General features: G+C 71.2%; 48 protein-coding genes (2 of these 48 running past the window's edge). 23 read left to right on the top strand and 25 right to left on the bottom strand.

From position 1 onward, the window contains the following. A protein-coding gene (locus ACGFIW_RS25530; protein WP_393320466.1) for an ATP-binding protein crosses the window boundary here: on the top strand, nt 1-255 show its 3' end. 1569 nt of this gene lie to the left of the window's left edge; 255 of the gene's 1824 nt are visible here — the last part of the coding sequence; its start codon lies beyond the left edge, outside the window; its stop codon occupies nt 253-255. Between the two features lie 53 nt (nt 256-308). On the opposite strand, the gene ACGFIW_RS25525 is transcribed toward ACGFIW_RS25530, so the two are convergent. The 4 genes from ACGFIW_RS25525 to ACGFIW_RS25510 form a co-directional block, all read right to left on the bottom strand. Beyond that, nucleotides 309-1634: a carbohydrate-binding domain-containing protein gene (locus ACGFIW_RS25525; RefSeq protein WP_393320853.1), complete on the bottom strand. Its 1326-nt coding sequence runs from the start codon at nt 1632-1634 to the stop codon at nt 309-311. 177 nt (nt 1635-1811) lie between these two features. Further along, on the bottom strand, nt 1812-2720 hold the full coding sequence (locus ACGFIW_RS25520; protein WP_393320463.1) for a hypothetical protein: 909 nt from the start codon (nt 2718-2720) through the stop codon (nt 1812-1814). Nucleotides 2721-2753: 33 nt separating this feature from the next. After that, nucleotides 2754-3551 carry an SDR family NAD(P)-dependent oxidoreductase gene (locus ACGFIW_RS25515; protein WP_393320460.1) on the bottom strand — a complete coding sequence of 266 codons (798 nt, stop codon included), beginning with the start codon at nt 3549-3551 and terminating at the stop codon, nt 2754-2756. A gap of 45 nt (nt 3552-3596) precedes the next feature. Further along, nucleotides 3597-4436 (bottom strand): fumarylacetoacetate hydrolase family protein, encoded by an 840-nt coding sequence (locus ACGFIW_RS25510; protein WP_393320457.1) that lies wholly within the window; start codon nt 4434-4436, stop codon nt 3597-3599. Between the two features lie 106 nt (nt 4437-4542). Between ACGFIW_RS25510 and ACGFIW_RS25505 the strand changes: the two genes are divergently transcribed. The 3 genes from ACGFIW_RS25505 to ACGFIW_RS25495 all read left to right on the top strand — a co-directional run bounded on the left by ACGFIW_RS25505 (nt 4543) and on the right by ACGFIW_RS25495 (nt 7300). Further along, nucleotides 4543-5253 carry a (Fe-S)-binding protein gene (locus ACGFIW_RS25505; RefSeq protein WP_393320454.1) on the top strand — a complete coding sequence of 237 codons (711 nt, stop codon included), beginning with the start codon at nt 4543-4545 and terminating at the stop codon, nt 5251-5253. A gap of 62 nt (nt 5254-5315) precedes the next feature. After that, nucleotides 5316-6695 carry a lactate utilization protein B gene (locus ACGFIW_RS25500; RefSeq protein WP_393320451.1) on the top strand — a complete coding sequence of 460 codons (1380 nt, stop codon included), beginning with the start codon at nt 5316-5318 and terminating at the stop codon, nt 6693-6695. Further along, nucleotides 6692-7300 carry a lactate utilization protein C gene (locus ACGFIW_RS25495; RefSeq protein WP_393320448.1) on the top strand — a complete coding sequence of 203 codons (609 nt, stop codon included), beginning with the start codon at nt 6692-6694 and terminating at the stop codon, nt 7298-7300. The genes ACGFIW_RS25500 and ACGFIW_RS25495 overlap by 4 nt, the downstream gene beginning before the upstream one ends. On the opposite strand, the gene ACGFIW_RS25490 is transcribed toward ACGFIW_RS25495, so the two are convergent. Further along, on the bottom strand, nt 7289-7831 hold the full coding sequence (locus ACGFIW_RS25490) for a hypothetical protein (protein WP_393320445.1): 543 nt from the start codon (nt 7829-7831) through the stop codon (nt 7289-7291). The two genes, ACGFIW_RS25495 and ACGFIW_RS25490, sit on opposite strands and share 12 nt — an antisense overlap. A gap of 160 nt (nt 7832-7991) precedes the next feature. Between ACGFIW_RS25490 and ACGFIW_RS25485 the strand changes: the two genes are divergently transcribed. The 6 genes from ACGFIW_RS25485 to ACGFIW_RS25460 are packed head-to-tail and all read left to right on the top strand — an operon-like array spanning nt 7992 to nt 13545. Further along, nucleotides 7992-9581 carry an ABC transporter substrate-binding protein gene (locus tag ACGFIW_RS25485; RefSeq protein WP_393320851.1) on the top strand — a complete coding sequence of 530 codons (1590 nt, stop codon included), beginning with the start codon at nt 7992-7994 and terminating at the stop codon, nt 9579-9581. Then, nucleotides 9551-10570: an ABC transporter permease gene (locus ACGFIW_RS25480; RefSeq protein WP_393320442.1), complete on the top strand. Its 1020-nt coding sequence runs from the start codon at nt 9551-9553 to the stop codon at nt 10568-10570. The genes ACGFIW_RS25485 and ACGFIW_RS25480 overlap by 31 nt, the downstream gene beginning before the upstream one ends. Then, nucleotides 10563-11447, top strand: coding sequence for an ABC transporter permease (locus tag ACGFIW_RS25475; protein WP_393320439.1), 885 nt, complete (start codon nt 10563-10565; stop codon nt 11445-11447). Before ACGFIW_RS25480 ends, ACGFIW_RS25475 begins: the two co-directional genes overlap by 8 nt. Then, on the top strand, nt 11444-12448 hold the full coding sequence (locus ACGFIW_RS25470) for an ABC transporter ATP-binding protein (RefSeq protein ID WP_393320436.1): 1005 nt from the start codon (nt 11444-11446) through the stop codon (nt 12446-12448). Before ACGFIW_RS25475 ends, ACGFIW_RS25470 begins: the two co-directional genes overlap by 4 nt. Continuing rightward, nucleotides 12445-13122 (top strand): ABC transporter ATP-binding protein, encoded by a 678-nt coding sequence (locus ACGFIW_RS25465; protein WP_393320433.1) that lies wholly within the window; start codon nt 12445-12447, stop codon nt 13120-13122. Before ACGFIW_RS25470 ends, ACGFIW_RS25465 begins: the two co-directional genes overlap by 4 nt. Nucleotides 13123-13149: 27 nt before the next feature. After that, nucleotides 13150-13545 carry a hypothetical protein gene (locus ACGFIW_RS25460; protein ID WP_393320430.1) on the top strand — a complete coding sequence of 132 codons (396 nt, stop codon included), beginning with the start codon at nt 13150-13152 and terminating at the stop codon, nt 13543-13545. Between the two features lie 227 nt (nt 13546-13772). On the opposite strand, the gene ACGFIW_RS25455 is transcribed toward ACGFIW_RS25460, so the two are convergent. The 4 genes from ACGFIW_RS25455 to ACGFIW_RS25440 form a co-directional block, all read right to left on the bottom strand. Further along, nucleotides 13773-14288 carry a hypothetical protein gene (locus ACGFIW_RS25455; RefSeq protein WP_393320427.1) on the bottom strand — a complete coding sequence of 172 codons (516 nt, stop codon included), beginning with the start codon at nt 14286-14288 and terminating at the stop codon, nt 13773-13775. A 113-nt stretch (nt 14289-14401) separates the two neighbouring features. Beyond that, complete coding sequence (locus ACGFIW_RS25450; RefSeq protein ID WP_393320424.1) at nt 14402-15046, bottom strand: SLATT domain-containing protein; 645 nt, start codon at nt 15044-15046, stop codon at nt 14402-14404. Nucleotides 15047-15051: 5 nt separating this feature from the next. Continuing rightward, nucleotides 15052-17415 carry a metallophosphoesterase gene (locus ACGFIW_RS25445; RefSeq protein ID WP_393320421.1) on the bottom strand — a complete coding sequence of 788 codons (2364 nt, stop codon included), beginning with the start codon at nt 17413-17415 and terminating at the stop codon, nt 15052-15054. Between the two features lie 13 nt (nt 17416-17428). Beyond that, entirely contained in the window at nt 17429-17803 is a 375-nt protein-coding gene (locus ACGFIW_RS25440; RefSeq protein ID WP_393320418.1) for a hypothetical protein, read from the bottom strand. Between ACGFIW_RS25440 and ACGFIW_RS25435 the strand changes: the two genes are divergently transcribed. Further along, nucleotides 17774-18496, top strand: a complete 723-nt coding sequence (locus tag ACGFIW_RS25435; protein ID WP_393320415.1) for a helix-turn-helix domain-containing protein — start codon at nt 17774-17776, stop codon at nt 18494-18496. The two genes, ACGFIW_RS25440 and ACGFIW_RS25435, sit on opposite strands and share 30 nt — an antisense overlap. Nucleotides 18497-18830: 334 nt before the next feature. On the opposite strand, the gene ACGFIW_RS25430 is transcribed toward ACGFIW_RS25435, so the two are convergent. Further along, nucleotides 18831-19823, bottom strand: coding sequence for a zinc-dependent alcohol dehydrogenase family protein (locus tag ACGFIW_RS25430; protein WP_393320412.1), 993 nt, complete (start codon nt 19821-19823; stop codon nt 18831-18833). Nucleotides 19824-20160: 337 nt separating this feature from the next. Between ACGFIW_RS25430 and ACGFIW_RS25425 the strand changes: the two genes are divergently transcribed. The 5 genes from ACGFIW_RS25425 to ACGFIW_RS25405 all read left to right on the top strand — a co-directional run bounded on the left by ACGFIW_RS25425 (nt 20161) and on the right by ACGFIW_RS25405 (nt 26473). Next, nucleotides 20161-22350, top strand: coding sequence for a copper resistance protein CopC (locus ACGFIW_RS25425; RefSeq protein ID WP_393320409.1), 2190 nt, complete (start codon nt 20161-20163; stop codon nt 22348-22350). A 65-nt stretch (nt 22351-22415) separates the two neighbouring features. Beyond that, nucleotides 22416-23015, top strand: coding sequence for a copper chaperone PCu(A)C (locus ACGFIW_RS25420; RefSeq protein WP_393320406.1), 600 nt, complete (start codon nt 22416-22418; stop codon nt 23013-23015). Between the two features lie 23 nt (nt 23016-23038). Next, nucleotides 23039-24250, top strand: a complete 1212-nt coding sequence (locus tag ACGFIW_RS25415) for a Dyp-type peroxidase (RefSeq protein ID WP_393320404.1) — start codon at nt 23039-23041, stop codon at nt 24248-24250. A gap of 23 nt (nt 24251-24273) precedes the next feature. Further along, complete coding sequence (locus tag ACGFIW_RS25410) at nt 24274-24840, top strand: copper resistance protein CopC (protein WP_393320848.1); 567 nt, start codon at nt 24274-24276, stop codon at nt 24838-24840. Nucleotides 24841-25009: 169 nt separating this feature from the next. Further along, the gene (locus ACGFIW_RS25405) at nt 25010-26473 is read left to right on the top strand and encodes a PepSY-associated TM helix domain-containing protein (protein WP_393320401.1); all 1464 of its coding nucleotides are present in this window, start codon (nt 25010-25012) and stop codon (nt 26471-26473) included. Nucleotides 26474-26563: 90 nt separating this feature from the next. Here the strand turns inward: ACGFIW_RS25405 and ACGFIW_RS25400 are convergent, their stop codons facing one another. Continuing rightward, nucleotides 26564-27697 (bottom strand): cupin domain-containing protein, encoded by a 1134-nt coding sequence (locus tag ACGFIW_RS25400; protein WP_393320398.1) that lies wholly within the window; start codon nt 27695-27697, stop codon nt 26564-26566. Between the two features lie 13 nt (nt 27698-27710). Beyond that, nucleotides 27711-27971, bottom strand: a complete 261-nt coding sequence (locus ACGFIW_RS25395) for a hypothetical protein (RefSeq protein ID WP_393320395.1) — start codon at nt 27969-27971, stop codon at nt 27711-27713. Between the two features lie 199 nt (nt 27972-28170). Between ACGFIW_RS25395 and ACGFIW_RS25390 the strand changes: the two genes are divergently transcribed. Then, the gene (locus ACGFIW_RS25390; protein WP_393320392.1) at nt 28171-29751 is read left to right on the top strand and encodes a LuxR C-terminal-related transcriptional regulator; all 1581 of its coding nucleotides are present in this window, start codon (nt 28171-28173) and stop codon (nt 29749-29751) included. Further along, nucleotides 29751-30578 (top strand): GNAT family N-acetyltransferase, encoded by an 828-nt coding sequence (locus tag ACGFIW_RS25385; protein WP_393320389.1) that lies wholly within the window; start codon nt 29751-29753, stop codon nt 30576-30578. Before ACGFIW_RS25390 ends, ACGFIW_RS25385 begins: the two co-directional genes overlap by 1 nt. A 115-nt stretch (nt 30579-30693) precedes the next feature. Here the strand turns inward: ACGFIW_RS25385 and ACGFIW_RS25380 are convergent, their stop codons facing one another. Continuing rightward, on the bottom strand, nt 30694-31311 hold the full coding sequence (locus tag ACGFIW_RS25380) for a VOC family protein (protein ID WP_393320386.1): 618 nt from the start codon (nt 31309-31311) through the stop codon (nt 30694-30696). Nucleotides 31312-31474: 163 nt separating this feature from the next. After that, nucleotides 31475-31942, bottom strand: a complete 468-nt coding sequence (locus tag ACGFIW_RS25375) for a MarR family winged helix-turn-helix transcriptional regulator (RefSeq protein WP_393320383.1) — start codon at nt 31940-31942, stop codon at nt 31475-31477. A gap of 98 nt (nt 31943-32040) precedes the next feature. Here ACGFIW_RS25375 and ACGFIW_RS25370 point away from each other — a divergent pair, with 98 nt between their 5' ends. Further along, nucleotides 32041-32886 carry an NAD(P)H-binding protein gene (locus tag ACGFIW_RS25370; protein ID WP_393320380.1) on the top strand — a complete coding sequence of 282 codons (846 nt, stop codon included), beginning with the start codon at nt 32041-32043 and terminating at the stop codon, nt 32884-32886. A 136-nt stretch (nt 32887-33022) separates the two neighbouring features. On the opposite strand, the gene ACGFIW_RS25365 is transcribed toward ACGFIW_RS25370, so the two are convergent. Next, nucleotides 33023-35323 carry an LLM class flavin-dependent oxidoreductase gene (locus ACGFIW_RS25365; protein ID WP_393320378.1) on the bottom strand — a complete coding sequence of 767 codons (2301 nt, stop codon included), beginning with the start codon at nt 35321-35323 and terminating at the stop codon, nt 33023-33025. A 226-nt stretch (nt 35324-35549) separates the two neighbouring features. Here ACGFIW_RS25365 and ACGFIW_RS25360 point away from each other — a divergent pair, with 226 nt between their 5' ends. The 3 genes from ACGFIW_RS25360 to ACGFIW_RS25350 all read left to right on the top strand — a co-directional run bounded on the left by ACGFIW_RS25360 (nt 35550) and on the right by ACGFIW_RS25350 (nt 42266). Next, nucleotides 35550-38381, top strand: coding sequence for a BTAD domain-containing putative transcriptional regulator (locus ACGFIW_RS25360; RefSeq protein ID WP_393320375.1), 2832 nt, complete (start codon nt 35550-35552; stop codon nt 38379-38381). Between the two features lie 57 nt (nt 38382-38438). Then, entirely contained in the window at nt 38439-40007 is a 1569-nt protein-coding gene (locus tag ACGFIW_RS25355) for an alpha/beta fold hydrolase (protein WP_393320372.1), read from the top strand. A gap of 525 nt (nt 40008-40532) precedes the next feature. After that, nucleotides 40533-42266 carry a cellulose binding domain-containing protein gene (locus ACGFIW_RS25350; RefSeq protein WP_393320369.1) on the top strand — a complete coding sequence of 578 codons (1734 nt, stop codon included), beginning with the start codon at nt 40533-40535 and terminating at the stop codon, nt 42264-42266. 126 nt (nt 42267-42392) lie between these two features. On the opposite strand, the gene ACGFIW_RS25345 is transcribed toward ACGFIW_RS25350, so the two are convergent. From ACGFIW_RS25345 to ACGFIW_RS25320, 6 genes are all read right to left on the bottom strand, one after another. Then, entirely contained in the window at nt 42393-44120 is a 1728-nt protein-coding gene (locus tag ACGFIW_RS25345; RefSeq protein ID WP_393320365.1) for an IlvD/Edd family dehydratase, read from the bottom strand. 59 nt (nt 44121-44179) lie between these two features. Then, entirely contained in the window at nt 44180-45064 is an 885-nt protein-coding gene (locus ACGFIW_RS25340) for a carbohydrate ABC transporter permease (protein WP_393320362.1), read from the bottom strand. Next, nucleotides 45064-46005 (bottom strand): carbohydrate ABC transporter permease, encoded by a 942-nt coding sequence (locus ACGFIW_RS25335; RefSeq protein ID WP_393320359.1) that lies wholly within the window; start codon nt 46003-46005, stop codon nt 45064-45066. Before ACGFIW_RS25335 ends, ACGFIW_RS25340 begins: the two co-directional genes overlap by 1 nt. 81 nt (nt 46006-46086) lie before the next feature. Then, nucleotides 46087-47427 (bottom strand): ABC transporter substrate-binding protein, encoded by a 1341-nt coding sequence (locus tag ACGFIW_RS25330; RefSeq protein WP_393320356.1) that lies wholly within the window; start codon nt 47425-47427, stop codon nt 46087-46089. 104 nt (nt 47428-47531) lie between these two features. Beyond that, the gene (locus tag ACGFIW_RS25325) at nt 47532-49703 is read right to left on the bottom strand and encodes an alpha/beta hydrolase (protein ID WP_393320353.1); all 2172 of its coding nucleotides are present in this window, start codon (nt 49701-49703) and stop codon (nt 47532-47534) included. A 151-nt stretch (nt 49704-49854) separates the two neighbouring features. Next, complete coding sequence (locus ACGFIW_RS25320) at nt 49855-50850, bottom strand: LacI family DNA-binding transcriptional regulator (RefSeq protein ID WP_393320845.1); 996 nt, start codon at nt 50848-50850, stop codon at nt 49855-49857. Nucleotides 50851-51554: 704 nt separating this feature from the next. Here ACGFIW_RS25320 and ACGFIW_RS25315 point away from each other — a divergent pair. Next, complete coding sequence (locus ACGFIW_RS25315) at nt 51555-53078, top strand: alpha-N-arabinofuranosidase (protein WP_393320350.1); 1524 nt, start codon at nt 51555-51557, stop codon at nt 53076-53078. 188 nt (nt 53079-53266) lie between these two features. On the opposite strand, the gene ACGFIW_RS25310 is transcribed toward ACGFIW_RS25315, so the two are convergent. The 4 genes in view from ACGFIW_RS25310 to ACGFIW_RS25295 are tightly spaced (at most 8 nt apart) and all read right to left on the bottom strand, a layout consistent with a single transcriptional unit that may run on beyond the window. After that, nucleotides 53267-54778 (bottom strand): aldehyde dehydrogenase family protein, encoded by a 1512-nt coding sequence (locus tag ACGFIW_RS25310; protein WP_393320843.1) that lies wholly within the window; start codon nt 54776-54778, stop codon nt 53267-53269. 2 nt (nt 54779-54780) lie between these two features. Next, the gene (locus tag ACGFIW_RS25305; RefSeq protein WP_393320347.1) at nt 54781-55992 is read right to left on the bottom strand and encodes a fumarylacetoacetate hydrolase family protein; all 1212 of its coding nucleotides are present in this window, start codon (nt 55990-55992) and stop codon (nt 54781-54783) included. Beyond that, the gene (locus ACGFIW_RS25300) at nt 55989-57170 is read right to left on the bottom strand and encodes a mandelate racemase/muconate lactonizing enzyme family protein (protein WP_393320344.1); all 1182 of its coding nucleotides are present in this window, start codon (nt 57168-57170) and stop codon (nt 55989-55991) included. Before ACGFIW_RS25300 ends, ACGFIW_RS25305 begins: the two co-directional genes overlap by 4 nt. A gap of 8 nt (nt 57171-57178) precedes the next feature. After that, nucleotides 57179-57671: the 3' portion of a carbohydrate ABC transporter permease gene (locus ACGFIW_RS25295; RefSeq protein WP_393320341.1), read on the bottom strand. The gene runs 338 nt beyond the window's last position; the window shows 493 of its 831 coding nt (coding positions 339-831); its start codon lies beyond the right edge, outside the window; its stop codon occupies nt 57179-57181.

Here is a 57671-nt window from a genome sequence, read left to right as displayed (position 1 = left end):
GTCACGGTCGGCGCGGACGGCACGACCATCTCCGTACGCGACACCGGCAGCGGCATCTCCCCGGCCGACCTGCCGAAGATCTTCGACCGTTTCTGGCGGGCCGACGAGTCGCGCAGCCGGGTGACCGGCGGCAGTGGCCTCGGCCTGGCCATCGCGCGCCACCTGACCGAGGCACACGGTGGCACGATCGAGGTGCGGAGCGAAGTGGGCCGGGGCACGCTCTTCACCATCCGGCTGCCGGGCCTCGGCGGATGAAACGGCGGCGCCGCCGGCAACCGCCGAGACCACGGCACTGACCGGGGTACGCGTCAGCGGACCACCCCGATACCGGTGAACGACCTGTCGTACTCGGTGAACGACCGGTTGTCGTGCGGCGCGTAGATCCAGGTCCGCAGCGAGTTGGCCGCGGTGTCGACCTCGACCAGGCGGACCGGGTTGGTGCTGTTGGAGTGGAACGTCTGGAGGAACGAGTAGATCTTGTTGCCGTTGACCCCGGTGTCGACCCGGTTGCCGGCGATGCCGGTGTGACCGGAGAAGACGAACCGGATGTTGGCGTACCGCTTGACCAGGTTGTCGAACAGATACTGCGGGCTGGTCTCGCCGTAGCCGGCGCTCTGCTCGATGGCGCCGTTGCCGTCGATGTAGTCGTGGGTGACGACTATGACGTTGTGCCGGGGGTTGGCGGCGACGACGTTCCTGGCCCAGTTCACGGCCGCGACCCGGGGCCACAGCTCCAGGGTCAGCACCAGCCACCGCACGCCGCCGGCCTCGAAGGTCGAGTACGAGTTGTCGACCTTGCCAGCCTCGAACTGCCCCGTGACCGCCCGGTACTGGCTCACGGTGAAGTACCTGTTGAACACGGTGGTGTCGCGCAGGAGTTCCCGGGTGCGGGCGGGGTCGCGGGCCGAGCCGCCGGGGCCGGTGGCCTGGGTGTCGTGGTTGCCGAGGGCCAGCGCGTACGGGATGGCGGCGTTCTCGATCGGCCGCATCGCGTTGCGGGCGATGCCGTACTGCGCGTGGTCCGGGGTGTCCCAGTTGACCACGTCACCGGAGGAGGTCACGAAGCGCAGGTCCAGCGCGGACCGGTTCTGCACCAGCCAGTTGGTGCGGTTGAGGAAGCGGGTGTCGCTGGCGTTGAGCACCTCCTGCTGGGTGTCCGGCAGGACGGCGAAGCTGAACTTCGTGTCGGTGACGCCGGCGGTCTCCATCCGCGCGTACGCGATGTGGACGTTGCGGTCGCAGGCGTCGTCCCGGAAATCGTTGACGAACTGGATCTGCACGGTGTGTTGGCCGGCGTCGACCGCCGCGCCGACCGGGTACGTGCCGTAACTGGTCGCGCTGACGATGGTGGTCTGGCCGACACTGACGCCGTCGACGCTCACCCGTACGGTCGGCCAGCCCTGGCAGTTGTCACCGATGGCCCCGATCAGCACCCGCCCGGAGCCGTTGACGCTCGTGGTGGCGTAGTGGGAATTGCTCCACAGCGACGCGTGCGTTCCGGAGGCGGGCACCGGAGTGCCGGTCGCCGGTCGGATCGCACCGCCCACGACGCTGAACTGGGAGGGTTCGGCGGCGTGCGCCGTACCGCCGACGAATGGTGCCCCCGCCACGGCGAGCGTCACCGCCGCGGCCATCGCCACGAGCCCTGACCTGGATCTCCTGATAAGCACCGCTGGTCCTCTCCTGCCGACATACGCCCAAGAACTGGACATTCGCAGCCTAGAGAGGATCGGGGCGACACATGTGAATGTTTGGAAACCATCCTGAGTACATGGGCTGCACTCCCCGGGGAGGCGAGCGACGCCGCCGCCCTACCGCGAGGTGCCGCCGCGTCGACCCGCGCGGGCGGTGGACGGCCGGTGAGCGATGCGGGGAGCCCGCACCGCCGAGGAGTTGCCGGACCCCGGGCGGAAGTCCCGGGCCGCGCTGGCCACCATCTCGTCGGGATCACGGGTGAGGGCCTGCCGGATGTGCGCCGGCACGATCTCGCTCGTCGCCAGGGCCAGGCGGACCTGGACCGAGCGGTCGTCGAGCAGCAGCGCCAGGTCCGCCTCACCCAGCTCGACCGCGCGCACCAGCGCGGCACGGACGTCGACCACCGGGTCCGCGGCGAGCGCGCTGCGCTGCGCGGCGGTGGTCCGCGGGTTGCGGGCCACCCCCTTGCGCACGCGTGCGGTGCGATCGGCCAGCAGGGCGGTGATCGCCTCCGGGTCGTGGGTGTGGGTGGCGAGTCGCTCCCGCACCTCGGGGGAGACGTCGTCGACGAGCCTGGCGGCCAACTCCGGGTCCAGGACCCGGCGCTCGGCGAGGAGACCGCGAAGCTCCTTGTCCGATGCCTCGGACATGGCCCGGCGGACCGACTCGTCACAGGCCGGGTTGCTGGCGACCGCCCACCGGACCCACCGGTCGGCGTCCTTGACCAGACGCATCAGGTTGGCGATCGAGGTCGAGGGGTTCCTCGCCACGGCCTCCCGGACCTGACGGTCATGGTCGCGGGTCAGCGGGCGCAGTGCCTGCGCGGGCGCGTCGGCCCGAGCGGCGACCGCCTTGCGGACCACGGCCGACGGGTCGGAGGCCAGGTCGATGAGTGTCATCTGCGGCGTGCCGGGGTCCTGGGCGAGAGCGAGCCGTGCGTCAGCGTCGCCACCGATCGGACGGTGGTCGGTGACGTCGGACCCGCTGTGACGGTCGGGCTCGCCGACGTCCTGCTGTTTCCCCATGGGCGCAATCATGTCACGGGCCGCCGGCCACCCTCAGGAGACGACCGCTCCTGGCCCGGCGGGGGCGGGTGCGGGGGTGACCCGGGCCGGTACCCGCAGGCCGGACATGCCCCCATCCACCGGCAGTGACGACCCGGTCACCGAAGCGGTGGAGGGTGACGCCAGATAGACGACGGCGGCGGCCACCTCGTCGGCGGTCACCAGGCGGCCCGTCGGCTGGCGGGACGCGAGGTGTCGTTTCTCCGCCGCCGGATCGTCCGCACCGGCGAGCAGGCGGGCCACCCAGGGTGTGTCCACGGTGCCGGGGGCGACACAGTTGACCCGGACCCCCTCCGCCACCAGGTCGGCGGCCATGGCCAGGGTGAGGGCGTGCACGGCGCCCTTCGACGCCGAGTACAGGGCACGTTTCGGCAGGCCGACGGTCGCCGCGATCGAGGAGATGTTGACGATCGCCGCGGCCGACGACCGGCGCAGGTACGGCAGCGCGACGGCACTCGTGCGCGCCACCCCGGAGACGTTGACGTCGAGCACCCGGCTCCACACCTCGTCGTCGTCGTCCTCCACCGTGCCCACGGCGGAGATGGCGGCGTTGTTGACCAGGATGTCGATGCCGCCGAAGGTGTCGGCGACCGAGGCGAGGGCCGCACCGAGGGAGGACCGGTCGGCCACGTCCGCCCGGACGCCGTGGACGTGCGGATCATCGGGGAGGCCCGACAGGTCCAGGTCCAGTACGCCCACCCGGGCGCCGGCCGCCACGAACGCCCGCACACAGGCGTGGCCGATCCCCGAGCCACCTCCGGTCACCACCGCCACGAGACCGTCACACCGCATACTTCTCTCCTCTCCCGAGCAGTCCTCCGATTCGACGCACCGCCGTCAGGCGTTGCGCAGCGTGTTGCGCTGCCGGCCGAGGCGGTCGATCTCGACCTCCATCACGTCACCGGCGGCCAGGTACGGGAAGCGGCCGGAGAGCGCCACACCCTGCGGGGTGCCGGTGTTGATGACGTCACCCGGCTCCAGGACCGTGTACTGGGACAGGTGCCAGACCAGGTACGCCACGTCGAAGATCATGTCTTTCGTGGTGGAGTCCTGGCGGGGCTCGCCGTTGACCCAGGAACGCAGCCGCAGCGCCTGCGGGTCGTCGATCTCGTCGGCGGTGACCAGCCACGGGCCGAGCGGCTGGAACGTCTCGCAGGACTTGCCCTTGGACCACTGGCCACCGGAGACGGCGAGCTGGAAGTCGCGCTCGGAGACGTCGTTGGACAGCACGTACCCGGCGATGTGCGCGACGGCGTCGGCCGGCGAGGCGAGGTAGCGGGCCCGATGGCCGATCACCACCGCCAGCTCCACCTCCCAGTCGGTCTTCGCGGAGCCACGCGGGATCAGGACGTCGTCGTACGGGCCGACGACGGTGTTGGGCGCCTTGTAGAAGATGATCGGGGCGGTGGGTGGCTCGGCGCCCGACTCGGCGGCGTGCGCGGCGTAGTTCTGCCCGACGCAGAGGACCACACCGGGACGGGCGACCGGTGCGCCGACCCGCTGACCGGTGACGTCGATCTCGGGCAGGTCGGTGGCCTCGCGGACGCGCCGGACGCCGTCTCCGCCGAGGAACTCCGCGTCGATGTCGGCGGTCAGCGACGACAGGTCGAAGTGTCGCCCGTCGACGAACAGGACGGGGCGTTCCCGCCCGACGGGGCCGACGCGCATGAATCTCACGAACCATCCTCCGGTGCCTGGTGCCGGCAGAGCCGGTTCCGATAGGATCTTGCTCGCCAGTGTGTACTCGCTCACACCAATACAGTCAAGGCGGGTCGACGCCGCCATGCGGATTGCCCTGTTCATCACCTGCGTCAACGACCTCGCCTATCCGGCCACCGGCATCGCGGTCACCCGCGTCCTGCGGCGGCTCGGCCACACCGTCGACTTCCCGACCGGCCAGACCTGTTGCGGGCAGATGCACGCCAACACCGGCTACCGGGCCGAGGCGATGCCGATGGTGCGCCACTACGTCGACGTCTTCGACACCTACGACGCCGTCGTCGTGCCGTCCGGGTCGTGCACCGCGATGATCCGCGACCAGTACCCGCGGTTGCACCCGCCCGCCACGTCGGTGGCCGCCCGCACCTACGAGCTGTCCGAGTTGCTCGTCGACGTCCTCGGCGTCACCGACGTCGGCGCCGAGTTCCCGGAAACGGTCACCTACCACCCCACCTGTCACGGCCTGCGACTGCTGCGGCTGGGTGACCGGCCGCTGCGACTGCTGCGCGAGGTGCGTGGCATCCGGTTGGTCGAGCTTGGCGACGCCGAGGAGTGTTGCGGCTTCGGCGGCACGTTCGCCCTGAAGAATCCGGACGTCTCCACGGCGATGCTCACCGACAAGTGCGCCCGCGTCGGCGAGAGCGGGGCGCGGGTGCTCGCCGCCGCCGACAACTCCTGCCTGGCCCACATCGGGGGTGGCCTCGCCCGGCACCGGTCGGGCGTGCGGGCCCTGCACTACGCCGAGATCCTCGCCGCGACCGGGGCCACCTCGTGAACAGCCCGGTCGCACCGGCCACCGGAGATGGCCGGATCCGCACGCCACTGCCCTTCCCCACAATGGCGAAACCGGCAGTCGCCGACACGCAACTGCGGGCCAACCTGCACCGGGCCACCCGCACCATCCGCGGCAAGCGCGCCCGCGTGGTCGACGAGGTGCCCGACTGGGAGGCCCTGCGCGACGCCGGCTCGGCGATCAAGGCGGACGTCCAACGGCGGTTACCGGAGCTGCTGGAGCAGTTCGAGGCGTCCGCCACCGCTGCCGGCGCCACCGTGCACTGGGCCCGGGACGCGGCCGAGGCCTGCCGGATCGTGGTCGAGCTGACCCGGGCCACCGGGGCCGACGAGGTGGTGAAGGTCAAGTCGATGGCCACCCAGGAGATCGAGCTCAACGAGGCCCTGGCGGCGGCCGGGATCGCCGCGTACGAGACCGATCTGGCGGAGCTGATCGTGCAGTTCGGCGACGACACCCCCTCGCACATCCTGGTGCCGGCGATCCACTACAACCGGACCCAGATCCAGGAGATCTTCAAGCAGCACATGCCGGACGCGCCGGCCGACCTCAGCGACGAGCCGGCCGCCCTGGCCGAGGCGGCCCGCACACACCTGCGCCGGCGTTTCCTCTCGGCCCGGGTCGCCGTGTCCGGCGCCAACTTCGCCATCGCCGACACCGGCACGCTCGTTGTCGTGGAGTCCGAGGGCAACGGGCGGATGTGCCTCACGCTGCCGGAGACGCTGATCAGCGTGGTGGGCGTCGAGAAGCTGCTGCCGACCTTCACCGACCTGGAGGTCTTCCTGCAACTGCTGCCGCGTTCCTCGACCGGCGAGCGGATGAACCCGTACACCTCGATGTGGACCGGCGTCACCCCCGGGGACGGCCCGCAGGACGTGCACGTCGTGCTCGTCGACAATGGCCGCTCCGCGGTGCTCGCCGACCCGGTCGGGCGGCCGGCGCTGTCCTGCATCCGCTGCTCCGCGTGCCTGAACGTCTGCCCGGTGTACGAGCGGGCCGGCGGGCACGCGTACGGCTCGGTGTATCCCGGCCCGATCGGGGCGATCCTGTCGCCGCAACTGACCGGCGTGGCCGACAACGCCTCCCTGCCGTACGCGTCGACGCTCTGCGGAGCCTGCTACGACGCCTGCCCGGTGAAGATCAACATTCCGGAGATCCTGGTCCACCTCCGCCAGCAGGCCCCGCACCCAGTGGCGGAACGGGCCGCCATGCGCGTCCTGTCCTGGTTGATGCGCAGCCCTCGGCGCTGGGCCGCCGCCCTGCGACTGGCCCGCACCGGCGCGGGACCGCTCGGCGCGTACCGCGAAAGGCGCACCGGCTCCCGGACGCTGCGCCGGCTGCCCTGGCCCGCGTCGGCGTGGACCCGCTCGCGGGACCTGCCGCTGCCCGCGCCGCAGACCTTCCGCGAGTGGTGGGAGCAGCAGTGAGCGCCCGTGACGAGATCCTGGCGCGGCTGCGCAGCGCCCTGGCCGACGACCCGCCGGCCGTGCCGGTGCCCCGCCGGTACCGCCGGGCCGACGACCGCCCCGACCTGGTCGAGGTCCTCGTCGACCGGCTGGTGGACTACCGGGCAACCGTCCACAGCGGGTTCGCCGCCCTGGCCGCCCTGCTGGCGGAGGTCGACCGGCTCGCCGTGCCCACCGACGTCCCCGCCGACTGGCTGGTCGGCCACTCCGGGCAGGTGCACCGCGACGCTCCCCCGCTGACACCGGCCGTGCTCGACACCATGGACGCGGTCCTCACCGGTTGCGCCGTGGCGGTCGCCGACACCGGCACCATCATCCTCGACGCCGGCCCGACGCAGGGACGACGCGCGCTCACCCTGGTGCCCGACCGGCACATCTGCGTCGTCCGCGCCGACCAGGTCGTGGGCCTACTCCCGGAGGCGCTGACCCGACTCGACCTGCGCGCACCGCAGACCTGGATCTCGGGCCCGTCGGCGACGAGCGACATCGAACTGAACCGGGTCGAGGGTGTGCACGGCCCACGCCGGCTGGAGGTCGTCCTGGTCGGCGGCACCTCAGGGGCGTGACGCCACGGCCCGCAGTCGTCGCCGTCGCCGCGACACCAGCAGCACCGCGGCCGCGATCACCAGTGCCCCGCCGACGAGGGTCGCGGCCCCGATCCCCGGCAGGCCCGGCGGGACGGCGGCACCGCTGCCACGGCGGGTGCTGACCACGGCCGGAGTGCCATCGAGAATCCAGTCGTGCGAGTCCTCCCCTGCGCCGTACACCGCGCGTTGTCCGTCCGGGCCGGTGGCCGCCGCACGGTACGCGGGGTTGAGGTCGGTGAGCGTCCGCACCGCGACGGTGACCGTGTCGACCGGCCCGGGGCAGGTGTAGTCGACCGTGGCACCGATTCTCGCCAGGGCTGCCGACTCGGCGACCGCGCCGAGACAGGCACGCGTGCCGTCGACCACGGTGACCTGCCTGAGCAGGCACGCCGTGCACAGCTCGGACGACGCGATCACCCCCGGATCCGTCGCGCGGTAGTCCACGGCACCGTCGAGCAGGACGCGGTCGGAACGCGCGGAAACGGGCTGCTCCGGATGGACGTTCGGCACCGGGCCACGACGTGAACAACAGTCGGTCGCCGCCATGACGCGCATTCTTGGTAATTGCCAAAGACTGGCAACTGTGCCAACGTGATGATCAACGGTTGCGGCGCCGCGCCCACCCGACAAACGACTCCTCCCCACACCACAGGAGCCCTCCGTGACCCGGATGCGTCCGACCCTCCGACGCCTCGCGGCGTCGACCGCGGCGTCGGGGATGCTCGTCCTCGCCGCCTGCGCGGCCCCGGCCACCCCCGACGGCTCCACCGGCGGCACGACGCTCGTCGTCGCCACCTCCGACGAGCCGGACGCGTTGAACCCGGTGCTCAACTACGGCGTCGACGGCGCCTCGCTGATCTTCGACGGTCTCGTCACCCGGGACATCGACAACCGCCTCGTCGCCGGTCTGGCCACGGCGTTGCCGGAGCTGTCCCCCGACGGGCGCACCGTGACCGCGAAGCTCCGCGACGGCGTACGGTTCCACGACGGCACCACGCTGACCGCCCAGGACGTCGTCTTCACGTACCAGGCCGTCCTGGATCCGACCGTCGACTCGACGCTCCGCTCCGACCTGGACATGCTGGAGTCGGTGACCGCGCCCGACGCCGCCACCGTCGTGTTCCGACTGCGCTACCCGTACGCGCCGTTCCTGCAACGGCTCACCCTCGGCATCGTGCCCGCCAAGCTGCTCGGCGGGCAGGACATCAACACCGCCGGGTTCAACCGCAGGCCGATCGGGACCGGGCCGTACCGGGTCGCGTCCTGGACGCCGGGCGACCGCCTGATGCTGACGGCCAACGAGCGCTACTTCGGTGGCCGGCCAAAGAACGACCGGGTGGTGGTCGCGTTCGTCGCCGACGACAACGTCCGCGCCCAGCGGATGCGGGCCGGCGAGTTCGACGCCGCCGAGCTGCCGCCGAAGCTCGCCTCCGGTTTCGACGCCGACGCCACGTACCGGGTGCAGCGGGTGCCGACCGCCGACTACCGCGGCGTGATGCTGCCGACGGGAAACCCGGTCCTCGCCGACCCGGCGGTCCGCCGGGCGCTCAACCTGGCCGTCGACCGGGCCGCGATGGTGTCCGGGCTCCTCGGTGGCGCCGGAGAACCGGCGTTCGGCCCGATCCCCCCGACCTCCGAGTTCGCCGACCCCTCGATCATCGGCAGGCCCACCCCCGACCCGACGGCGGCCGGAGCGCTGCTCGACGCGGCCGGCTGGACCCCGGGTTCCGGCGGGGTACGCGTCAAGGACGGCCGACCGGCGCGGTTCACGCTGATGTACCCGGCTAGCGACACGCTGCGCAAGGATCTGGCCCTCGCCGTCACCGCCGACGCGAAGAAGATCGGCATCGAGGTGACCCCGGCGGGGCTGACCTGGGACGCCATCGACCCGCGAATGAAGTCCGACGCCCTGCTGATGGGCTACGGCACGCCGTACGACCCGGACTTCGTCTCCTACAAACTGTTCGGCTCGCGGTTCGCCGGGCAGGGCTACTTCAACCCCGGCTCGTACCGCTCCGAGGTGACCGACCGGGCCCTCCAGGAGGGCCGCGACCGGATCGACCCGGCCCTGCGCAAGGCCGCGTACGCGCGGTTCCAGAAGCAACTCGCCACCGACGTACCGTGGCTGTTCCTCACCTACCTGCGGCACACCTACGTGCTGAAGTCCTCGGTGCGGGGCGTGGCTCCCCGGGTCGAGGCGCACGAGCACGGGGTGGCGAACAGCCTCTGGTGGAACATCGACACCTGGACCCGGTCGTGACCCGCTCCGGTCGCCTGGCCGGGGCGGGCGCGGTGGTCCGGCGTCGACTGCTGGTCGCCGTGCCGGTGCTCGCCGCGACAAGCATCGGAATGTTCGCCCTCGGTGCGGCGTCGCCTGTCGACCCCGCGAAGCAGTACGCGGGCGCGGCGGCCTTCACCGCCAGCGAGGAGAACCTGGCCCAGCTGCGCGCCAACTGGGGCGTCGACGATCCCCTGCCGGTGCAGTACCTGCGCTGGATCGGCAACCTGGTCCAGGGCGACCTCGGCTGGTCGACAAGTCGCCACGAGCCGGTCGCCTCGGTGCTCGCCGCCCGGGCCGGCTGGACGCTGCTGCTGATCGGCGTGACCCTCGCCCTGGTCCTGGCCGCGAGCCTGCTGCTGGGCGCGCTGGCCGCGTACCGCCGGGGTGGGTTCTTCGACCGCGCGTTGCGGATGGCGGCCTACGCGGTCGAGTCGATGCCGGTGTTCTGGCTGGGCCTGGCCGCGATCGCCGTGTTCGCGCTGGCCCTGGGGTGGTTGCCGGCCGGCGGGCTCACCGACGTCACCGCGACCAGCACGTCCTGGTCCGATGTGGCGCACCACCTGATCCTGCCGGTCGGGGTGCTGGCCGTGTCCCAGGCGCCGTGGTTCGTGCTGTTCGTCCGGGACGCGGTCGCGGAGAGCCTGCGCGACGACCACGTACTCGCCGCGCGGGCGCGCGGGTTGCCCGGTCGGACGGTGCTGTTCGGGCACGCGCTGCGGACCGCGCTGCTGCCGTTCCTCACCCTGGTCGGCACCCACCTGCCCGAGCTGGTCGGCGGGGCGGTGCTGGTCGAGACGGTCTTCTCACTGCCGGGCCTCGGTGCCGTCACGGTCGCCGCAGCGCTGGGCAGCGACTTCCCGCTGCTGGCGGCGATCACGCTGGTCACCACCGCCGTGGTGCTGGCCGCGAACCTGGCGACCGACCTCGCCTACGCCGCCGCCGACCCGAGGGTACGACTCGATGGCTGACCTCGCCGCCCGACCGGCGCTGCTCCGGATCGCCCGTTCCCGGCTGCGGCTACGGCCCGGCCGGGCCGGTGTCGTCACGGCCGGCCTCGTGCTCCTCGTCGCCGTCGTCGGCTCGCTGCTCGCCCCGCTCGTCTGGCCGCTGGACCAGAGCGCGGTCGCGCTGGACCAGACCCGTCTGTCGCCGTCCTGGGCACACTCCGCCGGCACCGACGACCTGGGCCGGGACGTGGCGCACCGCGCGGTCTACGGGCTGCGGGTGTCGCTGCTCGTCGGCGCGGTCGCCGCGCTCGTCGCCACAGTCCTCGGCGGTGTGGTGGGCGGGATCGCCGGCACGCTCGGCGGCCGGGTGGACCGCGTCCTGATGCGGATCGTGGACACCATCGCCGCGATGCCGCACCTGCTGCTGGGCATCTTCATCGTCGCCATGCTGCGGCCCAGCCTCGGCGCGGTGATCGCCTCCGTCGGGCTCACCCACTGGCTGTCCACCGCCCGCATCGTCCGATCCGAGTTGCTCAGCCTGCGGACCCGACCGTTCATCGACGCCGCCATCGGCGGCGGAGCCGGCCGGCTCCGGGTCCTCAGGCGACACCTGCTGCCGCACGTCCTGCCCCGGCTGGCGCTGGCCACCACCCTGATGATCCCGCACGCGGTGTGGCACGAGACCGCCCTGTCGTTCCTCGGCCTCGGCCTGCCGCCGCACCTCGCCTCGTTGGGCAACATGATCAACGATGGGCAGGGGTCGCTACTGACCGGCGCGTGGTGGGCCAGCCTGGCACCGGGCGCGGTCATCGTCGTCGTCACCCTCGCCATCGCGGTCCTCGCCGCCCGCTGGCGCGACCGCCTCGATCCCCGGGTCCGAGCGGAGCTGCACCTGTGACCACCACCGAATCCGTTCCCGCCGCGGCGTCACCCCGCGCCGCCACGCGCCAGCCGCTGCTCGCCGTGGACGGCCTCGGCGTCGAGTTCCGGCTCCGGGACACCCGCGTGCGTGCCGTCAGCGACCTCAGCCTCACCGTCCGGGCCGGCGAGTTGCTGGCCATCGTGGGCGAGTCCGGCTGCGGCAAGTCCGTCCTGGCCCACGCCCTGCTCGGCCTCCTGCCGGCCAACGCCACGACCACCGGTCACGCCCTGCTGCACCACCCGGGCACCGACCCGGTGGACCTGGTCGGCTGCGGCGAGCGCCACCTGGCCCGGAGGGTACGCGGACGCCGGGTCGGGCTGGTTCCGCAGAGCCCGGCCACCGCCCTGAACCCGGTCCGCACCGGACGCCGGCTGCTCGCCGAGACGCTGCGGGCGCACGGCCGCGACCGTGCCGACGCCGACCACCTCGCGGCCGATGTCGGGCTCGACCCGGCCGACCTGGACCGCTACCCGCACGAGCTGTCCGGCGGCATGGCACAACGCCTGGTCACCGCGCTCGCACTGGCACCCGATCCGTCGTTGCTCATCGCCGACGAGCCCACCACCGGGCTGGACCGGCCCCTGGTCGACCACACCCTCGACCTGCTGCGTCGCCGCTGCGACAACGGCTCCGCCGTCGTGCTCATCACGCACGACCTGGCCGCCGCACGCCGGGTCGCCGACACCGTCGCCGTGATGTACGCCAGCCGCATCGTGGAACACCGGGACACCGACGAACTCTTCACCGCACCGACCCACCCGTACGCCTCGGCGCTGCTCGACGCCCTGCCGGACCGGGCCTTCCGGCCGGTGCCGGGCGACCCGCCGATGCTCACCGCGCTGCCCCCGGGGTGCGCGTTCGCGCCCCGCTGCCCACGGCGAACCGGCACCTGCGCGGACCGGCCACTGCCGACACCTGTCACCGGTGGCGGCACGGTGGCCTGCCACCACCCGATCGTTTCCGGAGTCGTCACGTGACAAGCACGCACCTCCTCGCCGACCGGGTGACCGTCGGGTACGGCCGTCAGGTCGTCCTCGACGACGTCACCCTGCGGATCGACCGGGGGGAGACGGTCGGACTGCGCGGGCCGTCCGGCTGCGGAAAGTCCACACTGGTCCGGGTCCTGGCCCTGCTGCACCGCCCCGATCAGGGCCGGGTCAGCATCGACGGCACCCCGGTCGACGCGGTCCGGTACGCAGTGCCGGTCGCCGTACGGACCCGCGTCGCCGCCCTCTTCCAGAGCCCGCGCGCCGCCGCCGACCCTCGCCTGAGCCTCACCGACCTGATCGCCGAACCGCTGCGCGCCACCCGGACGCCCGAGTCGGTCATCCGGGAACGGGTGACCGAACTCGCCGGCCTCGTCGGTCTCACCGCGGATCTGCGCGGTCGGCGTCCCCACGCGGTGTCCGACGGGCAGTTGCAACGCGCCTGCCTCGCCCGTGCCCTCGTGCACCGCCCCGACTACCTGCTCTGCGACGAGGCCACCGCGATGCTCGACGCCTCCACCCAGGCGCACGTCGCCGCCGTGATCCGCGACTACCAGCGCACGCAGCACGCCGGTGTCCTGGTCATCACCCACGACCAGACCCTGCTGCACCGCTGGAGCGACCGGGTCGTCGACCTCGCCGGCGCGGCGAGAGCATGCGCCTGACGCTGCGAGATCGGCCATGATGGCGCCGTGGAAAACAGCCTCTACGACGTGACCAAGGACGAACGGCGGGCCGCGATGAAGGCGTTCCGTCAGCTCCCGAGCGGGAAGCGACAGGAGGCGATCCGCAGGGCCGGCCACGGGAAACGGCACCCGGACCCCGCGGTGGCCGGGATCGTCGAGCAATGGTCACGAGCCGTGCTGCGCCGGACGTGGTGGAACCAGGTTCCGGGCTGGACGCAGCCCACGGCGTGCTTGGCGCTCATGGCGCTCGGGTCGTGGCTCGGCGCTGGAGTTGTCGTCATCCCTGGCGGCGCCGTCGCGCTCATGATCGGTCTCCTGGAATGGAACAACAGGCGGGCGGCGCGAGCAGTGGCGAACGCGGCGAAGCCTGACGTCAGCACCGACCGGGCGCTGTCCGCTTGAGCGAGGGTGGGCCACCACGACGGCACCGCGGATCGGATCAGACACCGTATGGTGGGCGGCTGTGCTGGTTCGCCCCACCGTCGTGGTGGGGCGTCGTAAGAGGGAACCCGGTGCGCGGCACACTCACCTGAGCGCGCGGTGTGGGGTGGCGGTGTCCGCCGCCCCAGCGTCGCTTGTGGCTGCCCGCCACCGCCGATGACCGCCCCGGCCGCGCAGGCGCGGCAGTATCACCGGGCGTCTGGAGGAACCCGTCGGGCACGGGAGTCGGGGCGGCCAGCGAGGATGCCGGCGAGGATCTCCGCGCCGTCGACGACCCGCGGGCCGGGGCGGTTGAAGTAGGCAGGCCCGAGCGACCGCCCACCCGCGTAGGCTCGACCGGGGTCCCCTTGACGGTCCAGTTCTTCCCGACGGGCGGGGGCGGCGGGGTCCAGCTCGCGGGGATCCGCGCCTTCGCGTCGATCAGCTTCACGCGAAGGTCGCTCGGCAGCGGCGAACGTCGGATGGCCGAGCGCGTTCATCAGACGGAGCATGTCCCCGGCCACCGCACGCTTGGACTGCTGGGAGTGGTCGGGGCGGATCCGCGCCTTTCCCGACTGTCCGTAGCCGCGCATGTCCGGGCAGACCACCGTGCCGACGTCCCGGTGATCTAGTGGTTTGAGCACTCGCAGTCGGCGTTGAAGCACCCATGACAACTGCTCCTTGTCTCCCGAGCCGCGCTCCGCGGCGCACGAGGACAGTCGCATCGAGCCGTCATTGTGGCGTCAGGGTCGCCTCAGCTGCTGTTGCTCGCGCTGACCGCCGTGACGTCCGCGGCGGCGTCGCGCGACTGCCGCGAGGTGCCGCGCTCGGTAGCCGTTCAGGCCGGCGGTGCAGCCGAGCCACCGGAGGTGGGCGTGCTCTGCGGGCCGAGCACGAGCCGGGCATTGGCCTGCTCGATCTGCACCGCCAGGTCGTCCGCCCAGGACGCGGTCTCCTGAAACACCACAGTGGTCGTCTTCTCGATGAGCTCGTTGGCGATCGCGACCACCTCGGCGGCGGCGTCCGGCGGGATCGTGGCGCCGTCCGGCAGGGCACCACGCCAACTCAGGAAGCGGGCCTGGGCCCTGGCCAGATCGGTCTGAAGAGTGGCCTGGGTACGCATGAACCTGGTCCAGGACGAGCTGAAGCCGAAGATGCGGTCGGCCAGCACAAACCCACCGGCGACCGCGAGCAGCACGAAACCCCACTCGGGGCCGGGTCCGCCCGGCCAGGCGGCGTGCAGCAGCGGGACGACCCCGCCTCCGACGCCGAGCAGGATGGCCGCGCCACGGCACGCCTTGGACCAGCGGGCCCGGCTCGTCTTGCGCCACAGGTACCAGTCGATGGTCAACTGGGTGCGCTCCTCCGCCCAACCGAACAGCGCGATCAGGCTGTCCCGCTCGTCGCCCGCGGTACCGGTGGTCGACGTCGGATAGCTCAGGTTGCGCGGCAGGGGACGCCCGTCGGGGCGGATACGGGCCACGGGGCTCAGCCCTTGATGATCCAGCGGGCGCTGGACACCCACTCGGCACCCGCCTGCAACGCCATCTCACGCCACTCGACCTGAAGGAAGTCGGCACCGGGCTCACGTCGGTTGCGCAGCACCTTGAGGATGGCGAAATGGTTGGACTGATTGTGCTCCAGTCCGCTCTCGGCTACACCGGTGCTGCCGCAGCCGGAGACGATCAGCGACCGACCGACGTGCACCGTACTCTCCTCGCGGTTGAGCACCGACGTCTCGCGCAGTTGCGGCTTGTGCTTGTGGCCGTGCAACAGCAGCGAAAAACCCATCCGGGACAGACGCTGCTCGACGATGCCGGCGTCGCGGACGGTGGACATGTCCGTCACGATGTTGCTCGCCGTCCTGGCCGGCCCCAGCGCCTCGGGGTACGGGTGCAGGTGGTGGTGCATGACCGCCACCCGGATGCCGTCGTCGTCGGCGTCGCCGCCCGCGGCATTGTCCCGCAGCCATTTCTGGACCGCGTTGAGTTGGCGCAGCCCCACGTACCCGTAGTGGTTCTGGTCGTCCTCGAAGATGCAGGAGTTCAGGCCGACGAACGTGCAGGGACCCTGACGGCTGAAGTAGATCAGCTGGTTCGGCTCGGGCCGCTCGTCGCCGATCTCGAAGTTCCACGTGACCAGCGGGAACAGCTCTTGGAAGCGCTGCTTGCCATAGAACTTACGGACGAACGACAGGTAGTTGTCGAACCGCCGACCGAGATCGTGCTTGGGTGCGGTCCAGTCGATGTCGTGGTTTCCCGGCACCAGGACCACCTGGCCGTGGTCCAACCCGACCGCAGCGCACAGCGCCGCCAGGAAGTCGTGCACCATGGCCAGTTCGGCGGGCTGGCCGGTGTACGCCATGTCTCCCGATACGACGATCGTGACGTCCCGGGCCGCGCACTTCTCCCGTTTCATCGCGGCCAGGAACTCGTCGGCCAGTTCCTCGTACAGGGGCAACGTGTTCTGGTCGGGGTTGAACCGGTGCATGCTCGCGACGGCGGGGGTGCTGTCCTTGAGCCCGGACGGCCCGAAGTGCACGTCGGAGATGTGGAAGATCAGGTGTGGACGACGGGACGGTGCGAACGGCTCGACTGTCGCGACTCCGCGGGCGCGGGCCCGTGCGGCCTGGGTGAGCCAGCGGGCGAATTCGGCCGCCTCCGCGGGGTGGACGCCCGCCGCGCCGAGCATCCGGATCTGCTCCGCGGTGGAGCCCGCGGCGGCCGGCGAGGCCCCGTTGCGGATGGCGTCCTCGGCCCTGCGGATGCCGCTGTCGAAGTCGCCGAGCACGAAGTGCGCCTCGGCCGAGACCAGATCGGCCCAGTAGTCGCCGACCAGCGTCTCGGTATCGTCGACGAAGGTCCGCAGCTCGTCGTAGAGTCGCTGCGCCTCCGCGAGCCGAGCCGGCTCGCTGAGAATCAGCATGCCGGCGTACGCGACGCGGAGATAAAGACTTCCCGGTGCGATCCGGGAGGCCCGGGAATAATAGTCCAGAGCGTCGGCGTACCTGTTCTGCCGTTTCGCCGTTCCACCCAGGATTCCCAACGTTTCCGGATCGTTGGGATTCAGCCGCAGAGCCTGTTCGAGCTCGTCCGCACCGCCCTGGAAGTCACCGCTCATGCGCAGGTAGAAACCACGCTGCCGGTGCACCTCGTAATCGCCCTGGGCGGCCGGGAAGGCAGCCTGCAGCACCTCGGCGGCACGGGCCCAGTCCTCCACCTTGGCCAGCCGTTCGGCCAGCGCGAGCAGGGCGGAGGTGGGCACGTTGGGGAACTGTCTGGTCCAACTCCAGAGCGCGACAAGCTGCTCGTCGCGGTCGGCCCGGGACAGCTTCGCGTCGAACTCCCGCTCGAACGCGGCCCGCGACGACTGCGGGTCGGGAGCGACGCCGAGCGCGCTGAGTGCGTTGTGGACCGGGTTGTTGGCGGGGCGGAAGCTCACCCCAAGCGCGTCACGGTAGCGCTCGGCGAACACGGTGTCGGCGGCGAAGTCCCGTTCGTAGAAGTGGATACGCTGGTTGCTGATGTCGAACGGCAGGATCGTCCCGGCGGCGGCGACCAGGATCGTGCCACCGGAGGAAAGCGCCTGGCGCACGCCGAGTTCGTAGTAGACGTTGCTGTTCGGCACGCTGACGTCTGCGACCACCAGGTCGGCCTGGTAGAGCGACTGCATCGCCTGGTGAGTGACATTGCCCGCCTGAACGACCTCGTCGACCCGAAGCACATCAAATCCGGCGTCCTGCGCGATCGGTTTCAAAATCCGCAGATAGAAGGCGTCGAAGTCGTGTTCCGTCCCGTCCTCCAGGGGACGGATGCCAAATGGCATGATCACGAACAACGTCTTCAGCTTCACGTCGCAATCGTACTCAGCCGGGCACACCACGATCGATAGGCGAGTCGGGATCCGTCGGGTGCGGAAAACGGGGGGCGCACATGCGCCAGGCGTCGGTGACGAGTTCCGTCAGGCGGTCCACGTCCACCTGCGGCAGCGGCAGCGGCAGCGGCAGCGGCAGCGGCAGCCCGTCGTACGTGGTTGTGGCGAGGAAGATCTCGGGCTCGCCGAGGAGTAGCGCCTGTTTCTCCGCCTCGTCGCCGACGTACAGCACGGCGACGTCGGTGCGGATGAGGTGTGGCCTACCAGGTCTGCGCTCGGGGTAGGACCAGACGAAGCCCTGGTTGGCGACCCGGAAGTCGAAGCCGGAGCTGTCGTGATGCTGCGCTCCGACGACGACTGGCTGCACTTCCGCTACTTCCCCGCACCCGGGCCGGGCGGCGACACCGACAGTTCGGTCATCTGGGACCTGCCCGGAGCTGACGCGAGGGTGCTGATCGCCGGCGGCGAATCGCAGTACGTCGAGTTCAAGGAGCAGCTGCCCGTCAGTGAGCACCGGAGGAAGATGCTCAAGACGGTGGCCGCGTTCACCTCCGGCAAGGGCGGAACCGTGCTGATCGGGGTGACCGACGACAGTCAGATCGCCGGAGTTGACACGACGAAGCTGGACGAGCTCATGCTCGCGCTGCACAACATGATCCGCAGCAACATCGACCCAGACCCGGAGGCGACTGTACGGCCGGTGCCAGTGGACGGCAAAACGGTGCTGCTGGTCGAAGTCCCCGGCGGCACCGGCTGGCATGCATACAACCGGGAGAAGCCCGAGTTCTATCTGCGGACAGCCGGCACCATGCTCGGGCCGGCAGAGCGGCAACCAGATCGTCCGCGCGTGACCGACCCATCATGGTGGCGATCATGCTGTCGAGGCGGCGGCTGCGCGGCGGCGCCATCGCTGACGCCTTCGGATCGGCCGAAGAGGTCACCGTTCAGGAAGCCCTGCTCAGAGATTCGCCAGTGGGATCTGGGTCTCAGCTCGCGGGATCCGTACCGACGCCACCGCGACGACAGCCAGTGGCATGCATCGATGCGGCTGGCCTCGTGATTGACGCCGGCAGGCCTCAGTTCAACAGCCAGCACCAGCCAGTCGGGAGGTTGGAGGCTTGACCTCTTCGCTCTTCACCGGGAGGTCACGCCGCACCACTTGATTTCCAACACCGCAGGTCAAAGCCCCTGGTCTCTGTCCGGCGTCGGCGAGCACTTCGGTCGCGGAGACCTCTTCGCCACCCTGCACCCAATCTGCTCCCAGTTGCAAGGCCAGGCCAACCAGCGGCTCCTTACCGCCTCGACCTGCGCACGCTCCTCTGCCAGGTGACATAGAGTCTTGTCGACTGCCCGGCAGAACCGCGGAGCACTCCGGTGTGAACGAAGGGCTCAGGTCAACCGGCGACGTCCACGATGACCTTGCCCTCGGCGGTGCCGCCGGCGACCAGCCGGTGGGCGTCCATGACCGTGTCGAGCGTGAACGTGTGTGGATCCAGTCGCGGGCGCAGCGCTCCGGCATCGGCCAGCGCCGCGATCTCGCGCAGGATCTCGCCGTGGTGTTCGCGGCCCCGCCCGGTCAACATCGGCAGCAGGGTGAACACGCCGGAATAGGTCGCGCCCCGGAACGACAGCGGGGCGAGCGAGTGCGACCCCCAGCCCAGCGCGCTGACCACGTGCCCGTGGTAGGTGCGCACCGCCGCGAAGGACGCGTCGAGCGTCGGGCCACCGACGTTGTCGACGATGATGTCGAACCCCTCGCCGCCGGTGTACCGCTGCACGTACTCCTCGACACTTGTCGAGGTGTAGTCGATCGGCACGGCGCCCAGGCTCTCGATGACCCGCAGGCTCGCCGGCCCGCCGGTGGCGTACGCCTCGGCGCCGCGCGCCTGGGCGAGCTGCACGCCCACGTATCCGACACCGCCGGCACCGCCGTGCACCAGCACCTTCTGCCCGGCGCGGACCCCGGCCCGGTCGACCAGGCCCTCCCAGGAGGTGATCGCCGCCAGCGGCAACGCGGCGGCCTCCCGCATCGAGAGGGTGTTCGGCTTGCGGGCCAGCAGCCGGGCGTCCACGGCGGCGTACTCGGCGAGTGAACCCTGGAGGTTGCCCACGCCTCCGCACAACCCGTACACCTCGTCTCCGGGCGCGAAGCCGGTCACCTCCGCGTCGACCGCCGCGACGACGCCGGCGAGGTCCAGGCCGAGCACCGTGGGAGGCTGGATGCGCGCGTGCGCGGCCTTTCCCGCCTGGATCTTCGTGTCGAGCGGGTTGACGCCGCTGGCGACGATCCGCACCAGCACCTGCCCACGCCCGGGGGTGGGTTGATCGATCTCCTCGACCGTCAGCGGAACGTCGAACTCCCGCAGCACCGCAGCGCGCATAACCATCCACACTCTCCGTGATCGAGTCTCCACGTGGACGCTATCCGACCGGATCGGCGTCGGGGCGGGTTCCTCGGACCAGGCCGTTGCCCAGTGCTGACGACGGCGGTCGTTCCCACTCACCACTGCGGGGCGGTCCCGGATTTCCACCGGGTCCCCTCCTACGACGCCCAGTCGGTCACGACGGGGCGAACCAGCGCCGCCGGCGGCATGGCTGGCCAGGGGATCTGTCCACCCGGGGCGTCCGGCCGCAGCGGCGTACGGCCTCATCGTCAACTTTTGTCGTCCGAGGAAGAAGATCGTCACCTCTTGAAAAAAGTCTCGCGAGGGTGAGGATATCCAGATGCGTCGTCTCCCCCAGACTTGCGGGCGGGTGGTCTCGGGCCTCCTCGCGTTCCTCCTCGCCTCGGCGGTCGCCCTCCTCGCGTCCGCCCAACCCGCCGCGGCGCACGGGACCCTCGCCGAGTCCACACCGGCGAGCGGCACCACCGTGCGCGAGCCGTTCACGGAGGTGCGACTCCTCTTCACCGAGAAGGCCGCCGCCAACGCGTTCTTCACGATCACCGCCCCCGGTGGCACCCGTGTCGACAACGGCTGGTCGCAGGGGGAGCCGAAGCCGCTGGAGAAGCCGGTACGGGAGTACTTCCTGGTCAACGGGCAGTTCGAGCCACGGGAGTACACGACGGGGTTCCCCGCGGTGGTGACCGTCGCCCACCTGCCCGCCAAGGGCCAGTACTCGGTGAGCTACCTGTCGGTCGCCTCGGACGGCGACACCGTGCGGGGCACCCTGACCTTCCGCTACGACGGGCGGGTGACGGCAGCGCCGAAGGGGTGGAGCCCGCCGTCGACCCAGCCGGACCCGGCGCTGGTGGCCGCCACCGAGCAGCACAACACCTCCGGGCAGGCGTCGGCGGTGCCGACCACCGCTGACGATCCGTCGACCCCGCCGGCTGCGGCGGCCCCGTCGACCGGAGCGACCGACGAGAGCGGTCCCGGCGCACTGGCCTGGACCGGCTTGGCGGTGGTCGCGGCGGTCGGGGCGGTGGCCGGGTACGTCGTCTGGCGTCGCCGATCGGCTTCCGCCGGCAGGGGCCGTACCTCGCGGGCGGCCTCCGGTCGGCGCGGCGGTGGCACCCGTTCCGCGAACAGGGCCGGCGCTGGCAAGACCGCCGGGGGCAAGACCGCCGGGGACAAGAACACCGGCGGCAAGAACACCGGGGACAAGACCGCCGGGGACAAGACCGCCGGAGGCGAGGGCGCCGGAGGCAAGGCCGGCGCTGGCAGGACCGTCGGGGCCAAGGCCAGCGGAGGCAGGACCAGCGGGGGCAGGACCAGCGGGGGCAAGGCCGGCGGCGGCGAGGTCGGCGCGGCGACCGGCGTCGTCGCGCGTACCGCCAGCGACAGGCGGCGGCCCGCCACCGTGCCGGCGGCGCGCAAGGGCGACACGGTCGTCACGGCCCGCACGGGCGTCACCGTCGAGCCGACGCCGACCGATCAGGTGGAGCAGCCCCTCGCCAGCACGGACGACGAGCCGACTGTCGACCCCGGAGCACGGCCTGACGCGGACCTCGCCGGCGTGACGCCCGGGGCCCGGCTGAGCAACACCCACCTGGCGCTGCTCGTCGGCGGGCTGGTGATCGCCCTGCTGGCCGGGTTCGGACTGGCCCGCATCGGGACCGGCGACGAGAACCGGGCGGACCGCGACACCCGACAGCCCGCGGCGGGTCCGCCCGCCTCGGGGCAGGAGGGCTCTGCGACCGACGGGCACCAACACCCGGCCGGTACCGGTCCACACACGCATCGGGGTGACGACGCGGCGGGCGCGGCGCTGGCGACCGGGACGACGGTCAGCGCCGGCGGCTACACCCTGCAACCGCTGGAGCGGACCCAACCCCCGGGTGTACGCGCCGACTACCGGTTTCGCATCGTCGGGACCGACCGGCAGCCGGCGACCCGCTTCGCGGTCGTCCACGACAAGCCGTTGCACATGATCGTGGTCGGCCGCGACCTGTCCGGCTACCAGCACCTGCACCCGACGATGGCGGCCGACGGCACCTGGAGCGTCCCCCTGACGCTGGCCCGGCCCGGCGGCTACCGCGTCTACGCCGACTTCTCCGTCACCGCGACGAACGGCACGCAGATCCCCCTCGTGCTGGGCGTCGACCACACCGTGCCCGGTGCGCACACCCCGACCGCGCTGCCGCCGGTGCGGGCCGAGGCGACGGCCGGGCCGTACGCGGTGTCGATGAACGGCACCCCGACGGTGGGGGTGACGGCGCCGATGCACTTCCGGGTCAGCGCCGACCCGACCGTTCCCGCGCAGTTGGAGCGGTATCTGGGCGCGTACGGGCATCTGGTCGTCGTCCGTGAGGGCGATCTCGGGTACGTGCACGTCCACCCCGAGCCGGAGTTGGTCGACGGGTCGGTCAAGTTCTGGCTGACCGCGCCCAGCTCGGGCCGGTACCGGGCGTTCTTCGACTTCCAGATCGCCGGGAAGGTGCACACCGCCGAGTTCACGATCAACGTGCCCTGAGGCCGGAACTTTCTCCCCGCTGCGGCCGACCTAACAGCCAGCAGCGATCATCGGAGGAAGAACACATGCGCACCACCAGCCCACTCGGTTTACGCCGCTCGGCCACCGTCCTCGCCGCCGCGGTCCTGGCGGCGGGCGTCGCGGGTTGCGGCTCGTCCGACTCCCCGGCGACGGCACAGCCGGGCCCGTCCGCATCGGCCTCGGCCAACCCGGACGCCGGTGTGGTCGGCATTCGTGACCCGTGGGTGAAGGCCGCCGACAAGGGCATGACGGCGGCGTTCGGGACCCTGGTCAACAACGGCGACAGCGATGTCACAGTGACCAGCGCCACGACCTCGGTGTCGCCGATGGAGCTGCACGAGATGGCCATGCAGGACGGCAAGATGGTCATGCGGCCGAAGCAGGGCGGCATCGTCGTCAAGGCCAGGGGCACGCACGCCCTGGAGCCCGGCGGCGACCACCTGATGCTGATGAACCTCACCAGGCCCGTCCAGGCCGGCGACGAGTTGACAGTCACCCTGACCTTCGGTGACGGCCGGACCCAGCAGTTCACGGCGGTGGCCAAGCCGTTCACCGGCGCGCAGGAGAGCTACGCCCCCGGGCACGGCGAGCCCATGACCGGCATGAGTGCCACGCCGGGAATGAGCATGAGCCCGACGTCGTGACCGAGACGCCACCCGTGCGGCCGGTGAGCAGGCGTGGTCTGCTCACCGGCACAGCCCTGGCCGCTGGTGGAGCCCTGACCGGCGCAGCCGCGATCGCCGCGACCCGCGTCGGAAAGACCGCGTCACCGCCGGCGACCGCCGACACGACGTTGGCGGCGACCGTCGGCGGCCTGGTCGAGCCGTTCCACGGCCCCCGGCAGGCCGGCGTGGCCACCGAACCACAGGCGCACGCCTCGTTCGTGGCGTTCACCCTGCGGGCCGGCACCGACCGGGCGGCGCTGGGTCGGATGCTGCGGCTGCTCACCGACGACGCGGCCCGTCTCACCCGGGGCCAACCGGCGCTTGCCGACACCGAGGCCGAACTCGGGCTGCTGCCGGCCCGGCTGACCGTGACCTTCGGTTTCGGGCCCGGCCTGTACCGGGCCGCCGGCGTCGACGACCGCCGGCCGACCTCGGTCGCCGACCTGCCGTCGTTCCGCATCGACCGCCTCCAGCCGGCCTGGTCCGGCGGTGACCTGCTGGTGCAGATCTGCGCGGACGACGCGATCACCGTCGCTCACGCCCAACGAGTCCTGATCAAGGACAGCCGGCCCTTCGCCACCGTGCGGTGGGTCCAGCAGGGCTTCCGCCGCAGCCCCGGCGTCGAGCCGGACGGCCACACCCAACGCAACCTGTTCGGCCAACTCGACGGCACCGCCAACCCCCGGCCCGGCACCCCGCTGGACACCGCCCTGTGGGTGCCGGACGGCCCGGCGTGGCTACGCGACAGCACCACACTCGTGGTGCGGCGGATCAGCATGAACATGGAGACCTGGGACCTGCTCGGCCGCGCCGATCGGGAACTGGCCGTCGGGCGGCGGCTCGACACCGGCGCCCCCCTCACCGGCAGCGCCGAGCACGACGAGCCCGACTTCGCCGCCACCGGCGCCGACGGGCTCACCGTCATCCCCGACTTCTCGCACCTCACCCGGGCGCGCGTCACCGACGACCGGCTGAAGATCCTGCGCCGGCCCTACAACTACGACGGGGTGCCGACGGCCGAGGGCCACGCCGACAGCGGGTTGATCTTCACGTCGTACCAGGCCGACATCGCCCGGCAGTACCTGCCCATCCAGCGCCGGTTGGCCGACCGGGACCTGCTCAACGAGTGGACCACGCCGATCGGGTCCGCCGTCTTCGCCATCCCGCCCGGATGTCAGCCGGGAGGATGGGTCGGCGAGCAGGTGCTCGGATGAGTCAGCCAAACCGGAGGATCGCGATGACCGTGCCGCCGTCCCGCCCCAGCGCCGTCCGGTTCGGCGCGGCGATGCTCGCCGTCCTCGTGGTGCTGCTCGTCCCGGCCGCCCCGGCCTGGGCGCACAACTCGCTCAAGTCGGCGACGCCGGCCCGGGACGCGACCCTGCCGAGCGCACCGACCCAGGTCGCCCTGGAATTCATGCAGCGGCTCGACCCCGCGTTCACCACAGTCGTGCTCACCGACGCCACCAGGCGGAAGCTCGCCACCGGCGACCCGGTGGTCACCGGTGCGAAGAGCACGGTCCAGGTGACCGACCCACTCCCGAACGGGACGTACACGGTCGCCTACCGGGTCGTCTCCGTCGACGGGCACCCGGTGCAGGGGTCGTACCCGTTCACGGTGGCCGACCCCGCGTCCCGCGCCGCGCCGACCGCCGACGCCGGTACGTCGGCGGCCACTCCCCCCGCCGCCGCGGTGCGGACCGATGGCGGCACGGGTGCCGGCGTACTCGTCGCGGGGGCCGTGCTTCCCGTCCTCGTCGTGGTGGCGGCCGGGCTGCTGTGGCGGCGGCGGGCCACCCGTCGCTGACCCGACCGCACGCCCGTGGTCCTCGCCGACCCGATCTTCCCCATCGTCCGGGAACCACCGGGGTCGATGACCCGACTACCAGACAGGGCCGGCGCGACACACCACCGGGCGACCAGACCAGGACGGGAAACACCTTCGGGTGCTTCCCGACTCTTCCGATCGGATCACCATGTCTCTCACCGAGTTGTCCGGCACGCCGACGCCGGAGACCTCCACACCCGACAGACCGGCCCGGCCGCCCCGGCGCACGTCACCGTTCGGTGCGCTGCTGCTGCGGCTGCACTTCTACGCCGGCATCCTCGTCGCCCCGTTCCTGGTGGTGGCGGCGCTGACCGGCCTGGCCTACACCACGACCCCGCAACTCGACTCGTTGCTCTACGGCGACAAACTGACAGTCGCCCAGGTGGGTGAGCGGCAGCTCCCGTTGGCCGAGCAGGTCGGGGCCGCGCGGAACGCGCACCCCACCGGCAGCATCACCGCCGTACAGCCCGGCGACGGCGACCGGACCACCAAGGTCGTGTTCTCCCTGCCGGAGCTCGGCGAGAACCAGCACACCGTCTACGTCAACCCGTACACCGGCGAGTCCCAGGGGCAGCTCACCACCTGGTTCGGCTCCACGCCGGCCGCGACGTGGCTGGACGACCTGCACCGCCACCTGCACCTGGGCACGGTGGGCGAAAACTACTCCGAGCTGGCCGCGAGCTGGCTGTGGGTGCTGGCGCTCGGCGGAGTCGTCCTCTGGTGGCGGCGGCGCAGCGCCGCCCGAGCCACCGCCCGGCACCTGCTCGTGCCGGACCTGTCCACCGGTAAGGGTGTCCGCCGCACCCGGGGTTGGCACGCCACCACCGGCATCTGGCTCACCGTCGGCCTGCTCTTCCTCTCGGCCACCGGCCTGACCTGGTCCCGCTACGCCGGCGCGAACTTCACCTCCGGTCTCGACGCGCTCAACGCCCGCACCCCGGAGATCTCCACAAGCCTCGCCGCCGTTCCGACCGAGACCGGCGGCGGTCACCACCACGGCGACGCCGGGGCGGGCGGGACTGTCGAGTCGGCGGCCTTCGACCGGGTCCAGACGGTCGCCCGCGACGCGGGACTCTCCGGGCCGGTCGAGATCATCCCCGCACCGGAGCCGGGTTTCGCCTGGACCGTCACGCAGATCGACAACACCTGGCCGGTCGCCAAGGACCGCATCGCCGTCGACCCGGCCACCAGCACGATCACCGCCCGCAGCGACTTCGCCGACTGGCCGCTGCTGGCCAAACTGAGCGGCCTCGGCATCCAGGCCCACATGGGTCTGCTCTTCGGCCTGGTCAACCAGATCCTGCTCGCCGCACTCGCCCTCGGGCTGCTCTGCGTCATCGTCTGGGGCTACCGCATGTGGTGGCAACGCCGACCCACCCGCACCGACCGACGCACCCTCGCCGGCACCCCGCCGGCCCGGGGCGGCGTACGCGGCCTGCCCCGGTGGGCACTGCTGATCGGCGTACCGGTGACCGTGGCGGTCGGCTGGGCGCTGCCGCTGTTCGGGCTCACCCTGCTCGCCTTCCTCGTCATCGACGTGATCGCCGGCGCGGTGTCCCGACGTCGACGACCCGCCGAGGCTCCCACCTCCCCGGCACCCGCCGGGAGCTGACCGCGCGGTCCGGGGACGGACGGCCGGACGCCCTACCTGACCAGGCCGTCCGGCCCGGCCGGCGGTCGCCGGGACGGCCGGTCACCGGGGTCAGAGCACCGTCTGTTTGGTGGTCGGCAGCTCGTCGACGATCGACTTCGGCACGTTGATGGTGTCCGCGATGATCTCGTGGGGCGTGTTGGCCATCCACTGCATCACCGAGATGTCCTCGAAGCGGGGATGCCGGAACATCTCCAGGAACACCAACGGTTCGTCGCCGGTGTTCTCGATGTAGTGGCCGTACGCGAACGGCACGTAGCCCACGTCGCCGGCCTGGAAGTCGAACGTCCGGGCGGCGGCCTGCGACGCGAAGACGCCCATCCGACCGGTGCCGGAGATGTAGTACTGCCACTCGTCGGTGGTCGGATGCCAGTGCAGCTCCCGCATCCCCCCGGGCTCGACCTCGACGAGCGCGGCGGCGGTGGTCACGGACGCGGCGAAGTTCGTCGAGTCGGTGACCCGGACCGTCCCACCCCGGAAGCGCTGCGGGGTCTGTGCGGTCATCCGGTGTTTGAAGCTGCGCGGGATGTCGCCGGTCGGGCTGGTCACCCGATCCTGTTGCAGGGGCGGTGGGACGTCGCCCTGGAAGATGTACTTCTCCCGCTCGGGCAGGTTCTCCATCTGCTCCATCGTCCAGCCGAAGTTCTTCGCCAGGACGTGCCGGGGCGTGTGCGCGAAGAAGTCGCTGAGCAGGAACGTGTTGTTCTCCGAGAAGGCCCCGTCGTTGAAGACGAGCAGGAACTGGGCTCCCTCGTCCAGGGCCTGGATGTTGTGCGGGATGCCCTGCGGAAAGAACCACAGGTCGCCGGCCCTGACGTCCTCGGTGAAGTTGCGTCCCTCGTGGTCGACCGCGCTGATCCGGCAACTGCCGCTGAGCATGTACGCCCACTCCGACTGCTGGTGCCAGTGGATCTCGCGGTACGCGCCCGGCTCCAGACCGAACTGCACACCGGCCAACTGGGTGGCGATCGGCAGGTCGCGGTTGGTGACCTCCCGGGTCCAACCGCCCTTCTCCACCCGGGTGTGTGCCTGGGAGAACGAGAACTTGAGGTTGGGCACCAGCCGACTGTCGGTCGTCGGCGGCACCAGCAGATCGGGGTTCTGTCGTTCCAGCTCGACGTTACGGCCCGCGATGGGCGGGGCCCCCTGGTCGCCGCGGCGCGGCTGGGGATCGCTGTTCGCCATGATCGCTGTCTCCTTACTCCGGTCGGCCCGGATGGGGCGCGGAAAGGGGTCCACCACGCAGGCGGGGCCGCGACGGCAGCCCCAGGAAGGTGCGCACCGCGGGCCACCCGTACCGCACCGCGATCGCGGCGGGAACGGCTGCCGCGGTCGCCGTCAGCACCAGGCGGGTCCACGGCGGGGCGTGTCCACCCGCCCCCGTGCTGGCGAAGAGCACGAGTGCCAGCAGGACGACCCGGAGTCGGAACCGGCCGGGAAGCTCAGTCGATGGGGTCATACCCTCGATGATCGGGGCCGAGCCGGTGCCGTCGCATCACGTGATCGCGCCATTACCCGAGGTCGGATCGGGGACGACGGAGGCCATCGGGCGCAATCCGGCCGGTTCGTCGATGTGGCCGCCCGCCCGGGACACCGTGGCTAGGCTCGGTCGCAGGACGGCATTTCGACGCGCCGGGTAACCACCGGGGAGAACGCCATTGTCCGAATCATCCTTCGACGCCGGCACGTTCCCGGCCGACGATCTCGCCAACGCCGAGCAACGACGGCGTTCGCTGTTCGCCGCGGCGGACCAACTCCGGCTCGCCGGGCGCACGACGGAGGCGCTGCGCGGCCTGGCGGCGGAGCTCGCCGAGCAGCGGCACGGCGAACGCCACCGGGCCCACGTGCTCGACCAGCTGGCACAGCTCGCGACGCGGGAGCGGCCGTCGGTCACCCTCGCCGGTCTGCGGGAGGCGCTCGCCCAGCGGCTCGACGCCCGCAGCCGCAGCAGCGTGCTCGCCCTGCTCGCCACCGTCGCGGCGCGTACCGGCCACCCGGACGCCGATGCCCTGCTGCGCGACGCGGGCACCGCGCACGCCGTGGCGGGTGACAGGTCGTCCGCTCGTCACCTCACCCTCGGTCGGGCCGCCCGCTCGCTGTCGCACGGCGATCTGCCGGGTGCCCACGCCGTGCTGGCGGCCCTGGACCCGGATGCCTGGGTGGCGCGACGCGACGCCACGTCCGTCCGGGCCGAACGGATCCTGGTGCACCTCGGCCTGGGTCGGCACCAGGACGCGTCGAGTGCGACGGCGTCGGACCAGACGGCGGCGCCCGACCCCCCGCTGACCGCCCTGGGCTGCCTGCGGATGGTCGCGGTGGGAGAGCTGCCCGAGGCGGGCGCGCTGGCCGTCACGACGCTCGGCTCGGGGTCGACGAACCTCAGCCAGGAGGGGCGTGCCCTGCTGGTCGCGGTGCTCGCCGAGGTCCGCTACCGCCGCGGCGACCACGACGCCGCCCGCGCCGTCCTGCGCGCCGGCCTCGCGGAAAGACGATGGCCCGACAGTACGACGTGGACGACGGCGTTGTGTGTCGCGGTACGTGACCCCGCCCTTTGCGAGCCGGCGCGCCTGCTCGACAGGGTGGTGTCCGACCTGCACCGGTCGGTGCGGTCGCTGCTGCCCGTGCCGCACTTCGGCCCCCGACTGGTGCGCGCGGCGGTCGCCGTCGGCGACACCCCGGCGGCCCGCCGGGTCACCGAGTTGGTCGAGCTGGTGGCCACCCGCACCCCGGTGCCGCTGTGGCACGCGCTGGCCGCGCAGACCAGGGGCCTGCTCGACCGCGACCCCGACGCGCTGCGCGCGGCGGTCGACGGGCTGCGGACCACCGCCGCACGGCCGGCGCTGGCCGACGCGTTGCTCGACCTCGCGAACAGCCCGCGACTGCGCACCACGCAGGCGTGGGACGCCGCGCACGAGGCGGCCGCGCTGTACGCCCGGATCGGCGCGCCGGGCGACCAGGCGATCGCCGATCGGCGGTGTGCCGAACTCGCCGCCACCCCGCGGCACCGGCCGTCGGCCGACGATGCGCCGCCCACCGGTGTCGGCGCGCTCACCCCGGCCGAGGAGCGGGTGGCCGAGGTGCTCGCCGCCGGCGCCACGAAGAAGGAGGCGGCCGGGAGCCTCTTCGTCTCCTTCCACACCGTGGACACGCAACTCCGCTCCATATATCACAAGCTGGGAGTTCACAATCGCCTGCAGTTGGTGCGGGCCTGGGATCGGTACCGGGCGAGAATCGGCTGATGACCGACACGACCGACCTGACCCCGCTCGCCGAGGGCGTGGAGTGCGAGTTCATGTACTCCTACGAGTCGCGGGCGCCCGAGCCCGCGTACACCGATCTGGGGGTCGCGACCACGCGCATCGGCGGCGGTGTCGCCCTCGCCATGCGCAACGATCCCTCCGGCGGGTACTGGAGCAAGGCGCTCGGCTTCGGCGTCACCGAGCCGTTCACCGTGCGGGTGCTGGATCGCGTCCTCGACTTCTACCGGGAACAGGGCGTCGACCAGGCGGTCCTCCAGCTCGTCCCGGCGGTCCTGCCGGACGGCTTCGACGCGGTCGCCGCCGCACGTGGGCTGGAGCCGGGCAGCACCTGGGTCAAGCTCGGCGCCCGAGCGGACGACGTCGCCGCCGCACCGACCCGCCTGCGGATCGCCCCGGTGCCGGCGGCCGAGGCGCGGCGCTGGGCCGACGTGCTGCTCGCCGGCTTCGGCATGCCGGCCGGTGGGCTCACCGACATGCTGGCCGCGACCGTCGGCGAGCCGGCCTGGCGGCCGCACGCGGCGTGGGACGGCGACGAGGTCGTGGCCGGCGGCAACCTGTTCCTGCACGGCGAGTCGGCCTCGCTCAACGCCGCCGCGACGGCGCCCGGGCACCGCGGCCTCGGTGCGCAGTCGGCGCTGATCGCCGCCCGTGCCCGCGCGGCGGCGGAGGCCGGGTGCCGGTGGCTGTTCGCCGAGACCGGAAAACCCACACCCGGTACGCGGAACCCGTCGCTGGACAATCTGCGCCGGGCCGGGCTGGTGCCCCTCTACGAGCGGCGCAACTGGGTCTGGCGGTCCGCGTCCTGACCGCACCCGGCCAGGTCCCCTCCCGCCGCCGCGGAGGGCCACCGCCGTTCAGCGCGGCGGGCCACGCCAGGGATCGGCCGGATCCTGCGGGCGGTCGCCGTGCAGGGTGCGGGGCTCACTCGGGCGGCTTGGCCCCCGACTGCTCGCTCACCAGGTACGCCGCGTACCAGTCCGGCCAGTTGTCGTCATGCTCGCCCGTCCGCTTCTCGTGCTCACCGTGCGCGGCGGCCGCGCGGCGAAGCGCGCCCGCCAGGTCGCTCGCGGAGCCGAACGACGTCAGTCCTCCCTCGATGCGCCCGGGAAGTCTGGTCGTGATCTCCTGGAGCAGCCAGGTGTTGCCGTCCGGGTCACGCAGCGTGGCGCGCGAGACGTAGCTGCGCCGCTGCGGGTCCGGCCCGTCGATGGGGCCGTCCGGGCTGACGTGGAAGACGTCGCCGACCTCGACACCGGCGGCGGCGAGGGTGTCGTGGGCCGCCTCGATGTCGGACACGATCAGGTACGCCATGGCCGAGCCGGGCGCCGCCGACGTGAGCCCGGGGCCGAACTGCACCGAGCACGCGGAGCCGTGCGGCGTGAGCTGGACAATGCCGGGCGGAGTCTGGTCGAGCCGCCACCCGAGCCGTTGGTAGAACGCCTTCGCCCGGTCGACGTCGGACACCGGGATGACGATCACCTCCAGCTTCACGTCGACATTCTCGACGCTAGCGTCACCCTGGGCACTCTTCGGGCTCATCGCCGCCCCTCCCGATCCGCCGATCACCGCAACCGCGTACCGGATGCCGCCTTCCCGGCATCGGCCGGACGACACCCTCGTGGCCCGACGCACCCGAACAGCGCGCGGTCCGCGGTCGGTTGCGCCTTCCCCAGGAACGCGGGGTACGGCGTTCGCCGCCGGCTCAGCCCTCGCTGTCGTGACCGGCCGCCGGCAGGCTCGCCACGGCACGGCCCAGCGCGTCCCTGAAGTCCCGGTACCGGTCGGGACCGAGCGTGTCGGCGAGTTTCTGCTCGATCAGGTGCACGAAACCGTCGGAGATCTCCATCAACCGGCGACCCCGGTCCGTCGGCATGATCAGCTTCGCCCGGCGGTCGGCCGGGTCGGGCGTACGCCGGACGTAGCCCAGCCGCTCCAACTCGTCGAGGATCGCGCCCATCGTCTGCTTGTTGCGGCCGGCCAGCCGGGCCAGTTCGCCGGGGCGGGTGCCCTCGACGTCCAGGTACGCGAGCACCGCGCCGTGGCGGGGCCGGACGTCGTCGAACCCGTGCTCCGCCGAGCGTCGGAAGATCTCCCGCTGCACGCCTGCGGAGAGCTGCACGGCCAGGATCCCGAGGTCGGGGTCCTGCTCCTTCAGTGTGCTGCGCCTCATAAGTTGGTCCAATCATTGGACGGTACAAGTTTTGGACTATAACGTTGCTGGCGGCGACCGGCGGCCAGACCGCGGTCCGCCTGACCGAAAGGACGACCATGACCATTCTGATCACCGGGGCAAACGGCACCGTGTCGAGGGAGGTGCTGCGCGAACTCGCCGGCCAGCAGCCGGTACGCGCCCTCGTCCGGGACGTCTCGCGCGCGCCCCGCCTCGACGGTGTCGAGTACGTCGTAGGCGACCTGGACCGCCCCACCACGCTGACCCCGGCATTCCAGGGCGTCACGACGCTGTGGCTGTTGATGCCGATGGGCCCCATGGCGCCGAGCCAGAGCATGAACGCGGTGTGGGCCGCCCGGCAGGCCGGTGTGCGGCACATCGTCCGGCTCTCCGCGATCGGTGCCGCGCACGACGCACCCACCCGCAACGGTCGGCTCCACGCGCTCTCCGACGCGGAGTTGCAAGAGTCGGGCATCCCCTGGACGATCTTGCGGCCGAGCTTCTTCATGCAGAACCTGCTCGGCACAAAGGTCGGGGAGCACCTCTACGGGCTCTTCGGCGACGCGCGGGTCGGGCTGATCGACGCCCGGGACATCGCCGCCGCGGGGGCAGCGATCCTCGCCGCGCCGCAGCGGCACGAGGGCATGATCTACACGCCCACCGGGCCGGAGAGCATCACGCTGGACCAGGCCGCCGAGGACATCAGCCGGGTGCTCGGGCAGCCGGTTCGGTACGTACCGCAGAGCCCGGAACAGACCCACGACGGTCTGCTCCAGGCGGGCCTGGACCAGTGGCCGGCCGAAGTTCTCACCGAGTACCGGGTTGCCTACGGTTCCGGGTGGGGCGACTTCACCAACGACCATGTCGCCCGCATCGTCGGCCGGCAGCCGCGGACCTTCGCCGAGTTCGTCCACGACCACCGCGAGCAGTTCGCCGGCGCCTGACCGGCGGGCGGTTCGGGCCGGTGCCCTCCGGTGCGATCTCCCCGGAGGGCACCGCCCGGGTGAAGGTGCGGTAACCCGCTCCCACCTGCGAGCCGTCGATCCGCAGGGCGAGCCAACCACCCCGCTGCCCGGCCCCTCAGGAGTTGGCGACCGCCTTATCCTCGGTGTCGCCTGCCGGTGGGATCGGGAAGTTTCGGTTGAAGATGTTGTCCGGGTCGTACGTGGCCTTGATGGCGCGCAGCCGGGTGAGGGTGGGCTCGGGCCAGGCGTCCAGCAGGCGATCCGGGTCGGTGTCGCTCTCGAAGCTGAGATACAGGCCGTCGAGGTGCGGATAGAGCTCGGTCCACAGCTTGTCGAGGTGGGGTCTGCGGTCCGGCACGGTGGCGGCGATCACGGAGAAGTTCTGCGTCCGGTGCGGATAGGCGGTCGCGTCGCCGGCAACGTCGTTGACCGCCGCGCCGACAGACCGGACCTGCATGATCATCACGTCGCCGGAGTCCATCATGGTCGCCATGCGATCCGCGGCCTCAGGTGTGATGTGGTGCAGCAGCCCGCTGCGGGTGTCGTTCAGCCCCTGACCCCGGTGCCGGTCGCCGGGCGGCGCGACGATCGCGGGATAGGGCACGAGCTGCGCCTGCTGGTCGAGAATCGGTCCGATCTCCAGGAACGGGCTCAGAGCCGACCGCGCCGCCTCGATGTCGTCCCCGGCGAAGACGAGGGTGACCTGGGCCGTCGGCGGCTCGCCCCGACGACGGGGGAAGAGGGACAGGAAACTTGTCAGGTCCCGTGGTGCCTCCTCGACGAGCTGGCCCCAGCGGCGCAGCAACCCGGCGGTGTCGGTCGCGTCCGCGACGAGCTGGGCGTAGACGACGTTGTCGACCTCGTACGCCTCCATCTCGATGGCGGTGACGACGCCGACGTTGCCGCCGGCACCGCGCACGGCCCAGAACAGGTCGGGATGATGCTCGGCGTCGACGCGGAGCAGGCGGCCGTCCGCGGTCACGATCTCGGCGGCGACGATGTGGTCGATGGTCAGACCGTGCTTGCGCGCCAGGTATCCGATGCCGGCGGTGGTGGCGAGGCCGCCGACGCCGACGTCACCGTAGTCGCCGGAGCTCATCGCCAGGCCGTACGCGGCGAGCGCCCGGGCCACGTGACCCCAGCGGGCGCCCGGTTCGAGCCGGATCCGGCGGGTCGCCCGGTCGAGCACCTCGATCTTGTTCATCATCGACATGTCGATGACGACTCCCCCGTCGTTCGTCGAGCGACCGCTGATGCCGTGCCCGCCGCTGCGCACGGACAGCGGCACGTTCTGCGTCCGCGCGTACGACACGGCGTCGATCACCTCGGCGACGGCCTGCGGCCGGATGACCAGGGCCGGTGACCCGGGCCAGCTGTAGCTGTGGCGGACACCGTCGTACTCCGGGTCGCCCGGCTCGACGGACCGGGCGGCCAACGACTCCGGTAGCGCGTCGTAGTCGAGGCCCGGGTGACGCTCGGCCAGGGCGGCGACGCCACGGACCGGTCCGGTGCCGGGCCCGCCCGCCGCGCGCTCCCTGGCGACCGCCTCGCGCAGCGCGGGGGCGATCTCCTGACCGAGGGTCTGGATCAGGCGCGGGTCGTCACGACCGATCAGGAAGGTGCTGAACCCCTCCTCGACGACCATCGGGAGGAGCTGCTCCACCCACTGCTCGACAGGCCCCTGGAGGAAGCCACGGCTGCGCGACGAGACGTCGACGGTGAACAGGTTGAGCAACCGCCGGATCTCCCGAGGGTCGCGGCCCGCCGCGACTGCCGCCTCGTCGATGAGCCGATTGGCGGTCACCCGGTCCGGGGACCGCAGGTACTCCAGTGTCGGCAGCCAGCCGTTCGCCTTCTGGCCGGTCAACGCCAGCATCTTCGGCTGGTACGCGCCGAGCCAGATGTCGATCGGGTGGGCCGGCTCGGGGCCGCGCTGCGTGCCGGGGGTCGGGTAGTACGTCCCGTCCTGCCGCAGTGGTCCGGACGCGGTGACGTCCCAGACGCCGCGCAGGACGTCGATCGCCTCGCGCAGCGCCTCGACGCCCTGTCCCGGCGTCAGCCGGCGTGCGCCCATGCCCTCGATCCCGTCCCAGAACGCGCCGGCGCCGAGGCCCAGCTCGAAACGGCCGTGGGACAGCCGGTCCAGGCTCGCCGCCGCCCTGGCCAGCACGGCCGGCGGACGCAGCGGAAGGCTGAGGACGTTTCCCGAGATCCGCAGCCGTTCCGTGCGAGCCGCGACCCAGCTCAGCAGGGTCCAGGTGTCGAGGAACTCGGCGTTGTAGGGGTGGTCCTGGAAGGAGGTGAGATCCAGTCCCGCCGCCTCGGTCAGCTCGGCGAGCGCCACCACCTGGTCGGGGTTGTGCGCGTCGGGCGTCAGGAAAGTGCCAAACAGGAGTTCGTGGCCGTAATCAGGCATCTCTTCGACATCTCCGTGGTCGTGTTTCTAGAATACGATCTGTTTTGCAGACCGTATTTCAGACAACACACTCTCCCCGCGGGCTCATTCCGCGTGGGCCAACACCGGCGGGTCGCCGTCCACGCACCGGCCGTCCACGCATCGGCCCACCGGGCCCGCCGCGGTCGAGGCCGGCGGGACTCTCGTCGGGAGGCAGCGGACCGCCGTCAGGCCGTACGGTGGCGTGATGGTCCAGCGTGACGGGGAAAGGCCGGCGATGCGGTACCACCTGCTCGGGCCGGTCGAGGTGCGGTCTCCCACGGGGGAACGGCTGACCCTCGGCACGCCGATGCAGGTGCGTCTGCTGGCCGTCCTGCTGTCGCAGCCGGGCCGCGCGTGGTCCATCGACCAACTCGTCGACGAGCTGTGGCAGGGCCGTCCACCGAAGACGGCAGCCGGCAACGTGAAGACCTACGTCTGGGCGCTCCGCCGGGCGCTGCGGTCCCCGGGGGTGCCCGACCCCGCCATCCTCGCGGGGGCCACCGGCTATCGGCTCGTCCTCGACGGGCAGACGGTTGACACCGCCACCTTCGACGACCTGACCCAGCAGGGATATCAGGCGTTGCGGCAGGACCACGCCGCGGATGCCCTGCGGGCGTTCGAGGCGGCGCTGGCGCTGTGGCGCGGCGAGCCGCTCGCCGGCCTGCCCGGCGTGGGGGTGTTGCTCTCCGTCCGGGCCCGGCTCCAGGAGCAGCGGTCGGGTCTGCTGGAGGAGGTCGCCGACCTGCACCTGCGCGCCGGCCGGCACCACGAGCTGATCGAGCCGCTCCGCACGCGGATCGACGGGGATCCGCTGCGCGAGCGCCCCTGGGGGCAGCTCATGGTGGCCCTCGCCCGGGCCGGTCGGCGGGCGGACGCACTGGCGACGTACCGGCGGTTGCGCCGGGTCCTGTCCGAGGAGGTGGGCGTCGAGCCCGGCGCCGATCTGCAACGGCTGCACACCAGCATCCTGCGGGCCGACCGGGAGCCGTCGACACCGGGGGCGCGCCCGCCGCGGCGACACGCGCCCCGGATCGTTCCCCGGCAACTGCCCGCCCCGCCGACGTTGTTCACCGGCCGGACCCGCGAGCTGGCCCGGCTCACGACGCTGCTGCTCGACGACTCCGACCCGGCCGGCACCGTCGTCGTCACCGGCACCGGCGGCGTCGGAAAGACGTGGTTGGCGTTGCGCTGGGCACACGACAGCCTGCACCACTATCCGGACGGGCAACTCCACGTCGACCTGGGCGGCTTCGGCACGGCCACACAGGAGGCCGCGCCGTCCGCCGTCGTCGTACGCTCGCTGCTGCCCGCCCTGGGCGTCAAGCCTCTGGAGATACCCGCCGAGCCAGCGGCCCAGTTCGCCCTGTACCGAAGCCTGACCGCCGACCGACGGCTGCTCGTGCTGCTCGACAACGCGCGCGACGCCGCACAGGTGCGACCGCTGCTTCCCGGGTCCGGTCGATGTGGCGTGATCGTGACGAGCCGCCACACGCTGCCCGGCCTGGTCGCCGCCGAAGGCGCCCACACCGTCGCACTGGACCTGCCCAGCACCCCCGAGGCACGCCAGTTGCTCGTCCGACGACTGGGTGCACGGCGGGCCGCCACCCAGCCGGCCGCGGTGGACGAGCTGGTCACCCGTACCGCGCGGTTGCCCCTCGCACTGTCCATCGTGGCCGCGCGGGCCGCCGCCCGGCCCACGTTTCCGCTCCAGGCCATCGCCGACGATCTGGCCGCGCGCAGGGGTGGGCTCGCCGCCCTGGCCACCGACGACGCCGCCACCGACCTGCGGACGGTGCTGTCCTGGTCGTACCGTCTGCTCAACCCGGACACGGCCCGGCTGTTCCGGCAGATCAGCCTGCACCCCACGGCGGACCTCAGCGCGGCGGCCGCGGCCAGCCTCGCCGGGGCACCGCCGCACCTGATCCGGCCGGCACTCGACGAGTTGACCCGGGCGAACCTGCTGGCGGAGCAGTCCCCCGACCGCTTCCGCTGTCACGACCTGCTCCGAACCTACGGGGAGGAGCTGACGGACGCGCACGACTCCGCGGCCGACCGTGGCGCGGCGCGCCAGCGCGTGTTCGACCACTACCTGCGGACCACACTCGCTGCGGCGCGGCTTGTCGACGCCAGCCACCAGCCGATCGATCCGTTGCCCCTGCCCGCCGACGGGTCACCACCGGCGTTCGCCGATCACCGGTCCGCACTGGCCTGGTTCACCACCGAACAGGGGGCGCTGCTGGCCGCCGTCGACGACGCGGCCACCCACCGCTTCGACGCGCACGCCGGGCAGCTCGCCCAGGCCCTCACCCCCCTGCTCAGCCGGATGTCGAGGTGGCACGACCTGAGCACCGTACAGACGGTCGCGGTCGCGGTCGCCCGACGCCGGGGTGAGCCGCGGGCCGAGGCGGTGGCGCACCGGGACCTCGCGCTGGCCCACCTCCACCTCCGCCGATACGACGCGGCCCGCCGTCACCTGGGCAGCGCGATGGCACGGTACGACCGGCTCGGTGACCGGCCCGGGCAGGCGAGCACCCACCTGCACCTCGCCTGGGTGTACGACACCGAGGGCGACCCGCGGGCAGCGCTGCCGCACGCCGAGGCGGCGCTGGCGCTGTCCACCGGCAGTGACGACAGACGCGGCGTGGCCGCCGCGCTGAACGCGATCGGGTGGGGCCACGCCCGGCTGGACGAGCACGTCCGTGCCATCGCCTACTGCGAGCAGGCACTGGCACTCCACGAGGAGGTCGAGGACCGGGTGGGCTCGGCCCACACCTGGGACAGCCTCGGCTTCGCCCATCAGGGTCTCGGTGCGCACCCGACGGCGGCTGCCTGCTACCGGCGCGCCCTCGCACTGTATTCCGACGCCCAGGACCAGTGCGGGCGGGCGGAGACGCTCGTCCGGCTCGGCGACACCCATCGGGCGGTGGGCGACCACGACACGTCGACGGACCTGTGGCGACAGGCGTTGGAGATCTTCGACCGGGTCGGTCATCCGCAGGCCGGGGAGTTGTCCGAGCGGTTGGCGGCCTCGCGCTGAGCCTCCCCGCGGACCGGCATGGATCCGGCGTGGACCGGGCGTCGGCAGGCTGGGCGCATGCTGACCACGAAGAGACCCACTCTCTGGCGTCGCGGCGGGGCCGACCGCCGTCGCCCACCTCTTGTCCGTCGACTTCCGGCCGTCGTCGCGGTCCTCGTCGCCCTGTCGCTCAACGCCCCGCCGGCGTTCGCGGGCCCCACACCGGCGTCATCCGGCGCAACCGGATCGGCCGCCGGGAGCGGCACCGGCGGGTGGAACGGCCGCATCGACTGGCGGGCGTGCCCGGAACGGCCCGACGATCCGGGTACGCGGTGCGGCACCCTGCGGCTCCCGGTGGACTGGGCCCGACCGGGTGGGGAGACCTTCGAGCTGGCCCTGGCCCGACGCACCGCCACCGACCCGGCAGCCCGCATCGGTGTCCTGGTCTTCAACCCCGGCGGTCCCGGTCTGTCCGGGGTCGACGTGGCGCTGACGGCCGAAACCCAGCTCGGGCCGGACGTGCTGCGCCGCTTCGACCTCGTCGGCTTCGATCCCCGGGGCACGGTCCGTAGCGCGCCGGTGCGCTGCTCGTTGGCGTTGCTGGGCCGGCAGCCGTCCCTGACCCCCACCAACGCGGCGGAGTTCGAGCGACTCCGCGCCTACAACCGCGAGTTGCGCGACGACTGCCGCGCGCGGAGTGGCCCGCTGTTCGACCACCTCGACAGTGTGAGCGTCGCCCGGGACACGGACGCCATCCGGGCGGCACTCGGTGAGCGGCAGCTCAGCTTCTACCAGTGGTCCTACGGCACCCTGATCGGGCAGGCCTACGCCGAGATGTTCCCCGACCGCGTCCGGGCACTGGCCATGGACAGCGTGATGGACCACAGCCAGGGCATCAGGGGGTACGCCCGCAGCGGCGCGGCGAGTAACGAGGCCCTGTTTCACGAGTTCGTGAGCTGGTGCGAGCGGACCCCCAGCTGCGCACTGCACGGACGTGACGTGCCGGCGCTGTACGACCGGCTGATGCGCCGCGCCGACGCCGGCACGCTTGTCGACGCGGGCACCGGCAGGACGCTTACCTGGTTCGAGCTCGGGTTCGCGACATTCGTCAACTTCTTCGACGCGACCTGGGCCGACCTCGCGAACATGCTTCTCGCGTTGGAGCGGGGCGAGGATTACCCGCTCGCGTCCCCGATGGTGCCGGTCGACAGCGACGAGGGCCTGACCGAGTACGCCCTGCCCGCGTTCTGCCAGGACTGGTCGCTGCCGGTCGACGGGTTCGCCGAGTGGAACCAGTACCTCGAACTGGCCCGCGCCGCGGCACCGCACCTGCGGGCCTCGCCGTTGGTCGTCCGCTTCACCGCGATCTGCCTGGGTTGGACGGCGAACAACCCGCAGCATCGGTTGCGGGTACGGACGGACACCCCGCTGCTGCTGCTCAACGGTCGCTACGACCCGGCCACCCCGTACGACGGGGCGCAGCGGGTGGCGGACCAACTCGGCACGCACGGTCGCCTGCTCACCTACGAGGGGTCGGGCCACGCCAGCTACCCCCGCACCGAGTGCACCCGCAGCCGCGTCGAGCGGTACCTGATCAGCAGGGTCATCCCGCCGGTCGGTGCGAGTTGCCCGGCCGCCCCGGCCTGACGTGGCGGTGCCGTCCGGGCACGTGCCGGACACCCGGGTCGGCGCCGAGACCGAGGTCTCGGCGCCGACCCGGCGCTCGGCGCACCGCGACACGTTCGGGGCGAGGAGAGCGGATCCCTCCCGCGAGGGAGCCCCCTTCCCCTGTCAGCGGGGTTCGTCCGGGCCGGAGCAGCGCAAAGATCGGACGCGTGGCGACATCGATCGCCCGCCGGGCGGACCACGCCCAGACGTACGTTGTGCCCGGCTGGGCCGTGGCATACGGGGGCGTGCGTCTGGCGTGGACCGTCGGTGCGGCTCCGACGCTTCGGGTCGGACCTGCTGGGCTTCACCGGCTGGTGGTCGGCCCACGGACGATGACGGCCGTGGGGCTGTGACGTTGCGGCATTGACATCCATCATTCGACGAATTAACTTCCTGGCAACCAGGCGATTGGGAGCGCTCCCACTAGCCGAGCCATCCGAGCACTCGACGAACAGTCGGGCGCGCGGACGCGTCGACCGCCACCACCATGTCAGGAGAGGTCGCATGAGAAGACGAAGAGGGACAAACACGGCGCTGGTGTCGGCCAGCGCCGTCCTGCTGGCATCGGCCGGGGTCGCCCTGGCGATGCCGGCCGGGGCGGCAGCCGCTGGCTGCTCGGTGGACTACAGCGTGTCGTCGCAGTGGCAGGGTGGCTTCGGCGCCACCGTCGCCATCACCAATCTCGGTGATCCGGTCAGCAGCTGGACGCTTGGCTGGTCCTACGGCGCCGGGCAGACCGTCACCCAGGCGTGGAACACGACGCTGACGCAGAGCGGCGCCGCGGTCACCGCCAAGAACGTCAGTTACAACGGGGCCATCGCCACCAACGGCACCGTCTCGTTCGGCTTCAACGGTTCATGGACCAGCAGCAACCCCGCTCCGACAAGCTTCACGCTCAACGGGGTGGTCTGCACCGGTGACCCCGCGCCGACCACGCCACCGCCGACCAGCCCACCGCCCACCACGCCACCGCCGACCACGCCACCGCCGACGACCCCGCCGCCGAACGGGCCGGCGGACATCACGGTGAACAGCGCCACCAAATACCAGACCGTCGACGGGTTCGGGGCCGCGCAGTCGATCTGGGGCAGCGCCTGGTCGACGACGGACACGCAGACGCTCGTCGGGATGGGTGCCAACCAGTTGGGGCTGTCCATCGTGCGGACCGGCCTGTCGCCGGAGTCCAGCGAGTGGGCGACGCACGTCAACTCGTTGAAGACGGCCGAGTCGTACGGGTCGAACGTGAAGATCCTCGCCTCGCCGTGGACCGCCCCGGCGGCGTGGAAGACGAACAACAGCCGGGTCAACGGCGGCAAGCTGAAGACCGACTACTACGACGACTACGCCAACCATCTCAACAGCTACGTGCAGTACATGCGTGGCCAGGGTGTGAACATCGACGTCACGTCGGTGCAGAACGAGCCGGACTGGCACCCGAACTACGACTCGATGGACTGGAGCGGCACCGAGCTGCGCAACTTCGTCCGTGACCAGGGCACGAAGGTGCAGAACACCAAACTGATGGTCGCCGAGGCGGTCAACCTCAACTACAACTTCACCGACCCGACCCTCAACGACACCACCGCCCGCAACAACATCGGCTACATCGGCGGGCACCTGTACGGCACCGAGGCATCCGGCCGACTCAAGTCGTACCCGCTGGCCGAGCAGCACAACAAGCCGGTGTGGATGACCGAGTGGAACCTGCACGAGGCCGACGGTGGCGGCTCCAACATCTGGGGCAACCCCGCCAACGTGACGGTCTGGAACGAGACCCTCGACGACATCATGCGCACCGTGCACCGGTCGATGGAGGCCAACTGGAGCGCCTACATCTGGTGGTACGGCAAGCGCTACTACTCCTTCATCGGTGACGGTGAGGCCGCGTTCGGCACCGTCGCGGGCGCTCCGCTCAAGCGCGGGTACGCCTTCTCGCAGTACGCGAAGTACGTCCGCCCCGGCTACCAGCGGGTCGGCCTGACGAAGAGCTCCAAGGCGTCACCGCTGGAGGTGACCGCCTACCAGGGCGACGGCAAGATCACGCTGGTGATCCTCAACCGGTCGAACAGCGCGGTCAACAACGCCGTGATCCAGGCACCGCAGAACGTCACCAAGGCCGAGCACTTCCTGACCTCGCAGAACGCCAACGCGGCAAGCCAGCCGACGAGCGTCAACGGCGGTCAGGCCACCATCAACGTGGGCGCGCGCAGCATCTCCACGCTCGTCTTCACCCTCTGAACACCACCGCTCGACCCTGAGAACGGCCCGACCGCACAGGAGCCCCGGCAACCCGCCGGGGCTCCTGTCTCGCGACGGGCCGGGGCTCCTGTCTCGCGACGGGCCGGGGCTCCTGTCTCGCGACGGTCAGTGCGAGTGGCGAGGAACGGCGCTGCCGCTGCCACCGACGAGGAAGTCCAGGTCGGCGCCCTGGTCGGCCTGTAGGACGTGCTCGCTGTACAGCCGTGCCCAGCCCCGGTCGGCGGTCAGCGGTGGCGGTTGCCAGGCGGCGCGGCGCTGGGCGAGTTCCGTGTCGTCGACCAGGAGGTCCAGGCGCCGCGTCGCGACGTCGACCCGGACCAGGTCGCCGGTGCGCACCAGCGCCAGCGGGCCACCCACGGCCGCCTCCGGGGCCACGTGCAGGACGCAGGTGCCGTACCCCGTGCCGCTCATGCGGGCGTCGGAGATCCGCACCATGTCCGTGATGCCGGCTTCGAGCAGCCGGCGCGGCATGGGCACGTTGCCGACCTCCGGGAAGCCGGGATAGCCGCGTGGGCCGGCGTTTCGGACCACGATCACCGTGTCGGGGGTGACCTCGAGGTCGGGATCGTCGGCGGCGACGACGTAGTCCTCGATCCGGTCGAAGACGAGCGCCGGCCCGGTGTGCGCGAGAAGGTGCGCGGAGGCGGCGGACACCTTCAGCACGGCCCCGTCCGGCGCGAGTGACCCGCGCAGCACCACGGTGCCCGAGCCGGCGGGCTGGAACGGCTCGGCCATCGTGCCGATGACCTGCCGGTTCCAGCACTGGACGCCACTGATGTTGTCGGCCACGCTCTTTCCGCTGACGGTGACGTGCTCCAGGTGCAGCAGCGAGCCGATCTCGTTCATCACCGCCGGCACGCCGCCCGCGTAGGCGAAGTCCTCCATCAGGTACGCACCGGACGGCATCAGGTTGACGAGCATGGGCACGTCGGCGGTGAGGGTGTCGAAGTCCTCAAGCGACAGCGGGACGCCGAGGCGACCGGCAATCGCCAGCAGGTGGACGACGGCGTTCGTGGAACCCCCGATCGCGGCGTTGACCCGGATGGCGTTCTCGAACGCCTCCCGGGTCAGCACCGTGGACAGTCGTTGGTCCTGCTCGACCATGGCGACGATCCGACGGCCGGCGGCCTGGGCGAGCGCGTACCTGCGCGAGTCGACGGCGGGCACGGCCGCGGCACCCGGCAGTTGCACGCCCAACGCCTCGGTCACGCAGGCCATCGTGGAGGCGGTGCCCATCGTCATGCAGTGGCCCCGGCTGCGGGACATGCCGACCTCCGCCTCCGCGCAGTCGGCCGCCGTCATCCGCCCCGCGCGCTGCTCCTCGGTGAAGCGCCAGACGACGGTGCCCGAGCCGATGTCCTGGCCCCGGAACTTGCCGTTGAGCATCGGACCGCCGGTGATCATCAGGGTGGGCAGGTCGACGCTCGCCGCGCCCATCAGCAGGCCGGGGGTGGTCTTGTCGCAGCCGGAGAGCAGGACCACCCCGTCGAGGGGGTTGGCGCGGACCGACTCCTCCAACTCCATGGCCAGCAGATTGCGGTAGAGCATGGTCGTGGGCCGCATCAGGGGCTCACCCAGGCTCATGGCGGGAAACTCCAACGGCAGGCCGCCGCTCTCCCACACACCCCGCTTCACCGACTCGGCCAGGTCGCGCAGATGCGCGTTGCAGGGTGTCAGCTCCGACCAGGTGGTGGCGATGCCGATCACCGGGCGACCGTCGAAGACGTCGTCCGCGAAACCCTGGTTGCGCATCCAGGACCGATGGATGAACCCGTTGCGGCCCTCCGCACCGAACCACTGCCCGCTGCGCAGCGGACGATCCGTCGTCGACATCAGCACACCTCTCTGTCATGCGTCCGGCCGCGGGAATGCGCGGCGGTCACGGGTGGCACCTACCGGAGGCCGCCGACGGACAGCCCGCCGCGCCAGTGCCGTTGCAGGCTGAAGAACGCGATCATCAGTGGGAGCACCGAGACGAGCGAACCCAGGATGATGAGGCTCCACAGCGAGGTGCCTCCCGTGTTGTTCGCCGACGCGATGCCCTGCCACAGGCCGAGGCCGACGGTCACCGGGAACAGCCGGTTGTCGGACAGCATGGCCAGCGGCAGGAAGTAGTTGTTCCAGGAGGCCACGGCGGACAACAGGAGCACGGTGACCACCGCGGGGCGCATCAGCGGGAGGGCGATCTGGACGAACGTGCGCAGCTCGCCCGCGCCGTCGACCCGCGCCGCGTCCAGCAGCTCGTCGGGCACGGCGTCGCGCGCGTACACGTGCATCAGGTAGACGCCGAACGGGTTGAGCAGCGACGGGAGGATCACCGCCCAGACCGTGTTGGTCAGGCCCAGCCGGGAGAACATGATGAAGGTCGGGATGACCAGGGCGGTGGCGGGCACCATCACCGCGCCGAGCACGACGGCGAAGCTGAAGCGTCGGGCGGCGAAACGGTACTTCGCGAAGCCGTAGCCGGCCATCACCGACAGGACCGTGGCGCCGATTCCGCCGGCTATCGCGTACAACGTGGAGTTGAGGATCCACCGCAGGTAGATGCCACCGTCGTAGGTGAAGAGCTGCCTGAGGTTGCCGACGTAGTCGATCTGGTCGGAGAACCACATGGTGTTGCCGCCGCCGAACAGGCCCGGTGCGTCCTTGGAGCTGTTGACCACGACCCACCAGAAGGGTACGAGGAAGTAGACCACCATGAAGCCGAGGAGGATCTGCAGAGGCAGGTAGCGCTGCGGTCGGCGGGGGCCGGCGCTGACGCTCGTGCGGTTGGCCATCAGAGGAAGCTCCTCCGCTTGCGGGTGAAGAACAGGAAGACGTACACGCAGACGAACACGATGCCGCCGAGGGCGAACGAGATCGCCGATCCGTAGTTGAAGTTGGCGAGTGCGAACGCCTGCTGGTACGCGTACATGTTGGGGGTGAAGTCCGTCCCGATCGTGCCGGCGGCGAGATACCGCAGAATCTGCGGTTCGTTGAAGAACTGCAGCGTGCCGATGAGTGCGAAGACCAGGATGAGGCTCAGCGCGGGCGCGATCAGCGGGATCTTGATCCGCGCCGCGATCTGCCACCGCCCGGCGCCGTCCATCCGGGCGGCCTCGAAGAGCGCCGGGTCGACGCCCTGCAACGCCGCGTACAGGATGATCATGTAGTAGCCCACCCACTGCCAGGTGACGACGTTGAGCAGGCCGTAGAAGATCAGGTTGCTGCCCAGGAAGTCGGGTGCGGTCGCCCCGAACAGGCCGAAGATGTCGGTGAGCGGGCCGAAGCCCTTGCTGTAGAGGAAACCCCACATCACCGCACCGATGACCGTCGGAATCGCGTAGGGCAGAAAGATCATGAGGCGGGAGAAGCGGGCGAACAGCGACGTCACCGCGTCCAGGATGAGGGCCATCGCGAGCGCGATGGCGATCTGCACCGGGATGGCGACCATGGCGAAGCGGATGACGAACCACGCCCCGGACAGGAAGCTCGGGTCGGTGAACGCCTTCACGTAGTTGTCGAAGAGGACGAAGCTGGTGCCGCCGATCAGTTTCTTCTGAAAGAGACTGAGGTACAGCGCGTAGCACAGCGGCGCGATGAGGAACGCCAGGAAGACGACCGCGAACGGCCCGACGAAGAACCACCCCATCAGGTGTTCGCGGAGGTGCACCTTGCCACGGGTCCTGCGTGTCTCGGCGGGGCTACGCGCGGCGCGCTGCTCGGTCAGGAGTGTCATCTGTGGTCTCCGGGACGTGGACGCTACGGATGGTGGGTGGGTGGGCCGGCCGTCCAGCGGCGGCACGGCCCACCCCTGGCGTCACCGCACGGTGAAGCCCTGCTCCTTGGCGTACTTCGCCACGTCGTCCTGGAGCTTGTCGGCGGCCTGCGAGCCGCTTGTGGAGCCCTTGATGATCTCGCTGATCTGCTTCGTCAACGCGTCGAGGTAGTACTGACCGAACGGGGCGTAGGCGACGCCCCGGTAGCCGTTGGCGGCGGGGACGTAGACCTCCTTGTTCGCCTGCTGGCCGTCGAAGAACGCCACCTTCAGGTCGATGAACGCCGGATCGTTGAGCGCCGTGAGGTTCAGCGGGAAGATGATCTGGTTGGTCCAGCCGTCGGTGAGCGACTCCTTGTCGGCGTAGAGCCCGTAGGCGACCTTCGCCGCCAACTCCGGCTTCTTCGCCTGCTTGGTCACCGAGAAGGCCGACCCGCCCCAGTTGACCTGCACCGGGTTGTTCGCATCCCACTGCGGCAGCGGCGCCACCGCGAACTTGCCGGTGTCCTGGCCCTTGCCGACACCCGCGCCGGTGAGATAGCCGGGTGCCCAGGCCGCCGAGATGTACGTCGCGTAGTTGCCGTTGATCACGCCGGAGATGTACTCCGGGGTGAACTGGTCCTGCGTCCCGACCAGGCCCTTCTTGGCGAGGCCACCCCAGTAGTCGAGCACGTCCTTGGACGCCTGGTCGTTGAGCTGCACGCCGATCGACTTCGGCTGCGCCGGTTCGAAGGTGAAGGGTGTGGCGCCCTTCTGGATCTGCAGCGCCATCAGGACCGCTGGGACGTTCGCCCCGAAGTCCCCGAAGAGCGGGCCACCGGCGTCCTTCACCTTCTGCGCGGCCTGCTCGTACTCGACCCAGGTCTTCGGTGGGGTGATCTTGTACTTGTCGAAGATGTCCTTGCGGTAGATCATGCCCATCGGGCCGCCGTCGACCGGGACGCCGTAGACCGCGTCGCCGACCGACACGTCCTTCCAGGCGCCGTCGCTGTAGTTGGCCTTGACCGCGTCGTAACCGTACTTCTTGATGTCGACGAGCGCGCCCTGGATCTGGAAGGTCGGGATCCGGTCCGCCTCGACCATGATCACGTCGGGTGCGCCGGTGCCCGCCGAGATGGCCGTCTGGAACTTGTCGTACTCGTCGTTGCCCTGCCCGACGTTGGTCCAGCAGACCTGAACGTCGTCGTGCTGCTTGTTGAAGTTGTCGACGACGAGCTGGGTGTTGGGATACCAGCCCCACATCGTCACCACCGGCACGTCCTTCTTGGTGATGCTGTTCGTGCAGTTGCTCGCGTCGCTGCCTCCCTCGCCGGAGGAGCAGGCGACGAGGCCGGCCCCGGCCGCGAGCATGGTCACCGTGGCGAGCATTCGTATCGTCTTCATCGACGTGCTTCCCTTCGGGGTGGCGGTGCGACATTCTCCTGCTCGGCGGGCGCCACCGGGCGCGGGAAGCCCCGCTCCCGGTGGCGCCGCCGGACACGCTGCTCCTAGCGCTTGAACAGACGCGGCGCCAGGTCGATGAGGTTCTTCTGCCACACGTCCCAGCCGTGCGGCCCGGGGGTCACCCCGTCGAACTCGTAGCGGATACCGAGGGTGTTCAACGTGGTCAGGGACGCCATGAAGCTCGGGTACACGAAGTCGGTCTGGTCGCCGACGTACAGGCGCAGCATCTTGGTCCCGTTGTTGATCGCCTCGACGTCGACGCCCGTGCCGCTGCCGAACCCGGCCGACAGTGCCGCGACATAGGCGAACTCACCCGGGTAGGCCCGCAGCACCCCCAGCGCCTGCCCGCCGCCCATCGACAGGCCGGCGATCGCCTGCTGCGACGACTCGCTGGAGACGTGGTAGCGAGCGCGGGCCGTCGGCACGATGTTCTCCAGCAACTCCCTGTTGAAGTTGGACGAGTTGCCGTTGCCCATCACGACGACCATGGGCGTGAGGTCGCCGTCGAGGAACTGGTGGTCGAGAATCTGCTTGGCGCGGCCCATCTCGACCCAGTCGGTGTAGTTCTGGCCGCCGCCGTGCTGGAGGTAGAGCACCGGATACGGCTGCGGCCGGGCCGGGTCGTATCCGGGTGGTGTCCACACCAGCGCGGTGCGCTCCTGACCCGCCACGGTGCTCAGATAGGTCATGCTCTGGACCGTGCCGCCCCGGCCGGCGGGCACATCCGACAGCAGCCGGGCGCCCGGCCCGGGGAGGAGGAAGGTGCTCCACGTCGATTCGGTGGTCACCTTCGTCGGGTTGGCCACGTCCTTGACCGCGACCCGGTCCACGATGAGCCGGTAGTAGTAGAACCAGGGCTTCAGCGGACCCACTGTCGCTCGCCACCGGTCACCCTCACGGGTCAGCGGCACGCGCAGCCAACTGCCGCCCGGCGCGATGTTCGCCCATACCGTGACGTGCTGGGCGTCCGTGAAGTCGGTGGTGGTCTCGAAGGTGACGAACCCGTCCCTGGTGACGAAGGGCGTCGGGGTGGTGCCGGCCGGCGGCGGGGCGAACTCCCCCGTCAACGGCCGGTGACCGGGGCTCGGGCCGTGGTCCGCCACGTGCCGGAACAGGCGCGGCACGAAGTCGACCAGATTTTCCTGCCAGGTCTGCCAGTTCGCGCCGCCGTCCGGGTTGACCCCGTCGAACTCGAACCTGACGTCGGCCCGGTCCAACGCCCGCATCAGGCGGTAGGTGGTGTTGTACGCGGGATCTGTCACGTTGCCCGTGTAGAGGCGCAGCAGCTTCACCGCGCGGTTGACCGCCCTGGCGTCCTCCCGGTCGACGGTCGGTGCCGCGTGGCCTGAGAACCAGCCCACGTGGGCGAACTGGCCAGGAGTGGCGACGGCGGCTCTCAGCGCCTGCGTCGCACCGTCGGACACGCCCGCGATCGCCTGGTGCGCCGGGTCGCGCAGGATTCGGTACCTGTCGGCGACCGCCTTGCGAAGCTCCCTGCCATCCGCGCCGTCGGCGTCGTTGATCACGACCACCATCGGCCTGCTGGCGCCCTCGGCCGAGAGGTTGTCGAGGATCTGCCTGGTCCGGCCGAGATCGAGCCAGTCGGTGGCGGGCACGTCCTCACCCGACTGCAGATAGAGCACCGGGTAGCCCCCGGGGCCCTTGGCCGCGTACCCCGGTGGTGTCCAGACCAGGGCCGACCGCTGCCCGCTCCCGGTCCGGTAGGTCAGGGTCTCGACCCTGCCGCCGGTGCCCGGCGGCGCGTCCGCCAGCCACCGCGCCGAGTCGCCCGCGACGAGGAAGGTGCTCAGGAGGGGGTTGGACGCCACACCTGTGCTGTTCGTCGGATCCTTGAGGCTCTTGGTGTCGTCGGCGGTGAGCTGGTATTGGTAGAGCCCCGGCTTGAGCGGGCCGAGAATGCCCGCCCACACGTCGCCACGCCGGGTCAGACCAAACTCCGCCCACGCCGCGGAGGGGCCGATGTTGCCTTCGACGACGACCTGCGACACCGTGCCCAACTGCTCCTGGATGTACGCCGCGGGAACGGTGAACGAGGCGTAGCGATCCGCAGAGACGTCCAGCCACGGCGTCTCCGCCGCGGCCGGCTGCGGCGCGAGCAGAACAGTCGCGGCCGCCATGACTCCGGCGGCGAACACCGCCGAGAGCCGGCGCACGCCCGATCGGCGTGAACGCCGGTGGTACGTTTCGGTTGTCACGCTCCACTCCTCTCCTGCGCCGGCAGCGGCTGCGACCCGACTGGCCGGCTCAACTCATCGGTGGATCTCGCCGTGGGTCTGCGGTGCACACCTCCTTCGCCGTCCTGCCACTGGCGCACCTGACGGGGTCACGCGGTGCGGCGGGCCTCGGTCACCCTCGTGTCGTGCCTCGTGGTGGCGCGCTCGACCCACGGATGACCAGGCTGGTCGGGAGCACGACCTGACGCGGCCCCTCCCACTCGCCGGTGACCAGCGACTTCAACATGCGCGCGGCCTCGTACCCGAGCTGGTACATCGACTGGTCCACGGTGGTCAGCCCCGGCTCGGTCAACGCCGACTCCGGGATGTTGTCGAATCCGACGATGGACAGGTCCCCGGGGACCGAGATCCCCAACTCCGCGGCGACCTCCAGCACCTTGAGGGCCATGCCGTCACTCGCCGCGAAGATCGCCGTTGGCGGGTCCGACCGTTGCAACAGGGCGCGCGCCAGCGGGACCGCCGACTCGGGGTTGAAATCCCCCTCGCCGATCAGCGTCGGATCGATCGGGACGTCGGCCGCGATCAGCGCCGCCCGGTATCCCTCCTCCCGCGACCAGGCCGCCGCAAGGCTGGATCGCCCCGCGATGAACCCGATGCGTCGGTGGCCCAGGCCCAGGAGGTGCGCGACGGCGGTGGTCGCGCCCGCGAGGTTGTCGGCAGTCACCGAGGGCGCCGTCGAGCCGCGCACCGGGTCGATGGCCACGATCGGCGTCCGGCTCTGCACCTCGCCCCAGGGTGTGACGACGATGCACCCGTCGGTGAGGGTGCCCGACAGGCGGGTCACGTGCCGCTTCTCCCAGCCCTCCGAATACGATCCGTAGAGGTCGCTGTTGGCGTAGATGATCAGGTCGAAGCCGGAGCGACTCAGCGCCTTCATCGCCCCCTTGAGCACCTCCGCCGTGTACGACTGGAAGCTGTGCGTCACGAGGCCCAGGACGTTGGTGCGGCTGCGCCGAAGGCTCGTGGCCACCAGACTCGACTCGTAGCCGAGTTGCTCGATGGCCGAACGGACCTGAGCGATCGTGCGGGCACTGACACCGTAATGGCCGTTGACCACGCGGGAGACGGTGGCCGTGGAAACGCCGGCAACCCGTGCCACATCACTCATTGTCGCGGGCGCATTGACCTCGATCATGCCGCTCCCTCTGGACTGCAATCGTTATCGGTTACGTTTCCAGGGTGTTGCCAACGTAACCGACAGAGGTATCGAGCACAAGACCTGCGAACCCGGTGACAACTGTCCTACCAGGACACTTGCGCACCACGATGGACCGACGAGGGCCGTCACGACAATGTGGCCGACTGTCACTCTCCAGGCCGAAGGGAGAGCCGGCGTTCGCGGTCGTCCGCCTCGGGAGAATGGAGGACGCACGCCGTCGGAATCGATTCCACCCGACGACGAGGCAAACGGCGACGCGGAATGCGTCTATCGATAACCGGTCCGGTGCGCCGTGGCGGTGGATCCGTTCCGGTGCCACCGGTCGCCACCTCGACAGTGGTCACCCGGCCGGGCCAACATTGATGGTTGGCGTCGTGTTCCCTACCGTAAACGTAATCGGTAACGTTTACATAGATCGAGAAGGTAATCGACCGCCACCACGATGTCCAGACCTCGCACCGCCCCCACCCCCTCGGTTCCGCTGCCGTGGCAGAGATCCCGGCGTCGGGGCCTCCACGAAGGGAGCCCGTCCTGAACCCCCACCTCGACAACCCGCCGGAACACGTGGCCGGCAGTGGCTGTCCACTCCCCCACCGCCACGGGCTGCCCGCCCGGCCGGCCGGGATCGCGCCGATGGTCACCGGGGAGGCGCCGTGCACACCGCGCGCCTGAGCCTGGACCCACGTCGGCGCGTCGCGCCGGTGCCGCGTCGACTCTTCGGCTCGTTCGTGGAGCACCTGGGTCGCTGCGTCTACACCGGCATCTACGAGCCGGGCCACCCGACGGCCGACGCCGACGGCTTCCGGGGCGACGTTCTGGCACTCGTTCGGGAGCTGGGCGTGACCACCATCCGCTATCCGGGTGGCAACTTCGTCTCCTCCTACCGGTGGGAGGACGGCGTCGGCCCGGTCGACCAACGGCCGGCCCGGCTCGACCTCGCCTGGCACAGCCTGGAGACCAACGCATTCGGGCTCGACGAGTTCATCCGCTGGCTCGGCAAGGCCGACCTCGAACCGATCATGGCGGTCAACCTCGGCACCCGGGGCACCGCCGAGGCGGTCGACCTCCTCGAGTACGCCAACCACCGCGCTGGCAGCCACCTCGCCGACAGGCGACGCGACAACGGCGCGGTCGACCCGTACGGGATCCGGCTGTGGTGCCTGGGCAACGAGATGGACGGCCCGTGGCAGGTGGGCCAGCGCAGCGCGACCGAGTACGGGCGTCTCGCCGCGCAGACCGCGAAGGCGATGCGCCGGTTCGATCCCGACCTCGAGCTCGTCGCCTGCGGCTCGTCCCACCTCGGCATGCCCACGTTCGGCAGCTGGGAACGCGACGTGCTCACCGAGGCGTACGACGACGTCGACCTGATCTCGCTGCACGCCTACTACCAGCCGGTCGACGACGACCTGCCCAGCTTCCTCGCCTCCGCCGAGGACATGGACAGGTACATCGACGCCGTCACGGCCATCGCCGACTCGGTCGGTGCGATCCGCCGGTCGACCAAGAAGATCATGATCGCGTTCGACGAGTGGAACGTCTGGTACCAGTCCGCCGCCCCCTCGACGCCGCCGAGCGGCGAGGACTGGCCGGTCGCGCCGCCGCTGTTGGAGGATCACTACAGCGTGGCCGATGCCGTCGTCGTCGGTGGCCTGCTCATCAGCCTGCTGCGCCACAGCGACCGCGTGACGGCGGCGTGTCAGGCGCAACTGGTGAACGTCATCGCACCGATCATGACCGAGCCCGGTGGCTCGGCCTGGCGGCAGACCATCTTCCACCCGTTCGCCCGCACCGCCCGGCACGCCCGGGGAGCGGTGCTCGACGTGCTCCGCGACGGCAGCACGACGACCACCGACCGCCACGGTGACGTGGTGGCCGTCGACGCGGTCTCCACCTGGGACGACAGCACCGGTGAGCTGACCGTGTTCCTCGTCAACCGCGACACCGACACCCCGGCCGAGGTGACCGTCGACGTCAGCGGCGCCCAACTGAGCGGGATCATCGAGTGCGTCACCGTCGGCGGCACCGACCTGGCCGCCAAGAACACGGCCGACGGCCCGGACCACGCCGAGCCGCGGCCCAACGACACGGCGCGACAGGCCGACGCGGACGTCCGGCTGACGCTGCCGCCCGCGTCCTGGACGATGCTGCGACTGCGCGCCACGGCAGCGACCCCGTGACCGGCTGAGACGGCGCCCCGGCCGCCACTCCTGTCACCAGGGGTGGCGGCCGGGGTTCTTCCCACCGCACCGGGGAGGGGGTCGGGCCCGGTGCTACCCGAGCGTCGACCGGCGCGCGGTGAGAAGCATCGAAGACCGGAAGTGGGTGACCACCGGGGCGTTCACACCACCACGGACGGTCGGCGTCGCTATCGCACCGTCTGCTCCAACCTCCCGTCGACCCGCCGGGGAATGGCGGTGTAGCCGTCCTGTAGTTCCTCGGGAAGGATCCAGACCGGGGCGTCCTGCCAGGCCAGCGGGCGCAGGAAGCGCCGGATCGAGGTGGCGCCGACGGAGGTGTGCACGGCGTTCGTCGAGGGCCAGGGTCCGCCGTGGTGCTGGGCCCACGACACCCGGACGCCTGTGGGATAGCCGTCGAAGACGATACGGCCCGAGCGGTCGGCGAAGCTGTCGACGAGCCGGCGTACGACACCGGAGTCGTCGTCGGGTCCACGGTGCAGGGAACCGGTCAGCGACGGGGGGAGGGTCGCCAGCACGGCGTCGAGCGCGGCGACGTCGTCATAGCGCACCACGACCATGAGCGGGCCGAAGCACTCGTCGGCGATCTCGGCCGTGAGGCCCGGCAGGTCGACCTCCAGGAGCGCCGGTGCGACGCGGAAACCCTCGTCGGCGTCGATCTGCGCTCGCGCCGAGACCCGAGCGCCGGCCTGCTCGAACGCTGCCGCCTGCTTCTCGTACGCGGCCTGGATGCGGTCGTTGAGCAGGACCGCACCGCCGGTGGCGGCGACCTTCGCCCGCAGCGTGTCGACCAGGCGCGCACCGTTCGGATCGGACGGGACGAAGGCCAGCCCGGGCTTCGTGCACAGCTGGCCGCCCGAGTTGGTGAAGGAGGCGAACAGCCCCTCGGCGATCTGCTCTGCCCGGTCGGCGGCCGCGCCGGGCAGGACGACGATCGGGTTCACGCTGCTCAGCTCGGCGTAGAGGGGAATGGGATCGGGGCGTTCGTCGATGGCCGCCTGGATGGCACGGGCGGCGCTGACGGAGCCGGTCAGGGCGGCCGCGCGGATCGCGGGGTGGCGCACCAGCGCGCGGCCGGCCTGCTCGCCGTACACCGTCGCGAGCACGCCGTCGGGCCCGCCCAGGTCGCGGACGGCCGCCGCGATGGCCGCGGCCGAGGCGTGTGAGGTCAACGGGTGCGACGGGTGGGCCTTCAGGACCGCGGGACAGCCCGCGGCGAGCGCGGCGGCGGTGTCACCACCCGCCACGGAGAAGGCGAACGGGAAGTTGCTGGCTCCGAAGACGGCCACCGGCCCGAGGGGTACGAGCATCCGCCGCAGGTCCGGGCCGCGTCCGAGCGGTGTGTCGGCGGCGTGGTCGATGGCGGCCTCGAGGTAGCCCCCGTCGCGCAGCACGTCACCGAACATCCGGAACTGGATCGCCGCCCGGGTGAGTTCCTGGTCGAGTCGCGCGTGGCTCAGACCGGTCTCCGCCTCCGCCGCCGCGACCAGGTCCCCGCGGCGGGCCTCCAGGGACGTGGCGATCGCGTCCAGCAGGTCCGCCCGGCCGTGCCTGCCCAGGCCGGACAGCCACTTCGCGGCCTGCGACGCCTGGCTGGCGATCGCCTCCAGCCGAGGTTCGTCGGTCTCGCTGAGTTCCGTCGTACGACGTCGACCGTCGCGTGGGTCGACAGTGCTGACCATGTTCACAGCAGTCCTCTCCTTGCCAGATTGCCCATCAGATCCCGGACGCCGAACTGCCACGGCTCGCATTCCTGGGCGTGCCGCACCCGGTTGACAAGGGTGCCGAGAGCCGGGCAGCCGATCCGTACCACGTCGTCGATCTTGTGGGTGAAGCCCTCGCCGGGGCGGTCCCGGTCCTGGGTGGGCGCGAACATCGTGCCGAGCATCAGGGCGGCGCCGTCGGGATAGCGGTGGTGCGGGCCGAGCAACTGCCGCACCAGCTCCGCCGGGTCGCGCGACATCCGGGTCATCTCCGAGACCGCCTCCAGGTGGAAGCCGTCCACGCCGTGGATGTCCAGGCTCACCTCAAGCTCGCGCACCCGTTCCAGGTCGAACCGCTCGTCGAACAGCCGGATCAGGGGGCCGAGGGCGCACGAGGCGTTGTTGTCCTTCGCCAGGGGAAGCAGGAGCGCCGAGCGGCCCTCGACATCGCGCAGGTTCACGTCGTTGCCGAGGGTGGCGCCGACGATCCGGCCGCTGGACTGGACGATCAGCGTGACCTCGGGCTCCGGGTTGTTCCAGGTCGACGCGGCGAGCACCCCCACCGGGACGGCGGTGCCGACGGCGGAGAGGACCTGCCCCTTGGTGAAGATCTCGGCGTCCGGCCCGATCCCCACCTCCAGGTACTGACTCCAGATGCCCTCGGCGATCAGCAGGCTCTTGAGCCGGTCGGCCTCGACCGAGCCCGGAGTCAGGCTGTGCAGGTCGGCGCCGATGTCGGCGAGCATCCGGTGCCGGATGTCCGCCGCGAGCGCCAGGTCTCCGCGGGCCCGTTCCTCGATGACGCGTTCGATCATCGAGACGGCGAAGGTCACGCCAGCGGCCTTGAGAGCCTGAAGGTCGACCGGAGCGAGCAACCAGGGCCGGGTGTGGTCGCGGGTCGCGGCGGCGGTGTTGGCCAGGATCTCGCCGAAGTCGCCCAGCCGCGGCCCGTCGAGCCCGGAGACCGTCGCGGCGGGGTCGGGCAGCTCGCAGATGTCCCGGACGGTGGGGAACCGCTGACTGAGGTCGATGACCTGACCGTCCCGGACGGTCACGGGTGAGGGGCCGTCACCGGCCGGGTCCCAGATCCGGCCGATGAGGACGCTGTCGTCGGCGTCGTCCGGGAGCGCCTCGGCGGCGGTCCCGAACCAGTCCGCCCCGGCGGGCTGCCGCCGGGGCTGGGGCACCGTCATGAGCCGCTCTCCAGGTTGAAGAAGGATCGCTCGTCGCGCGGACGGATGTCGAAGACGGCGTCCTGGAACATCCGGAGCGGATGCGGTGTGAACGGGTGCCGCTCGATCGCGTCGAGGTCCAACTCGATGCCCAGTCCGACCCCGGTCGGGATGAGCACGTCGCCGTCGGCGGTCAGCACCAGCCGTTCGTTGGTGATCTCGGGTCGCCACGGCACGTCCGTCGCCATGATCTCCAGGTACCGGAAGTTGGGCAGTGTCGCCCCGAGTTGCAGCGTCGCGGCGGTGCTGAGGGGGCCGCTCGGGTTGTGCGGCGCGAACCCCACGTAGCTGGTCGCCGCGAGCGTCGCGATGAAGGCCAGCTCGGCGATCCCGCCGGCGTGGGTCACGTCGGGCTGGACGAAGTCGACGGCCTGACGGGCGAGCGCGGGCGCGAAGCCCTGCCGACCGAACCACCGCTCCCCCGCCGCGATCGGCACTGGCGACGCGCGGCGGATGTCCACGAGTGCGTCGAGGTTGTCCGGCGGGCACGGCTCCTCGAACCACACCGGGTCGAACTGGGCGATCTCCCTCGCGACCTTGATCGCGTGGCGGACGTCGAAGCGACCGTGCCCCTCGACGAACAGCTCGACCTCACGGCCCACCGCGCCACGGACGGCGTCGATCTGGGCGAGCACCCGATCCAACTGCGCCGTGGTGATGGTCAGGTCGTAGTTCTCGAACGGGTCCCACTTGAGGCCGCGGAAGCCGGACTCCACAGTCCGGCGCGCGGCGGCAGCGAAGTCCTCCGGCGTGACGGCGCCGGAGAACCAGCCGTTCGCGTACGCCCGCACCCGGTCCCGGGTCGCGCCGCCGAGGAGCCGGGAGACCGGGACACCGAGGTCGCGCGCCGAGATGTCCCACAGGGCCATCTCCAGCGAGCTCAACGCGGTCATGATGACCGGGCCGCCGCGCCAGTACCAGTCCCGCGCGGTCTCGTAGAGGATCTTCGAGATGCGTGTCGGGTCCAGGCCCACGACGGCCTCGGCCAGCTCGGCGATGGCGCCCTGGACGGCCCTTTCCTTGCCCTCCAGGGTGGCCTCACCGAGCCCGACGATCCCCGCGTCGGTGTGCACGCGCACGATGACGAGGTTGGTGCGGTAGAAGTCGACGACAAGTGTGTCGATGGAGACGATCTTCATTTTTCGGCTCAACCCTTCACCGCGCCGGCGGTCATGCCGGACACCACGTACTTCTGCACCAGCAGGTAGAAGGCGACGGCGGGCAGCGTGAACAGGAAGGCGACGGCCATCACCGTCTGGATCGGCGTGCCCAGCTCACCGATGAAGTTCGCGATGCCGACGGAGGCCGGCTGCAGGTCCGGGTTGAAGATGAACGTCACGGCGAACACGTACTCGTTCCAGGCGTGGAAGAAGGCGATGACCGCGGTCGCCGCGATCGACGGCGCGATCAGCGGCACGTTGATGCGGGTCAGGGTGGTGAAGGGCCGGGCGCCGTCGGCGCGGGCCGCCTCCTCCAACTCCTTCGGGATGCCGTCGATCGCGCCCTTGAGGATCAGCGCGACGATCGGCAGGACGAAGGCGGAGTTCACCAGGACGAGGCCGGTCAGCGAGTCGAGCAGTTCGAATCGGCGGAACAGCGCGAACAGTGGCACGACCATGAGCGCCTCGGGCAGCATCTGC

It is taken from the genome of Micromonospora sp. NPDC048935 (assembly GCF_043197875.1).
In the GTDB taxonomy this organism is placed as follows: Bacteria; Actinomycetota; Actinomycetes; order Mycobacteriales; family Micromonosporaceae; genus Micromonospora.
This window is presented reverse-complemented; position numbering and strand designations above follow the sequence as displayed.

Bases quoted from the DNA above. Each gene is read 5' to 3' on its own strand.
- ACGFIW_RS25525 (WP_393320853.1), bottom strand. From the start codon at position 1,634: ATGGCCGCGGCGGTGACGCTCGCCGTGGCGGGGGCACCATTCGTCGGC.
- ACGFIW_RS25520 (WP_393320463.1), bottom strand. From the start codon at position 2,720: ATGGGGAAACAGCAGGACGTCGGCGAGCCCGACCGTCACAGCGGGTCC.
- ACGFIW_RS25515 (WP_393320460.1), bottom strand. From the start codon at position 3,551: ATGCGGTGTGACGGTCTCGTGGCGGTGGTGACCGGAGGTGGCTCGGGG.
- ACGFIW_RS25505 (WP_393320454.1), top strand. From the start codon at position 4,543: ATGCGGATTGCCCTGTTCATCACCTGCGTCAACGACCTCGCCTATCCG.
- ACGFIW_RS25500 (WP_393320451.1), top strand. From the start codon at position 5,316: ATGGCGAAACCGGCAGTCGCCGACACGCAACTGCGGGCCAACCTGCAC.
- ACGFIW_RS25485 (WP_393320851.1), top strand. From the start codon at position 7,992: ATGCGTCCGACCCTCCGACGCCTCGCGGCGTCGACCGCGGCGTCGGGG.
- ACGFIW_RS25475 (WP_393320439.1), top strand. From the start codon at position 10,563: ATGGCTGACCTCGCCGCCCGACCGGCGCTGCTCCGGATCGCCCGTTCC.
- ACGFIW_RS25455 (WP_393320427.1), bottom strand. From the start codon at position 14,288: ATGCGACTGTCCTCGTGCGCCGCGGAGCGCGGCTCGGGAGACAAGGAG.
- ACGFIW_RS25435 (WP_393320415.1), top strand. From the start codon at position 17,774: ATGCTGCGCTCCGACGACGACTGGCTGCACTTCCGCTACTTCCCCGCA.
- ACGFIW_RS25430 (WP_393320412.1), bottom strand. From the start codon at position 19,823: ATGGTTATGCGCGCTGCGGTGCTGCGGGAGTTCGACGTTCCGCTGACG.
- ACGFIW_RS25425 (WP_393320409.1), top strand. From the start codon at position 20,161: ATGCGTCGTCTCCCCCAGACTTGCGGGCGGGTGGTCTCGGGCCTCCTC.
- ACGFIW_RS25420 (WP_393320406.1), top strand. From the start codon at position 22,416: ATGCGCACCACCAGCCCACTCGGTTTACGCCGCTCGGCCACCGTCCTC.
- ACGFIW_RS25410 (WP_393320848.1), top strand. From the start codon at position 24,274: ATGACCGTGCCGCCGTCCCGCCCCAGCGCCGTCCGGTTCGGCGCGGCG.
- ACGFIW_RS25405 (WP_393320401.1), top strand. From the start codon at position 25,010: ATGTCTCTCACCGAGTTGTCCGGCACGCCGACGCCGGAGACCTCCACA.
- ACGFIW_RS25400 (WP_393320398.1), bottom strand. From the start codon at position 27,697: ATGGCGAACAGCGATCCCCAGCCGCGCCGCGGCGACCAGGGGGCCCCG.
- ACGFIW_RS25395 (WP_393320395.1), bottom strand. From the start codon at position 27,971: ATGACCCCATCGACTGAGCTTCCCGGCCGGTTCCGACTCCGGGTCGTC.
- ACGFIW_RS25385 (WP_393320389.1), top strand. From the start codon at position 29,751: ATGACCGACACGACCGACCTGACCCCGCTCGCCGAGGGCGTGGAGTGC.
- ACGFIW_RS25380 (WP_393320386.1), bottom strand. From the start codon at position 31,311: ATGAGCCCGAAGAGTGCCCAGGGTGACGCTAGCGTCGAGAATGTCGAC.
- ACGFIW_RS25375 (WP_393320383.1), bottom strand. From the start codon at position 31,942: ATGAGGCGCAGCACACTGAAGGAGCAGGACCCCGACCTCGGGATCCTG.
- ACGFIW_RS25370 (WP_393320380.1), top strand. From the start codon at position 32,041: ATGACCATTCTGATCACCGGGGCAAACGGCACCGTGTCGAGGGAGGTG.
- ACGFIW_RS25365 (WP_393320378.1), bottom strand. From the start codon at position 35,323: ATGCCTGATTACGGCCACGAACTCCTGTTTGGCACTTTCCTGACGCCC.
- ACGFIW_RS25360 (WP_393320375.1), top strand. From the start codon at position 35,550: ATGGTCCAGCGTGACGGGGAAAGGCCGGCGATGCGGTACCACCTGCTC.
- ACGFIW_RS25355 (WP_393320372.1), top strand. From the start codon at position 38,439: ATGCTGACCACGAAGAGACCCACTCTCTGGCGTCGCGGCGGGGCCGAC.
- ACGFIW_RS25350 (WP_393320369.1), top strand. From the start codon at position 40,533: ATGAGAAGACGAAGAGGGACAAACACGGCGCTGGTGTCGGCCAGCGCC.
- ACGFIW_RS25345 (WP_393320365.1), bottom strand. From the start codon at position 44,120: ATGTCGACGACGGATCGTCCGCTGCGCAGCGGGCAGTGGTTCGGTGCG.
- ACGFIW_RS25340 (WP_393320362.1), bottom strand. From the start codon at position 45,064: ATGGCCAACCGCACGAGCGTCAGCGCCGGCCCCCGCCGACCGCAGCGC.
- ACGFIW_RS25335 (WP_393320359.1), bottom strand. From the start codon at position 46,005: ATGACACTCCTGACCGAGCAGCGCGCCGCGCGTAGCCCCGCCGAGACA.
- ACGFIW_RS25330 (WP_393320356.1), bottom strand. From the start codon at position 47,427: ATGAAGACGATACGAATGCTCGCCACGGTGACCATGCTCGCGGCCGGG.
- ACGFIW_RS25320 (WP_393320845.1), bottom strand. From the start codon at position 50,850: ATGAGTGATGTGGCACGGGTTGCCGGCGTTTCCACGGCCACCGTCTCC.
- ACGFIW_RS25310 (WP_393320843.1), bottom strand. From the start codon at position 54,778: ATGGTCAGCACTGTCGACCCACGCGACGGTCGACGTCGTACGACGGAA.
- ACGFIW_RS25305 (WP_393320347.1), bottom strand. From the start codon at position 55,992: ATGACGGTGCCCCAGCCCCGGCGGCAGCCCGCCGGGGCGGACTGGTTC.
- ACGFIW_RS25300 (WP_393320344.1), bottom strand. From the start codon at position 57,170: ATGAAGATCGTCTCCATCGACACACTTGTCGTCGACTTCTACCGCACC.